At 42.1% G+C, this 49871-nt stretch carries 48 protein-coding genes and 1 tRNA gene; 43 read left to right on the top strand and 6 right to left on the bottom strand.

From position 1 onward, the window contains the following. The 12 genes from F1E73_RS09495 to F1E73_RS09550 form a co-directional block, all read left to right on the top strand. Window positions 1–1872, top strand: a 1872-nt coding sequence (locus tag F1E73_RS09495; RefSeq protein WP_150451779.1) for a vitamin B12 dependent-methionine synthase activation domain-containing protein, incomplete at its 5' end; no start/stop codon positions are given. 416 nt (window positions 1873–2288) lie between these two features. Next, window positions 2289–3242 carry a methylenetetrahydrofolate reductase [NAD(P)H] gene (metF, locus tag F1E73_RS09500; RefSeq protein ID WP_086475548.1) on the top strand — a complete coding sequence of 318 codons (954 nt, stop codon included), beginning with the start codon at window positions 2289–2291 and terminating at the stop codon, window positions 3240–3242. A 224-nt stretch (window positions 3243–3466) separates the two neighbouring features. Then, window positions 3467–4567, top strand: a complete 1101-nt coding sequence (locus F1E73_RS09505) for an acyloxyacyl hydrolase (protein ID WP_086475499.1) — start codon at window positions 3467–3469, stop codon at window positions 4565–4567. A 13-nt stretch (window positions 4568–4580) separates the two neighbouring features. Then, the gene (locus F1E73_RS09510) at window positions 4581–5360 is read left to right on the top strand and encodes a head GIN domain-containing protein (protein ID WP_150451780.1); all 780 of its coding nucleotides are present in this window, start codon (window positions 4581–4583) and stop codon (window positions 5358–5360) included. 84 nt (window positions 5361–5444) lie between these two features. Continuing rightward, complete coding sequence (locus tag F1E73_RS09515; protein WP_086475501.1) at window positions 5445–6521, top strand: serine hydrolase domain-containing protein; 1077 nt, start codon at window positions 5445–5447, stop codon at window positions 6519–6521. 331 nt (window positions 6522–6852) lie between these two features. Further along, complete coding sequence (locus tag F1E73_RS09520) at window positions 6853–7644, top strand: 3-keto-disaccharide hydrolase (protein WP_086475502.1); 792 nt, start codon at window positions 6853–6855, stop codon at window positions 7642–7644. Window positions 7645–7779: 135 nt separating this feature from the next. Beyond that, complete coding sequence (locus F1E73_RS09525) at window positions 7780–9117, top strand: Gfo/Idh/MocA family oxidoreductase (protein ID WP_150451781.1); 1338 nt, start codon at window positions 7780–7782, stop codon at window positions 9115–9117. Window positions 9118–9338: 221 nt separating this feature from the next. Continuing rightward, the gene (locus F1E73_RS09530) at window positions 9339–9770 is read left to right on the top strand and encodes a BLUF domain-containing protein (protein WP_086475505.1); all 432 of its coding nucleotides are present in this window, start codon (window positions 9339–9341) and stop codon (window positions 9768–9770) included. A 58-nt stretch (window positions 9771–9828) separates the two neighbouring features. After that, window positions 9829–10596 (top strand): molybdate ABC transporter substrate-binding protein, encoded by a 768-nt coding sequence (modA, locus tag F1E73_RS09535; protein WP_150451782.1) that lies wholly within the window; start codon window positions 9829–9831, stop codon window positions 10594–10596. Continuing rightward, the gene (locus F1E73_RS09540; RefSeq protein ID WP_150451783.1) at window positions 10589–10990 is read left to right on the top strand and encodes a TOBE domain-containing protein; all 402 of its coding nucleotides are present in this window, start codon (window positions 10589–10591) and stop codon (window positions 10988–10990) included. The genes modA and F1E73_RS09540 overlap by 8 nt, the downstream gene beginning before the upstream one ends. Next, the gene (gene modB / locus F1E73_RS09545) at window positions 10990–11661 is read left to right on the top strand and encodes a molybdate ABC transporter permease subunit (RefSeq protein ID WP_086475508.1); all 672 of its coding nucleotides are present in this window, start codon (window positions 10990–10992) and stop codon (window positions 11659–11661) included. The genes F1E73_RS09540 and modB overlap by 1 nt, the downstream gene beginning before the upstream one ends. Next, entirely contained in the window at window positions 11658–12530 is an 873-nt protein-coding gene (locus F1E73_RS09550; RefSeq protein ID WP_150451784.1) for a sulfate/molybdate ABC transporter ATP-binding protein, read from the top strand. The genes modB and F1E73_RS09550 overlap by 4 nt, the downstream gene beginning before the upstream one ends. 89 nt (window positions 12531–12619) lie before the next feature. Here F1E73_RS09550 and gldA read toward each other — a convergent pair whose 3' ends face one another. After that, window positions 12620–13513 (bottom strand): gliding motility-associated ABC transporter ATP-binding subunit GldA, encoded by an 894-nt coding sequence (gldA, locus tag F1E73_RS09555; protein ID WP_150451796.1) that lies wholly within the window; start codon window positions 13511–13513, stop codon window positions 12620–12622. 433 nt (window positions 13514–13946) lie between these two features. Between gldA and F1E73_RS09560 the strand changes: the two genes are divergently transcribed. The 12 genes from F1E73_RS09560 (at window position 13947) to F1E73_RS09615 (ending at window position 25649) form a co-directional block, all read left to right on the top strand. Continuing rightward, a complete protein-coding gene (locus tag F1E73_RS09560) occupies window positions 13947–14777 on the top strand; it encodes a prephenate dehydratase (protein WP_086475510.1) in 831 nt (276 codons plus the stop codon). Continuing rightward, the gene (locus F1E73_RS09565; RefSeq protein WP_150451785.1) at window positions 14774–15916 is read left to right on the top strand and encodes a pyridoxal phosphate-dependent aminotransferase; all 1143 of its coding nucleotides are present in this window, start codon (window positions 14774–14776) and stop codon (window positions 15914–15916) included. Before F1E73_RS09560 ends, F1E73_RS09565 begins: the two co-directional genes overlap by 4 nt. Before the next feature lie 90 nt (window positions 15917–16006). Continuing rightward, window positions 16007–16864 (top strand): prephenate dehydrogenase, encoded by an 858-nt coding sequence (locus tag F1E73_RS09570; protein WP_086475512.1) that lies wholly within the window; start codon window positions 16007–16009, stop codon window positions 16862–16864. A gap of 11 nt (window positions 16865–16875) precedes the next feature. Further along, window positions 16876–17958 (top strand): bifunctional 3-deoxy-7-phosphoheptulonate synthase/chorismate mutase type II, encoded by a 1083-nt coding sequence (locus F1E73_RS09575; RefSeq protein WP_086475513.1) that lies wholly within the window; start codon window positions 16876–16878, stop codon window positions 17956–17958. A gap of 167 nt (window positions 17959–18125) precedes the next feature. After that, complete coding sequence (locus tag F1E73_RS09580; RefSeq protein WP_086475514.1) at window positions 18126–18812, top strand: head GIN domain-containing protein; 687 nt, start codon at window positions 18126–18128, stop codon at window positions 18810–18812. Window positions 18813–19121: 309 nt separating this feature from the next. Next, complete coding sequence (rsgA, locus tag F1E73_RS09585) at window positions 19122–20072, top strand: ribosome small subunit-dependent GTPase A (protein WP_086475515.1); 951 nt, start codon at window positions 19122–19124, stop codon at window positions 20070–20072. Beyond that, a complete protein-coding gene (gene dtd / locus F1E73_RS09590; RefSeq protein WP_086475516.1) occupies window positions 20072–20524 on the top strand; it encodes a D-aminoacyl-tRNA deacylase in 453 nt (150 codons plus the stop codon). Before rsgA ends, dtd begins: the two co-directional genes overlap by 1 nt. 69 nt (window positions 20525–20593) lie before the next feature. Continuing rightward, complete coding sequence (locus tag F1E73_RS09595) at window positions 20594–20920, top strand: nucleotide pyrophosphohydrolase (RefSeq protein ID WP_086475517.1); 327 nt, start codon at window positions 20594–20596, stop codon at window positions 20918–20920. Window positions 20921–21001: 81 nt separating this feature from the next. Continuing rightward, window positions 21002–22231, top strand: coding sequence for a 3-phosphoshikimate 1-carboxyvinyltransferase (locus tag F1E73_RS09600; RefSeq protein ID WP_150451786.1), 1230 nt, complete (start codon window positions 21002–21004; stop codon window positions 22229–22231). Window positions 22232–22325: 94 nt separating this feature from the next. Beyond that, window positions 22326–23375, top strand: a complete 1050-nt coding sequence (gene queA / locus F1E73_RS09605) for a tRNA preQ1(34) S-adenosylmethionine ribosyltransferase-isomerase QueA (protein WP_086475519.1) — start codon at window positions 22326–22328, stop codon at window positions 23373–23375. 88 nt (window positions 23376–23463) lie between these two features. Further along, the gene (gene rlmN, locus F1E73_RS09610; RefSeq protein WP_150451787.1) at window positions 23464–24510 is read left to right on the top strand and encodes a 23S rRNA (adenine(2503)-C(2))-methyltransferase RlmN; all 1047 of its coding nucleotides are present in this window, start codon (window positions 23464–23466) and stop codon (window positions 24508–24510) included. Window positions 24511–24713: 203 nt separating this feature from the next. Further along, the gene (locus tag F1E73_RS09615) at window positions 24714–25649 is read left to right on the top strand and encodes a polyprenyl synthetase family protein (RefSeq protein ID WP_223883401.1); all 936 of its coding nucleotides are present in this window, start codon (window positions 24714–24716) and stop codon (window positions 25647–25649) included. A 152-nt stretch (window positions 25650–25801) separates the two neighbouring features. Here F1E73_RS09615 and F1E73_RS09620 read toward each other — a convergent pair whose 3' ends face one another. Next, complete coding sequence (locus F1E73_RS09620; protein WP_150451788.1) at window positions 25802–26080, bottom strand: zinc-ribbon domain-containing protein; 279 nt, start codon at window positions 26078–26080, stop codon at window positions 25802–25804. A 116-nt stretch (window positions 26081–26196) separates the two neighbouring features. Here F1E73_RS09620 and dnaG point away from each other — a divergent pair, with 116 nt between their 5' ends. Next, window positions 26197–28173: a DNA primase gene (gene dnaG / locus F1E73_RS09625; RefSeq protein ID WP_086475522.1), complete on the top strand. Its 1977-nt coding sequence runs from the start codon at window positions 26197–26199 to the stop codon at window positions 28171–28173. A gap of 99 nt (window positions 28174–28272) precedes the next feature. Here the strand turns inward: dnaG and F1E73_RS09630 are convergent, their stop codons facing one another. Further along, the gene (locus F1E73_RS09630) at window positions 28273–28902 is read right to left on the bottom strand and encodes a response regulator (protein WP_150451789.1); all 630 of its coding nucleotides are present in this window, start codon (window positions 28900–28902) and stop codon (window positions 28273–28275) included. A 144-nt stretch (window positions 28903–29046) separates the two neighbouring features. After that, window positions 29047–29859 (bottom strand): NAD(+) synthase, encoded by an 813-nt coding sequence (gene nadE / locus F1E73_RS09635; protein ID WP_086475524.1) that lies wholly within the window; start codon window positions 29857–29859, stop codon window positions 29047–29049. Window positions 29860–29953: 94 nt separating this feature from the next. Between nadE and gldB the strand changes: the two genes are divergently transcribed. The 3 genes from gldB to F1E73_RS09650 all read left to right on the top strand — a co-directional run bounded on the left by gldB (window position 29954) and on the right by F1E73_RS09650 (window position 31775). Continuing rightward, window positions 29954–30922: a gliding motility lipoprotein GldB gene (gene gldB / locus F1E73_RS09640; RefSeq protein WP_223883402.1), complete on the top strand. Its 969-nt coding sequence runs from the start codon at window positions 29954–29956 to the stop codon at window positions 30920–30922. A gap of 33 nt (window positions 30923–30955) precedes the next feature. Next, window positions 30956–31291, top strand: coding sequence for a gliding motility protein GldC (gene gldC / locus F1E73_RS09645; protein WP_086475526.1), 336 nt, complete (start codon window positions 30956–30958; stop codon window positions 31289–31291). Window positions 31292–31397: 106 nt separating this feature from the next. Further along, window positions 31398–31775, top strand: a complete 378-nt coding sequence (locus tag F1E73_RS09650; protein ID WP_086475527.1) for a hypothetical protein — start codon at window positions 31398–31400, stop codon at window positions 31773–31775. A 91-nt stretch (window positions 31776–31866) separates the two neighbouring features. Here the strand turns inward: F1E73_RS09650 and yihA are convergent, their stop codons facing one another. Then, entirely contained in the window at window positions 31867–32481 is a 615-nt protein-coding gene (gene yihA, locus F1E73_RS09655) for a ribosome biogenesis GTP-binding protein YihA/YsxC (protein ID WP_086475528.1), read from the bottom strand. A gap of 76 nt (window positions 32482–32557) precedes the next feature. Next, the gene (locus tag F1E73_RS09660) at window positions 32558–33322 is read right to left on the bottom strand and encodes an alpha/beta fold hydrolase (protein ID WP_086475529.1); all 765 of its coding nucleotides are present in this window, start codon (window positions 33320–33322) and stop codon (window positions 32558–32560) included. 263 nt (window positions 33323–33585) lie between these two features. On the opposite strand from F1E73_RS09660, the gene mraZ reads away from it, so the two are divergent. From mraZ to F1E73_RS09735, 15 genes are all read left to right on the top strand, one after another. After that, window positions 33586–34050, top strand: a complete 465-nt coding sequence (mraZ, locus tag F1E73_RS09665; RefSeq protein WP_086475530.1) for a division/cell wall cluster transcriptional repressor MraZ — start codon at window positions 33586–33588, stop codon at window positions 34048–34050. Beyond that, window positions 34037–34933 (top strand): 16S rRNA (cytosine(1402)-N(4))-methyltransferase RsmH, encoded by an 897-nt coding sequence (rsmH, locus tag F1E73_RS09670; RefSeq protein WP_086475551.1) that lies wholly within the window; start codon window positions 34037–34039, stop codon window positions 34931–34933. The genes mraZ and rsmH overlap by 14 nt, the downstream gene beginning before the upstream one ends. Window positions 34934–35010: 77 nt before the next feature. Next, window positions 35011–35334: an FtsL-like putative cell division protein gene (locus tag F1E73_RS09675; protein WP_086475531.1), complete on the top strand. Its 324-nt coding sequence runs from the start codon at window positions 35011–35013 to the stop codon at window positions 35332–35334. After that, complete coding sequence (locus F1E73_RS09680) at window positions 35334–37340, top strand: penicillin-binding protein (RefSeq protein WP_150451790.1); 2007 nt, start codon at window positions 35334–35336, stop codon at window positions 37338–37340. The genes F1E73_RS09675 and F1E73_RS09680 overlap by 1 nt, the downstream gene beginning before the upstream one ends. Next, a complete protein-coding gene (locus tag F1E73_RS09685; RefSeq protein ID WP_150451791.1) occupies window positions 37337–38800 on the top strand; it encodes a UDP-N-acetylmuramoyl-L-alanyl-D-glutamate--2,6-diaminopimelate ligase in 1464 nt (487 codons plus the stop codon). The genes F1E73_RS09680 and F1E73_RS09685 overlap by 4 nt, the downstream gene beginning before the upstream one ends. A gap of 110 nt (window positions 38801–38910) precedes the next feature. Next, window positions 38911–40131: a phospho-N-acetylmuramoyl-pentapeptide-transferase gene (gene mraY / locus F1E73_RS09690; protein WP_086475534.1), complete on the top strand. Its 1221-nt coding sequence runs from the start codon at window positions 38911–38913 to the stop codon at window positions 40129–40131. Window position 40132: 1 nt separating this feature from the next. Beyond that, window positions 40133–41467, top strand: coding sequence for a UDP-N-acetylmuramoyl-L-alanine--D-glutamate ligase (gene murD / locus F1E73_RS09695; RefSeq protein ID WP_150451792.1), 1335 nt, complete (start codon window positions 40133–40135; stop codon window positions 41465–41467). Window positions 41468–41470: 3 nt separating this feature from the next. Next, on the top strand, window positions 41471–42664 hold the full coding sequence (locus tag F1E73_RS09700) for an FtsW/RodA/SpoVE family cell cycle protein (protein ID WP_150451793.1): 1194 nt from the start codon (window positions 41471–41473) through the stop codon (window positions 42662–42664). Beyond that, window positions 42651–43736 carry an undecaprenyldiphospho-muramoylpentapeptide beta-N-acetylglucosaminyltransferase gene (gene murG / locus F1E73_RS09705; protein ID WP_150451794.1) on the top strand — a complete coding sequence of 362 codons (1086 nt, stop codon included), beginning with the start codon at window positions 42651–42653 and terminating at the stop codon, window positions 43734–43736. The genes F1E73_RS09700 and murG overlap by 14 nt, the downstream gene beginning before the upstream one ends. Before the next feature lie 35 nt (window positions 43737–43771). Next, window positions 43772–45115, top strand: coding sequence for a UDP-N-acetylmuramate--L-alanine ligase (murC, locus tag F1E73_RS09710; RefSeq protein ID WP_150451795.1), 1344 nt, complete (start codon window positions 43772–43774; stop codon window positions 45113–45115). Beyond that, window positions 45112–45831 carry a cell division protein FtsQ/DivIB gene (locus F1E73_RS09715; RefSeq protein WP_086475539.1) on the top strand — a complete coding sequence of 240 codons (720 nt, stop codon included), beginning with the start codon at window positions 45112–45114 and terminating at the stop codon, window positions 45829–45831. Before murC ends, F1E73_RS09715 begins: the two co-directional genes overlap by 4 nt. Before the next feature lie 3 nt (window positions 45832–45834). Then, window positions 45835–47166, top strand: a complete 1332-nt coding sequence (ftsA, locus tag F1E73_RS09720) for a cell division protein FtsA (RefSeq protein ID WP_086475540.1) — start codon at window positions 45835–45837, stop codon at window positions 47164–47166. A gap of 46 nt (window positions 47167–47212) precedes the next feature. After that, window positions 47213–49165 (top strand): cell division protein FtsZ, encoded by a 1953-nt coding sequence (ftsZ, locus tag F1E73_RS09725; protein ID WP_086475541.1) that lies wholly within the window; start codon window positions 47213–47215, stop codon window positions 49163–49165. A gap of 92 nt (window positions 49166–49257) precedes the next feature. After that, window positions 49258–49710: a GatB/YqeY domain-containing protein gene (locus tag F1E73_RS09730; protein ID WP_086475542.1), complete on the top strand. Its 453-nt coding sequence runs from the start codon at window positions 49258–49260 to the stop codon at window positions 49708–49710. 31 nt (window positions 49711–49741) lie between these two features. Next, a tRNA-Arg gene (locus tag F1E73_RS09735) sits at window positions 49742–49815 on the top strand. Window positions 49816–49871 lie beyond the last annotated feature (56 nt).

The raw sequence follows: 49871 nt of genomic DNA on the forward strand, positions 1-49871 counted from the left end.
GACGATATCCCCAAAGACCTTTTAGAGCATGTAGAAGATGTAATTCTCAATAGACGTGAGGATGCTACAGAGCGCTTGTTAGATTTTGCTGAATCTGTAGTAGGGAAAGCGAAAGAAAATAAAGTAGATCTGTCTTGGAGGGAAGAACCCCTGCAAAACCGTATCACCAGAGCCCTAGTAAAAGGGATAGATCAATATGTTGTAGAAGATGTAGAAGAGGCCAGGCTTAGTGTAGCGGCACCCATTCAAGTGATTGAAGGTCATTTAATGACGGGAATGAACGTGGTGGGAGATCTTTTTCAAAGCGGGAAGATGTTTTTGCCACAGGTGGTAAAATCGGCCCGAGTTATGAAGAAAGCAGTTGCCTACCTATTGCCGTTTATTGAAGAGGAAAAATTGAAGAACCCCTTGCCCGAAGGGGAAGAATCCGCTGCCGGAAAAATATTGATGGCTACGGTGAAAGGCGATGTGCACGATATTGGAAAAAATATTGTGAGTGTGGTCTTGGCCTGTAACAACTATGAGATTGTAGACTTGGGGGTAATGGTACCACCAGAGAAGATAATTAATGTTGCCAAGGAAGAAAAAGTAGATATCATTGGCTTAAGTGGCCTTATTACGCCTTCCTTGGACGAAATGGTGTTCCTTGCCAAGGAGATGGAGCGACAAAATTTTACGGTTCCCTTGTTAATTGGGGGGGCAACTACTAGTAAGGCCCATACGGCGGTGAAGATAGATCCCCAGTACAAGAATGCGGTGGTGCACGTAAACGATGCCTCGCGAGCCGTGACCGTAGTGGGGGATTTGTTGCAGAAAGAAAGTGCTTCCAACTACAAGGAGAGTATAAAAATGGATTATGCCGAATTTAGGGAGAGTTTCCTGAAAAGGGGCCGACGCAGGGAGTATATAAAACTGGAAGATGCCCGGGCAAATAAATATCAGGTAGATTGGGAAAAATCCCAAATTATAAAGCCTAATAAGTTAGGCATACAACTTATAGAGAATATGGACCTAAGGGAATTGGTGCCTTTTATAGATTGGTCCCCTTTCTTTAGAAGCTGGGAGTTGCACGGAAGGTATCCCAATATTTTGGAGGATGAGGTGGTTGGCCAACAGGCCAAGGAGCTGTTTGCCGATGCCAAGGTAATGTTGAAAAAGATCCTGGACGAAAACCTGTTTCAGGCTAAGGGTATTTTTGGACTCTTCCCTGCAAATACCGTGAACGATGACGATATAGAACTTACCCATAATGGGGAGAAGACCTATTTTAGGACTCTTAGGCAACAGTCTAAAAAATATAAGGATAGACCTAATTTGGCCCTTGCCGATTTTATAGCGCCCAAAGATAGTGGGATAACAGATTACGTAGGCTGCTTTTGTGTCTCCGCTGGTTTTGGTTCCGATGAACTGGCTAATAGTTATCGGGATAATTTGGACGATTACAACAGTATATTGGTAAAGGCGCTGGCCGACCGATTTGCGGAGGCGTTTGCCGAATATTTACACTTGGAAGTGAGAAAGGTGCATTGGGGCTATGCTTCCGAAGAAGCCTTGGATAATGAAGAATTAATTAAAGAAGAGTACAAGGGAATTAGACCGGCACCCGGTTATCCTGCCTGTCCAGATCATTTGGAGAAACTTACCATTTGGGAACTGTTGCAGGTGGAAGAAAAAATTGGGGTGCAATTAACGGATAGTTTGGCTATGTGGCCGGCAGCCAGTGTTAGTGGCTATTATTTCGGGAATGAAGAGGCCCGATATTTTGGACTCGGAAAAATCAAGGAAGATCAGGTAGCCGATTTTGCAGCGCGGAAAGATATTCCTCTGGAAGAGGCTAGTAAATGGTTAGCGCCCAATATCGCAGATGATTAATTGGTTGATTTGGAGATGTGTTGATTTGGAAATTTGCTAATGCATTGATAATGTAACAATGTAGCAATTGGTTAATGTAACAATGGGTTGATTTGGAGATTTGCTAATGAAATAATGTAGCGATGTACTAATGTAACAATGTGCCAAAGTAGCAATGAACCAATGTAGCGATGGGCTAATAATATGCTATAGATTTCATTAGATGATTTATTACCGCGTTAGGGATAGGAACGATATCTTTTTTAGGGCTTGTTCCTAAAAAAATTTAGTGGATAGCCCGGCCCTTTAGGGAAACGCCATAATCCATCATCGGACTGCAAGCATAGTAAGCAAGACTACTTGTGGGATAATGGGAATAAGGGAATGTTGAATTTTTAAAATAAGGGCCCTCTGTTGGGAGGGCAATGGGAAAGACCATGAAAGTAACAGAGCATTTGGAAAACGCAAAGGGGAAAACTTTGTTTTCGTTTGAGATTGTCCCGCCAGTGAAAGGGAAGAATATTCAGGAGTTGTACAACAACGTGGATCCGTTGATGGAATTTAATCCGCCTTTTATAGATGTTACCACCTCAAGGGAAGAGTTTGTGTACATAGAAAAAGACGGGTTGTACGATAAAAAATTGACGCGTATGCGGCCTGGGACGGTAGGGATATGCGCTGCGCTACAACATAAATACGGGGTAGATACAGTTCCCCATGTGCTATGTGGCGGCTTTACCAAGGAGGAAACGGAGTATTTACTGGTAGATTGCCATTATTTGGGTATACACAATGTGATGGCTTTAAGGGGTGATGCCCGAAAAGGGGAACAATATTTTACGCCTACGCCAGGCGGACATTCTTATGCCACGGAATTGGTAGCGCAGATTCAAAACCTTAATTCCGGAAAATATTTACACGATACCGCAGAAAGTGAAAATTGTGGCGATTTCTGTATTGGGGTGGCGGGTTATCCAGAGAAACACATGGAAGCTCCTTCCTTGGAATCGGACCTTAGAAGGTTAAAGGAAAAGGTAGATGCCGGTGCCGATTATGTGGTAACCCAAATGTTTTTCGACAATAGTCGCTACTTCCAGTTTGTAGAGGCCGCAAGGGAAATGGGTATAGAAGTGCCCATTATTCCAGGGATAAAGCCCATAGCGGTAAAGCGTCATATGCATATACTACCACAAGTATTTAAAATAGACCTACCGCAAGATTTGGTAGATGCTGTAGACGGTTGTACTAATAATGCGGCGGTAAGACAGGTGGGGATAGAATGGGCTATTCAACAATCTAAGGAGCTAAAAGAGGCCGGGGTGCCCGTATTACACTATTACTCCATGGGGAAATCGGATAATATAAAAGCCATTGCCGAAGCCTTGTTCTAGGCGTATAGCAACCTTTAAAATCCACCAGCTAATCGTTGCTGGATCTTGATAAAACTGTTTTTAATAGCCCCCGGGATGGTCCTGGGGGTTTTTGTAGCAACACTTAAACCCCTCTTGCGTAATTGGGTCTTTTGGAAGAGGGAGGCTTCTACTTATAGAAGCTGTTTTTAGATCTAAGGATTCCCAAATTTGTCCTTTTTAAATTTTCCCTACATTTGCTCTTAATGAAACGATGTCTATTTCTATTATGCTGTCTATGGACGGCATTTTGTTTTTCACAGGACGGGAAACAGAGTGCGAGTTATACCTTGGACATCAACCAGTTTTATGGTTCGGTGCTCTTGCACAATAATTATATTTCTCACCTAATAAGTTCACACCCGGGCGGACTAATAGCGAGTTTTAACCGCAAGACCTATGGGGAAAAGGAATGGCATCAACGCTTTAATTATCCGGATACTGGCCTCTCCTTTGTTTATCAGAACATGAACAACAGCACCCTAGGGGAGAATTTTGGACTGTATGCGCATTATAATTTTTATTTCTTAAATAGAAATCTCCAATTTAGGCTGGGGCAGGGGGTAGCTTACAATACCCATCCGTTTAATAAGCACAACAACTTTAGGAATAATGCCTATGGCACCCATTTGTTGAGCTCTACCTATATAATGCTGAACTATCACAAAGAGGAAATCATTGATGGATTGGGCTTTAAGGCGGGACTCTCCGTTATTCATTACTCCAATGCCAATGTGAAGGCGCCCAATACCTCAACCAATACCTTGGCGTTTAACCTAGGGCTTACCTATGATCTGCAGCGAGGATTGGAGAAGGAGTATGTTAGAACCGAGGATACAACATCCTACGCCGAGCCGGTGCGATATAATCTGGCTTTTAGATCTGGAATCAATGAGAGTGATGTTGTAGGTTCTGGGCAGTTTCCATTTTATATTTTTTCTGCTTATGCCGATAAGCGGTTAGGAAGAATCAGCGCTTTGCAACTGGGAACAGATCTATATTTTTCCAATTTTTTAAAGGAATTGATACGCTACCAGTCCATTGCCTTCCCCGAATATGGAGTACAGCCTACGGACGATTATAAGCGGGTAGGGCTGTTTGTAGGGCATGAGTTATTTATAAATAAAATGTCTATTATTTCCCAATTGGGGTATTACGTTTACTACCCCTTCGATTTTGAGGGAAGGGTATACAACAGGATGGGCTTAAAGCGGTATTTTACGGATAAGATCTTTGGCGCCATCACCTTAAAGTCGCACGGCGCCAAGGCCGAAGCGGTAGAATTTGGGGTGGGGATAAGGCTATAATAAAAGAGGTGATATGAGGAGCTTATTTTTTAGGAAATTACATAAATGGAGCCTATTGTTGGTACTGCCCTTATTTTTCTGGAACTGCAACAGTGAAAATGCACCCGATTGCTTCCAGAACGCCGGGCCTATAACCAAGGAGGTGGTGGCCGTGCCTAATTTTACAAAAATCACCGCCTATGAAAATGTAAGGGTAACCATTGTGCAGGGAGCAGAAACAAAGGTAGAAGTAGAGACCGGGAAGTACTTGCGCAATGATGTATCCGTTACCGTAGAGGAGGGGAGACTATTGCTTAGGGATACCAATTCGTGCAATTTCACCCGGAAGTATGGCCTAACTCATGTATATGTAACCGTGCCTAATCTTACGGAAATTAGAAGTGGTACCGGACTGGCTATTAAAAGTGAAGGGGTGTTGTCCTTTCCTAACTTAGCGCTTATCTCGGAGAGCTTTAACAATCCGGAAGCCAAATTCACCAGTGGGGAATTTAACCTGAATCTAGACGCTGAGTCGGTACGAATCGTTTCCAACGGGCCTTCTTACTTCCAATTGCGTGGCCAAACTAAAGATTTTAATGTCCTATTTGCAGCAGGGGATACGCGCTTGGAGGCCGCTTCCTTAAAGGCAAATGCCATAACTGTTAGTCATAGGGGGTCTAATGACATGCTTGTTAATCCGCAAACCTCCTTAACCGGTGTATTGCGCGGTACCGGGGACGTGATTAGTTTTAATAGACCGCCCGAAGTAGCAGTGGAGGAATTGTATAAGGGAAAACTTATCTTTATAGAGTAAGGCTGGTTTTGTGGGAAACGGTGCCTAGTAACTCTCAAGGGGATTTTTTAGTGAAAATTAATAGTGGATCAGTAGCGTTGTTCAATGAGACCCATTCAAAAATATGTAAGTGATTTTTTGGCCTCCCGTAGGCTAATGGGGGAAGATGTGCAGCTAGCAGGGATGTTGGAAGCAGATCGGTTACTTCAACAGCTGGTCCATGATAATACAATTCCAGGGCTTGCTATCAGCGTGCGTAAAAATAACCAGCCCTATTTTCAAAAAGGATATGGATATGCTAATTTAGAGGGGCAGGTGCTGGTAGACCCCCAGCGTACCATCTTCAGAATAGCCAGTATCTCCAAACCAATAGCAGCAACCGCCTTGGCGGTTATGGTGAGGGAAGGGCTGCTAGATCTGGATGCTTCCATTTATAAATACCTGCCTTATTTTCCCAGGAAAGAATACGATTTTACCCTTCGGCATCTAGCGAGTCATACCGCTGGAATTAGAGGGTATAGGGGGAGGGAATACGGCCTGGACCTTCCTATGGATAGTAGGGAAAGTCTAAGGATTTTTCAGGACGATCCCCTGCTTTTTAAACCGGGAAGCAATTATAGCTATACCAGCTTTGGCTGGGTGCTAATATCCTTGGCGATGGAAGAGGTGAGCGGTGTGTCTTTTGCGGACTATGTGAAGAAAAAGGTGTTGGAGCCCTTTCAGATGAAGGACACATTTCCAGAAATTCCAGGGGAACAACCTCCCCAAATGGCCCATTTTTATACGAGGTATAGGGCCGGATTTAAGAAGGCCATTCCCGTGGATAATCGCTATAAACTTGCTGGGGGCGGTTATGTGTCCACCGCGGTGGATGTAGCTAAATTTGGGCAGCAGTTTTTAGACACTTCCCTTATAGAGGCGCTTAATATGCAGCAGTTCCTTACCGCAGAGGTGATAGGTAGTAGGGAAACCCATTACGGATTAGGGTGGGAAATTAATCAAGATGCCTGGGGGAGGCCAACTTTTGGGCATATAGGTAAAGGGGTAGGTGGCTATGCCGTTCTGTACGTTTACCCCGAAGAGGAGATGGTTTTTTCCCTCCTTGTTAATTGTACCAATCCAGGAATACAGGAAACCCTAGACATGGTAGTGGCCCTGCTGATTGGTGGTTTAGAGAAATGATTTTTTTCCCAGTTGTTGCCAAGGAGAATTTTACCAAGTGATGGTGTAGTGGTTTGCTAGTCCTAGCTCTTCCTTCCTCCATATTTTCTAGATCCAAAGTAGGTGAGGTTGCTGGCTACTGAATTGATGAAAAAGCTAGGTGTTTTTTTAAATTCCATGGCGTTAAGTTGTGGCCATTTCTTGTCTACCATGCTTCTCAAAAAAATCGAGGGTCGGTTTAACTCCAAATCGCAAAGAAAATGTGGGTTTTCCTAATTTTTCCAAGGGAGGTAGTGGGATTCTTGGCTAAATTATTTATCTTCATGGTTTGCTTAAAATTTAACAGATAAAAATGAAGAAAACTATTGCTCTTTTTGTCTTCGCACTTGCGATGACCTCATGTAAAATGAATCAAAAGTCGAAACCTGAAAGTGTGGAAGCTACAGCCGAAACCGAGGATTGGATCTATCTTTTTGACGGTACCTCTACCGAGGGATGGCGTGCCTATAACGGGGATAGCCTTCCTCCAGGATGGACTATTAAGGATAGTACGCTGACCTTTGATACTGAACTGGGAATGGAACAGGATTATACAGGGGGCACGGATATTATTTATGGTGCCGAAGAATTTGACAATTTTGAGTTATACGTAGAATGGAAGCTGCCGAAAGGCGGAAATAGTGGTATTTTTTATCACCTAAAGGAGAACATACCCAATGAGGGTCCGGCTACCATTTCTCCGGAATACCAATTGATCGATGATGAGAACTATGCCGCTATACACGATCTTACCGAATACAATTTAAGCTTGGGGAATACAGAGAATCCGGCTGAACTCCAGCCCTTGCAGCAGACTGCATCGGATTATGCCATGTACCCTGCAGATCCGGACAAGAAAGTATTGAATCCTGTCGGGGAGTGGAATACCACCAAAATAGTATTCACCCCTGAAAAGGTAGAGCACTGGCTAAATGGACAGAAGGTATTGTCCTTTGTGCCTTGGTCCGAGGACTGGTACGAAAGGAAAAATACCGGAAAGTGGAAAGACGCCGAAAACTACGGTCGCTTTAAATCCGGATATATCGGATTCCAAGATCACTCTAGCCCTATCTGGTTTAGGAATGTAAAGATTAGAAAACTATAAATACCCTGTGGCGGTAATCCGGTTTTGTCGGATGCCGCCACATTCTTTAAAAGGAGATCTTTCTTTTAAAGGAAGCTGGGACGCCATGCTGATCCCACTAATGAATAACCGCCACTAAAAAAAACTAAGAATTTAATGAAAAAAAGAGACTTTCTAAAGGGAACCGCAGCAATAGGTTTAACCGCCCTTTTACCCGCTTCTATCTGGGCTATGTCTAAAAATGGCCGTTTGCGTACCGCCCATATTGGGGTTAGTAATATGGGGGGAGCCGATTTGGCTTCCATTTCATCCCATCCGTTGGTAGATGTAGTAGCCTTGTGCGATGTGGATGCCAACGCCTTGGCAGAGGCCAAAAAACTACATCCCAATGCAGCTACCTATAAAGATTATAGGGTGATGTTGAAGGAATTGAAAAATGGGATCGATGCCGTTATTGTATCTACGCCAGACCATACCCATGCACCGGCTTCTATGATGGCCATGGACTTGGGTAAACCAGTCTATTGTCAAAAACCCCTTACCCACCATGTGGCGGAGGCAAGGGCAATGCGTAAAAAGGCCAAGGAGAAGAATTTGGTGACCCAAATGGGAATCCAGGTACATTCTTTTTACGATTATAAATTGGCTACCATCCTGATTCAATCTGGGATTATTGGAAAAGTAAAGACCGTACGGGCCTGGTCTCCTAAAAACTGGGGCTATGACGGTCCAGAACCTACAGGCTCTGATCCTGTGCCAGAGAATTTAGATTGGAATCTTTGGTTGGGAACGTCTGCGGAAAGGCCTTATAAGGTAGGGTATTACCATCCGGGAAACTGGAGAAAGTTAATGGATTATGGTTGTGGTACCTTAGGGGATATGGGAGTTCATATTTTTGATACCCCCTACAACGCCTTGGAGTTGGATGTGCCCATGACTATTAAAAACGATTGTAGGGAGCCCAATGGATTTGGATTCCCCGAGAAGAATACAGTAACCTATACGTTTCCACAAACCCCCTACACGGCAAAAACCTTGAAATGGGTATGGTACGATGGACCAGGAGCTCCAGAAAAGCATAAAGATCTGGAATTGCCAAATAACGATAAGCTACCGGAGCAGGGAGCTATGTTCATTGGTGAAAAAGGGAGGTTGCTCTTGCCACACTTTATGGAGCTTCCAAGGCATATTGTAGATGGGAAATATAAGGAATTGGATCTCTCTGTGGTAAAGGATTCCGATAATTTGGGCGAGCCGGTTAAGAGTTATGATGAAGAAGAGAAAAAGCATTATCACGAGTTTGTAGATGCTTGTTTGGGTAAGGCGGAATGCAGTGCACCTTTTGATTATTCGGCCCGACTCACAGAAACTATCCTGCTAGGCGTTATCGCTGGTCGTTTCCCAAATAAAACATTGCATTGGGATAGCAAAGCAGCAAAGTTTGCAGAAGAGGAGGCTAATCAATATTTGGATGCCCCCTATAGAGATTTCTAAAAGCAGCGAACAATAAAAAGGATATTCGCCTCATTAAAAGCTTGGTATAATTCCTTATTTAGGAATGTACCAAGCTTTTGTTTTACCATGCTTGGATGGAGATAAGGCAGGTTGAGCCGTAATAATTTAAGTTGATCTAGCTGCTCAATTCCCTGGGATGCTGGTTGTAATAGCGCCCATTTAGGAGCATTTAATTTTGTAATTTGCATCAAATTAATCCTATGTTTCAGCTTACTTACAAATCCAAGGCTTCGGAATTTATGAGCACGGACGATGTTGCGGCGATTTTGAAAACCGCTAGGGACCGTAATAAGGAAAAGGGAATCACCGGGTGTTTGGTATTTCACAATAACTGCTTTGTTCAGATTATTGAGGGAAAAAAGAAGCAGGTAAAATCCTTGTATCAGGAGATTGTTAAGGATAAACGGCATGGAGATATCCAACTGATATGGGAAGGGGAGATAGAAGAACGGTCTTTTTCCGATTGGAGTATGGGATATTTCGATCCCGCTGAAGCTGGGGTCCACCATTCGGATGCAAAAGAATTTGAACAGAATTTATTGTTGCTTTCCGAACTCTCCGATTCTCACTCGGCAACCTTAAGGATGTTTTGGCTGGGCGTGAAAAAGCTTCTCATCGGGGAAGGTTGTTAAGGGAAATTCTTCTGGGATTTAGGGATATGGAAAATTCTAATGCAATCTTATATTCGACATGATTAATCGGTTGGGAATCTTGGTTTTGTTGTTGTCGCTCCTCCTTTTAGGGGTAGCTTGTCAAGAGAGCGATGCAAATAAAATACGGGTGGCGGTGGCCGCCAATATGCAGTTGCCCATGGAGGCAATTGTAGCGCGGTATACCGAAAAATATGGGGTGGTTTGTGAAATGATGATTGGGTCTTCCGGGAAGTTAACAGCACAGATTGTAGAAGGGGCTCCTTACGATGTTTTCGTAGCGGCCAACATGAAATATCCAGAAGCAGTCTATATGGCCGGGAAAGGGATGGAGGCTCCCCGTAGGTACGCCAACGGGAAATTAATTCTATGGTCCGTAGCGCTGTCCAAGCCCATTTCCGTGAACACTCTTAACGATCCCGAAATAAACCATATTGCTATGGCGAATCCCATGACCGCACCTTACGGGGTGGCGGCTATGGAGGTGATTGAGCACTACGGTCTTTATGATCAACTAAAACATAAATTGGTGTATGGGGAGAGCATAGCGCAAACCAACCAATTTATAGCCTCTAAGGCAGCGGACATTGGTTTTACAGCCTTATCCACGGTGAAGGCACCTAGGATGAAGGACAAAGGAAGGTGGTTAGAGGTAGATGCTAAACAGTATTCCCCCATCACCCAGGGCATAGTGCTAATAAAAAGGGAACGGGAGAATGAACAGCAGCTTCAGCAATTTTACGATTTTCTTTTTTCCGAGGAAGTCGCGCTCCTATTGAAAGAATTTGGATATTTGATGGATGAATAGTTTTAAGGGACATATTTTAGAGGTGGAGACCGTAGGCAATCTGTCTTTGGTAAGGGTAGCTCTTGGTAAGAACACCCAATGGGTATCCGTGGTTTTGGATACGCCACAAACGGCTCCGTATTTGGTTCCCAGGGAGGATATTAGGGTATTGTTTAAAGAAACCGAAGTAATCCTCAACCTTCAGGACCCCAATTTGCTCAGTGTGGATAATTACCTAAAGGGAACGGTGAAAGAGGTAGAAGCAGGAGAAATTTTGAGCCGATTGGTGCTAGATACGGAAATAGGTGAGCTGGTGGCAGTAGTGGGTTCCAAAAGTTTAAAAAGACTGGGGCTAGACCGCAATATGTCGGTTTTGGCCATGGTAAAGATGAACGAATTAATACTGGCACCCTAATGGATTGGCAACCTCTTGTACTAACTTTTAAACTGGCCTTTGTTACCACTATTATTCTTTTGGTGATTGCGGTACCTATAGCCAACTGGTTATCTAGCACTCATTCTAAAATGAAACCCGTGGTAGAAACCCTGGTGAGTATGCCCCTGGTATTGCCACCTACGGTTCTGGGCTTTTATATGCTAGTAGCCTTTAGTCCGGCCAATTTTTTTGGTAATTGGTTAAACGAATGGTTGGGAATACGGCTGATATTTTCTTTTGAGGGACTTGTGGTGGCTTCCATCATCTATAGTTTGCCCTTTATGGTACAGCCGCTTCAGGCGGGACTGGCCTCCATTTCCCCTACCTTGAAGGAGGCGGCCTATACCATGGGAAAGTCTAAACGCACCACCTTGTTCAGAATACTGTTGCCTAATATTAAATCTTCTATACTCACGGGGATAGTGCTAACTTTTGCCCATACCGTGGGCGAGTTTGGCGTGGTGTTGATGATTGGGGGCAATATGCCTGGGAAGACCAAAGTGGCCTCTATTGCTATTTATGATGAGGTGGAAGCGCTAAATTATGCTGCAGCCAATAATTACTCCATGATTTTGTTTGCCATTACCTTTGCTATTTTACTATTGGTGTACCTCATTAACGGAGGGTATTTAAAACGCTATTCGCGATGATCGAAATTAACCTGACCAAAAAATTGCGGTCCACGGGAGGGAGTATGCTCTTAGACTTGGAACTTAAGATTAAGAAGGGGGAGTTTGTGAGCTTGTACGGAGTGTCCGGAGCAGGTAAAACTTGCACCCTAAGAGTATTGAGTGGCTTGCTTACCCCAGATAAGGGGAGGATTGTGGTAAACGGAACTACCTGGTTCGATGCAGGGAGGAAAATAAATCTATCACCCCAACAACGAAAGATAGGGTATGTTTTTCAGGACTATGCCCTTTTTCCCAATATGACGGTCCGGCAGAATCTGGAATTCGCACTTCAAAAAGGCCAGTCTAAATCTATAGTGGATAATTTGGTGGCTATTGTGGAGCTGGGCGATTTTCTAAATAGAAAACCCAGTACCTTGTCTGGCGGACAACAGCAGCGGGTAGCTCTAGCGAGGGCATTGGTACAACGTCCCGAAATATTGATTCTGGACGAGCCCCTATCTGCACTGGATCATAAGATGAGGTCTAAACTTCAGGAGTATATTTTAAAAGTACACAATGCTTTTAATTTAACCACCATTCTAGTTAGTCATAACATTGGGGAAATCGTAAAACTTTCCAATCATATTTATGAATTACACAACGGTCGCGTAGTCCGTGAAGGAAAGGCCTTGGATTTTTTTAATGCCGAAAGAAACAGTGCTAAATTTAGGTTTACGGGAGAGGTGATCCATATAGAGAAGGAGGAGGTAATCTATGTGGTCTCTGTGTTGGTGGGCAATTCGGTAGTGAAAGTAGTGACAGACCGTGAAGAAGCCCTTGCTTTGACCCTTGGAGACCAGGTATTTGTGGCTTCTAAAGCCTTTAATCCTATTTTAGAGCGCATTTAAAGGTGGGTAATAGTATACTGCCTTTAGCTGCTAATCGCGTGGTAGCGGCTATGCTAGGGGCAGGGAAGTTTTAATTATAGGACCGTAAACTATTGGGTTAATTCGGTAAAAAGGCTTTCTAGGTTCTTGTTTTTTCTGCTTAGTTGCAGGGTTTTTAGTTGATTGTCATAGGCGAAGTCGAACACCGCAGGTCGCATATCCTTATCCGTGTCAAAGGTAATTTCGTAGCTAAACCCCCCTGTGTTTTTTACGGTAATGGCGTGGTCCAGTTTTTTAAGAAAGGCTTCTTCCACCCTAAAATCGAACTCTACTACCAAAACTTGCTTTTCCTCTTTACGCAATTCGGAAAGTGTTTGATTGGCCACGATGTTCCCCTTTTTAATAATGATGACCCTATCACATACAGCTTCTACCTCCTTTAGGATGTGGGTAGATAATAAGATAGTTTTCTCCTTGCCAATTTCCCTGATCAAATTTCTGATTTCCAATAATTGATTAGGGTCTAGTCCGGTAGTAGGCTCGTCCAAGATCAACACCTCAGGGTTGTGCAATAAGGCAGCAGCCAATCCTACTCTTTGTCGGTACCCCTTGGAGAGTTGTCCAATCTTTTTATGCGCCTCGGGCAATAATCCCGTTTGTTCCAAGACCACGGGGATTCTTTTTTTGTCTACTTGGTAAACATTGGCATTAAACTCCAAGTATTCCTTTACATACATATCTAAGTAAAGAGGGTTATGCTCTGGAAGGTATCCAATGCTTTTTTGGACCTTTTTAGGCTCTTTGCCTACATCAAAAGAGTTTACCTCCGCACTACCTTGGTCTGGACTGTAATAAGTGGTTAAAATCTTCATCATGGTAGATTTGCCAGCCCCGTTAGGACCTAGGAATCCAACTACCTCCCCTTTGTTTATGGTGAATGAAACATCGTTTAGCGCTATTTGATCGCCAAAAGATTTCGTTATGTTTTTTGCTACTATGGACATAGGGTTCGTTTTCACCAAAAATAAGGGTTTTTCCATAACCTTTGTTTGTCGTTATATTTCCTTTCTCAATTTTAGTTTAATGGGGTGGTAATCAGGGGGGATCCGTCGGTGTTTAAAAAGGGAGATGCGAGATTCTTAAGATGCCAGGTGTTTTGAGGTCGATTTCCTAAGTTGTTGTGTATGAAACTGCGAAATGTGAAAAAAGAATAAATTTAAGCAGAAGTTTTGAAATTAATTATTACTTTAGCCCAAGTTTTAAAAGAAAATGACAAAGCAATATTTCGGGAACGGTTTTTATTTTTACTTCTTTTTTCAAAGAGGCATGGGGCTGTTCTAACATATTTTAAATGTATATATAGATGAAAGTCCCGTGTAAAGCGGGACTTTTTTTTTGGGGTAAACTAGGATAAACTCCGTTTGGAAGAAAATAACAATGGCATTAAAAATAGCAATACAAGGAATAAAAGGTTCTAATCACCACCAAGTGGCCAAGAACTATTTTGGGGATAAGGTAGACTTCGTGGAATGTCCCTCTTTTGATAATTTAGTAGATCAGTTGCTGCTAAAAAAGGCAGACACTGGCGTATTGGCTATAGAGAATTCCATAGCGGGGTCTATTATTCCAAATTATGCACTGGTCTTTAGTAAGAACTTACATATCATAGGGGAGCAATATTTGAATATCCACCATCATTTAATGGTCCTTAAAGGACAGACGATGGAGGATGTAAAAGAGGTGCATTCGCATCCGATGGCCCTGTTGCAGTGTAAGGAGTTCTTTAAAGATTATGGCCATATAAAATTGGTAGAAGATGTAGATACGGCAGAGACCGCCAAAAGAATTCAAGAGAACCAGTTAAAGGGAATTGCAGCCATTGCGCCAAAGGTGGCTTCGGAACTTTACGATCTAGAGGTTATTCAGACCAACATACAGACGATAAAGGAAAACTCTACCCGATTCATTATCGTAAAGACCCAAAACAAGGTGTGGCCAAAGGAAGAGATCAACAAAGCTTCCGTACGTTTTTTAACGGATCATAAAAGGGGGAGTTTGGCAACCATTTTAAATGTGATGAGCGATTGTAACCTAAACCTAACTAAGATCCAATCTTTACCAGTGATAGAAATGCCTTGGAAATACTCCTTCTTTGTGGACGTTACCTTTGAAGCGTATGAGCATTTTGAAAAAGCCAAATCGCTGTTGGGAATTATGGCAGAAGAATTTAAAGTATTGGGTGAATATAAAAAAGCCAAAAGAATATGAAAATCGCAGATAGATTAAGTTCGGTGGAAGAATACTACTTCTCTAAAAAATTGAGGGAAGTAAGGGGATTGGTGGCAGAAGGGCGACCCGTGATAAACATGGGGATTGGGAGTCCGGATATGGCGCCTTCCCAAGCAGTATTAAACGCGGTTACAGAGGCCATTGTCCATGACGGGGCACACCAGTACCAAAGTTATCAGGGATTGCCCGAATTAAGGGAGGCCTTTACGCAGTTTTATAAGAAGCGCTTTAAGGTGGTGTTAGACCCCCAAAACGAGGTATTGCCCTTAATGGGTTCTAAGGAGGGGATAATGCACATTAGTATGGCTTTTTTAAATAAAGGCGATGAAGCATTGATCCCAAATCCAGGCTACCCCACCTATACATCCGTAACCAAGTTGGTGGAGGCAGTACCTCGCTATTACGATCTTACGGAAGAAGGAGGCTGGTTTCCAGACCTGGAGGCGTTGGAAAAACAAGACCTTTCCAGGGTAAAGATCATGTGGACTAGTTACCCTCACATGCCAACGGGAGCAACTGCAACCGTAGCTCAATTGGAAGAGCTTGTGGCCTTTGCAAAGCGAAACGCGATTTTATTGGTGAATGATAACCCATATAGTTTTGTGTTAAACGAACACCCCATCAGTATTTTGGGTGTAGAAGGTGCTAAGGAGGTGGCCTTGGAATTGAATTCCCTTAGCAAAACTTTTAATATGGCTGGTTGGAGAGTAGGTATGGTCCTGGGAAATGCAAGGCATATTGAGGCTATTTTAAAGGTAAAGAGCAATATGGACTCTGGGATGTTCTACGGCATTCAAAAGGGAGCCATAGCAGCCTTAAATAGCGATGACGCCTGGTTTCAAGAGCTAAGTAAGGTGTACGATAACCGCAGGGAGTTAATCTATCAATTGGCAGATAAGCTGAACTGCGTGTACGATAAAAAGGCCGTAGGAATGTTTGTTTGGGCCAAACTGCCCGAAGGAATCTCCTCTGCCGAAAATTTTATTGATGAGGTGCTTTATGATAAAAATATATTTATCACCCCTGGCACCATATTTGGGAGTAATGGAGAGGGGTATATAAGGTTTTCTCTCTGTGTAAAAGCCGATCAAATAAAAGAGGCGATTGAACGATTTTAAAAATAATAATTTGGATAGGATAAGGCTGTTGTACAAGGAGTTAAATGCAGATCTCCAGTTTTGTTCTTTTAGGATATAAGTAGCGTAACAATGAATGTATTTGTAATAGGAGTAGGATTAATAGGAGGTTCTTTTGCGAGGGATTTAAGGAAGGTAGAACCCAATGCCCGAATCTATGGGATTGATGCCAATATTAGTCATTTGGAGGAGGCCTTGTCCCTTTCCATAATTGATGAAAAAGCAGACTATAGCCTACTTCCACAGGCAGATCTTGTGATGGTGAGCATCCCTGTGGATCAAATGGTGCGGGAATTGCCTATTATCTTGGATGCCGTACACGATGAGGCTATTGTAATGGATGCAGGCTCTACAAAATCCTTGATCTGTAAAACTTTGGAGAACCATGTTAACAGGCGTAATTTTTTAGCATGCCATCCTATTGCGGGTACGGAATTCTCTGGACCGTCCGCGGCAATTGAAGGCCTGTTCGATGGTAAGACAAATATTATTTGCGAAATAGAGAAAACGGCATTCAAGCTTCAGGAGCGCGCCCTAAAGTTGCTTCAGGAAATGGGGATGAGAATCCGATATATGAATCCCGTGGCACATGATAAGCATATTGCCTATGTTTCGCATTTATCACATATCAGCTCTTTTATGTTAGGAAAGACGGTTATAGACAAAGAGCGAAATGAACGTGATATTTTTGACATGGCGGGAAGTGGATTTGAAAGCACTGTACGCTTGGCAAAAAGCTCGCCTGCAATGTGGACGCCTATCTTTAGACAGAATAGGGATAATGTGATTGAAACCTTGGACGAGTACATAGCCAACTTGCAGTCTTTTAAGCAAATGCTAGTGGAAGACGATTATGATGGCATTTATGATGAGATGAACAATACCAATAAAATAAAGGGAATATTAAACGGAATACCACTTAATAAATAAAGAGTAGAGAAATGGAAAATTCAAAACAAATGAGAGCATGGTTGGACGATATGAAATTGGACCACCCATTAGTGATTGCCGGACCATGTAGTGCGGAGACGGAAGAGCAGGTAATGCGAATTGCAAATGAGTTAAAGGATACCGATGTAAATTACTTTAGAGCCGGAATCTGGAAGCCAAGAACCAGACCTGGTATGTTTGAAGGGGTTGGGGCATTAGGTCTAAAATGGTTGCAGAAGGTAAAGGCAGAAACCGGATTGAAAACGGCTACCGAAGTGGCTAATAAAGCACATGTAGAGTTGGCTTTAGAGCACGATATAGATATGCTATGGGTAGGAGCCAGATCAACCGTAAGTCCATTTATCGTTCAGGAAATTGCAGATGCATTGGAAGGCACGGATAAGGTGGTATTGATTAAAAACCCGGTAAACCCGGATTTAGCCTTGTGGTTGGGGGCTGTAGAGAGATTACATTCTGCCAATATTAAGAATTTAGGGGTAATCCACAGAGGGTTCTCTACCTATGAGAAAACCAAGTACAGAAATATCCCAGAGTGGCAAATGGCGATTGAACTGCAGACTAGGTTCCCAGACCTTCCTATAATTAATGATCCTTCCCATATTACTGGGAAAAGAGATATGGTTTTTGATGTTTCTCAAACAGCCTTGGACCTTAACTTTGATGGATTGATGATAGAAACCCACTACGATCCGGATAATGCTTGGAGTGATGCTGCTCAGCAAGTGACACCAGCTACCTTGGTTCAAATGATGAGGGATCTTAAGATGAGAAAGGAAACCAACGAGGAGATGGAATACAAAAACAGTTTAAGCAACCTAAGGGCCCAGATAGATGTTATTGATAATCAGGTAATCGATATTCTTGGAAAGAGAATGAAGATTTCGGATAGCATCGGGGAATTGAAGAAGCAAAAGAACGTGGCTGTATTACAAAGCAACCGATGGAATGCCATTTTGGGGAATATGATCTTGGAAGGGGAAGCTAGAGGATTGAGCGAAGAATTTATTCTTAAAATGTTCAAGGCCATCCACCAGGAGTCTATTAATCACCAGGAGCGAATTATTAATTCATAAGGCGATAAAAGCAGTTTTATTCAAAAAAAACCCGCCTTACGCGGGTTTTTTTGTGAATTGTTTTGCGCTGTGAAAGGGTGATAAGTGAGGGGTGTCTGGTGAAATTATACATAACAAAAGAACCACATCGTAGGGATTAAAAGCTTCGGTGGATAAATAAAAACAATATGAAAACGAAAATTATAGTAGCAATCTGCACCTTGTTGGGTTCCTATTCCATGCTGGCCCAGCAGAAAGTAGAAAGGGCGGTGGGCGACTTCAATGAGGTGAAGGTGTACGACTTAATTGAGGTGAGCCTACTCAAGGCTGAGGAAAGCAAGGTGGTAATAAAGGGAGAACACGCAGAGGAGGTTCAGATTATTAATAAAAACGGAACGCTAAGGTTGAAAATGGCCTTCAATAAAAAATTCCGTGGAGAAAATACCTTTGTAGAGGTGTATTATAAGGAGCTTGATTTGATAGATGCAAACCAAGGGGCCAAGATACGGGTAGTGGAGCCCTTGTCGCAAGAGGCAGTCCGACTTAATGCTCAGGAAGGTGCCACAATCCATGTGGAATTGGCCGTGCAGGAGGTCCGCTCTAGGTCCATTACAGGAGGAATTGTAGAGGCTTCTGGAGCCACAGAAAAATTGGAGGTAGTACTGGGCACAGGGGGTGTTTTTGAAGGTAAGTCCTTGAAAAGTGAAGAGGCAACCGTAAGAATTACTGTTGCTGGGGAAGCCGAAGTATATGCCTCGGAGAAGGCGGATATCAATATGAGGATTGGGGGGAATGTAGTGCTCTACGGTAATCCCAAGGAAATAAACCAGAATAGTTTTGCCGGAGGGAGAGTGAAGGTCATCGGTAGGGACTAGTTATTATCTAATGGCTAATTGCCAGTCCGTGATAGCAATGAAGTAGAGGCCGAAAAATTCCAATTTCTTGGAATTTTTCGGCCTTCGTATTTTTAAGGGGAGGGTTGGAAATTTAGTGGTGAGCGGTACATGTTTTCTGCTAGTCTTGTCCTATGTAAGCTCCTTGGATACTAGGAGGGTAGCTAGTAAAGTAGTAGAAATTGAATAAAGTGTGAGGGTGTAGGGTTTAAGAGGTTGATCGTTACACTGTAACAGCTGGTTTTGTGAAACTAAAGTTGTTTCTTTGTAAAATAAAAGACGAATGAATACATGAAGGGAACCGTTTATAAATCTACTGGAAGTTGGTACACCGTTAAATCGGAGGAAGGCGTATTTTATAACTGTAGGATCAAGGGAAGATTCCGTTTAAAGGGAATAAAGAGTACTAATCCTATAGCTGTAGGCGATAAAGTAACTTTTGACGAAGACCCTTCTTCCGAGGAGGCACAGGGCGTTATTACGGAAATACAGGACCGGAAGAATTATATTATTAGGAAATCGGTCAATCTATCCAAGCAGACCCATATCATTGCCTCTAACCTGGATCAAGTATTTTTGATCGTGACCCTAAACAACCCTACTACTTTCACCAATTTTATTGATCGCTTTTTAGTAACGGCAGAGGCCTATAACATTCCCACAATATTACTATTCAATAAAATTGACACTTACAGTTCGGAAGAACTGGATGAGATTAGGTACTTGGCTGCCCTTTACAGGGAAATAGGCTATACCTGTATTGGGATTTCGGCAGCAAGCGGGAAAAATGTAGACAAAGTAAAAGAATTGATGCTGGGCAAAACCAGCATGTTCTCTGGTCATTCTGGCGTGGGAAAATCTACTTTGGTCAATGCTATTGAACCAGAGCTGAATTTAAAGACCAAGGATATTTCCAGTCAGCATTTGCAAGGGCAGCACACTACTACCTTTGCAGAAATGTTTGACCTTAATATTGGGGCTAGAATAATTGATACCCCAGGTATTAAAGGATTTGGGATCGTAGATATGGAGCCAGAGGAAATTGGGGATTATTTTCCCGAATTCTTTGAGTTGAAGAGTGAATGTAGGTTTAATAATTGCCTGCACATAGATGAGCCACAATGCGCTGTAAAAGAGGCGCTGGATCAGGATAAGGTGGCGTGGAGTAGGTATAAGAGTTATGTGCAGATGATAGATGGGGAAGAGGAGAATTACAGAACGGATATTTACGGAGAAAAATAATGAGAGCAGTAATACAGAGAGTTTCCCAGGCGAGTGTAACTGTGGAAGGTGAGGTAATTTCAGAGATTTCTAAGGGGGTTTTGGTGCTTTTGGGGATAGAGGAAGCAGATGGGGAAGAAGATATCGCATGGCTTTGCAGAAAGATAGCCAACCTTCGGATATTTAACGATAGTGAAGGAGTAATGAACGAATCCTTACTACAGCAAGAGGGCAATGTAATTGTGGTGAGTCAGTTTACCCTTCATGCCGCTACTAAAAAAGGAAATAGGCCCAGTTATCTCAAGGCGGCCAAACCGGATACTGCCATCCCATTATACGAGCAATTTGTAGCCCAAATGGAAAAGGAAATTGGGAAAAAAGTAGGAACAGGCGTTTTTGGTGCAGACATGCAAGTGGCCATGATCAATGATGGACCCGTTACTATACAAATTGATACAAAGAACAGAGAATAGGTTATTACTCCGGTTGTAATAGATGTGAAGGAGTAACGGAATTACAGTTTTGTCAAAAATTTCGAAATAATGAACATAAAAGACGCGCAGTTAGCGGTAGATGAATGGATAAAAGCCCACGGGGTACGATACTTTAATGAGCTTACCAATATGGCTCAACTTACCGAGGAGGTAGGGGAGGTGGCACGTATTATTGCTAGGCGATATGGAGAGCAAAGTGAAAAGGAATCGGATAAAGATAAAGATCTAGGGGAGGAATTGGCAGATGTGCTTTTTGTGGTGCTATGCTTGGCCAACCAAACCGGCATCAACCTACAGGAGTCTTTTGATAAAAAACTGGACTTAAAAGCAACTAGGGATCACGATCGTCATCACAGCAATAAAAAGCTGAAATAATAGTATATTTGTAGCTTGCGTTTTTTGGGCATCACCAAAAAATAAAGAAAATCAATACTATTATTATAAATCCCGAATATTTTGAAAGTATATCTATCTGCCCCGCCCAGCTCTTTGTTAAAAGCTAAAATAAAAATAACCGGATCTAAGAGTGAATCCAACAGGCTCTTGCTTCTGCAGGCACTTTATCCCACTATTGCTATAGAGAACCTTTCCAACTCGGACGATGCCGAGGTAATGCAGAAAGGTCTTGCTATAGCTAATGGCACTGTAGACATCCATCATGCCGGTACGGCAATGCGCTTTTTAACAGCTTATTTTGCCACTCAGGAAAACAAGGAGGTGGTGCTCACAGGTTCTAAACGGATGACGGAACGACCTATAAAAATTCTGGTGGACGCCCTAAAGGAATTGGGAGCAGCTATCCATTATGAAAATAATGAGGGGTATCCCCCTATTAAAATTAAAGGGCAGAAGCTGACCAAAAGCAAGGTGAGCTTGCCTGCCAATGTGAGTAGTCAGTATATCTCTGCGTTGTTATTGGTAGCGCCTAGCCTAGAAAATGGGTTAGAATTAGAACTGGTAGGGAAAATTACTTCAGTGCCCTACATTAAAATGACCTTAGGACTACTTGCCCAGATAGGCGTGGAAAGTTCTTTTGAAGGCAATACCATTAAGGTGCTGCCCCAAAAATCGGTTAAAGCCGCTACGCAAGTAGTGGAGTCCGATTGGAGCTCTGCCTCCTATTTTTATAGTATTGTGTCGCTTTCTGATGTGGGGTCGGAAATTACCCTATCCTCTTATCGCAAAGACAGCCTGCAGGGAGATAGTGTCCTCGCCGAAATTTATAAGGATTTTGGTGTGGAAACCGTTTTCGGGGAGCACGAAGTTGTATTGCGTAAAACCGCAGCAGTAAGCGATAAGAAGATTGAGATAGATCTTGTGAATGCGCCGGATATTGCACAAACCATTGTTGTGAGCTGCTTTGGCCTCGGAATTGGATGTCACTTAACGGGCTTGCATACGCTTAAAATAAAAGAAACGGATAGGCTAGAGGCCTTAAAGACGGAATTGGGAAAATTGGGTGCCCCTATCTCGGTAACGGACAAGACGTTAACCTTGGAGCCTTCTAGTCAGATAAATAAAAATATCGCGATAGATACCTATAACGACCATAGAATGGCAATGGCTTTTGCCCCCTTGGCACTAAAAACCGACCTGTTTATCAATGATGCGGGGGTAGTTTCTAAATCGTATCCCGATTTTTGGAAGGATATGGAAAGTTTAAATTTTCCAGTAGAAATTAGCTAATTGTGATTTAAATGCCAATTTACTTGACAACCCCTATGTCAACATCGTATATTTGCAGCCGCAAAAGTTTAACTTTAAATAAGGTAAATACTAAATGAAATTATCGCACTTCAATTTTGAGCTTCCACCGGAATTATTGGCGGAGTACCCTGCAGAGAACCGGGACGAGTCCAAATTAATGGTAGTACACAGGGAAACTGGTAAAATAGAACACAAACTATTTAAAGACCTAATTGATTATTTTGATGAGGGCGATGTTATGGTGCTCAACAACACCAAGGTATTTCCAGCAAGGTTGTACGGGAATAAGGAAAAGACCGGAGCTAGAATAGAAGTATTTCTATTGCGCGAATTAAATGAGGAGCAAAGACTATGGGATGTTTTGGTAGATCCTGCCCGTAAAATACGAATTGGTAATAAATTGTATTTTGGAGAGGATGAATCTTTGGTAGCAGAGGTAATCGATAATACCACCTCTAGAGGTAGAACATTGAGATTCCTTTACGATGGCTCTTATTACGATTTTAGAAGAAAATTAAAGGAATTGGGGGAAACTCCTTTGCCAAAATATATTAAAAGGGTGGTAGAGCCTGAGGATGCTAAGCGCTACCAAACTATTTATGCCAAGCATGAAGGAGCCGTTGCGGCACCTACTGCAGGGCTGCATTTTTCCAAGCACTTATTAAAAAGATTGGAAATTAAAGGGATAGATTTTGCTGAGCTTACCCTTCACGTAGGACTGGGAACTTTTAACCCTGTGGAGGTAGAAGACCTTTCCAAGCATAAGATGGATAGCGAAGAGCTGGTAATAGACGAGAAGGCTACGGAGATAGTAAACAACGCCAAGCGAGAAAAACGTAGGGTGTGTGCCGTAGGTACCACAGCCATGCGTGGCTTGGAAAGTGCGGTTTCTACACAGCAAACGCTGAATACGTTTAATGGGTGGACCAATAAATTTGTTTTCCCTCCTTACGAATTTAGTATCGCAAATGCTATGGTGACCAATTTTCACTTACCAAAATCAACCCTATTGATGATGGTATCGGCCTTTATGGGGCACGATCTAATGAAGAAGGCCTATAAGGAGGCGATCATGGAAGGCTATAAGTTTTATTCTTATGGAGATGCCATGCTGATCATATAAGTAGGAAAAAATAATTTGAAAATCCCGTACAAATGCAGATTATTCTGGATTGGCGGGATTTTTTTGTTTAATCAATTACCTTTGTGCCGTGGAATTAGCTAAGAAGAAAAAGGACATAAGAGCGTTTACCAAAGATCAACTCAGGGAATTTTTTATTTCCCAAGGGGATCAACCCTTTAGAGGCAATCAGGTTTATGAATGGCTCTGGCAGAAATCGGCCCATAGTTTTGAGGATATGACTAACCTCTCCAAAGAAACTAGGCAGATGTTGAAGGATAATTTTGTGATCAACCACATCAAGGTAGATCAGATGCAGCGCAGCAGTGATGGCACTATAAAGAATGCCGTTCGCCTGCACGATGACCTGGTGGTAGAATCGGTCCTTATTCCCACCAAAACAAGAACTACCGCCTGTGTATCTAGTCAGGTTGGTTGCAGCTTGGATTGTAAATTCTGTGCTACTGCGCGACTTAAGCGGATGCGAAATCTAAATCCGGATGAAATTTACGATCAGGTAGTGGCTATTGATAATGAGAGTAGGTTGTATTTTGATAGGCCTTTGACCAATATTGTTTTTATGGGGATGGGAGAGCCTTTAATGAACTATAATAACGTTCTAAAGGCCATAGAGAAGATTACTTCCCCCGAAGGCTTAGGGATGTCGCCCAAGAGGATTACGGTCTCTACCTCCGGGGTTCCCAAAATGATCCGTAAAATGGCCGATGAGGGAGTGAAGTTTAACCTTGCCGTATCCCTGCATTCGGCAATAGATGAGGTTAGGACCTCTATTATGCCCTTTAATGCCACCTTTACCCTAGCCGATCTTAGAGAGGCCCTGGAGTACTGGTATCAGAAAACCAAGAGTAGAATCACCTATGAGTATGTGGTTTGGGAAGGGATTAACGATAAGCAAAAGGATGTGAATGCCTTGGTGGAATTCTGCGGATTTGCACCTTCCAAGGTAAACCTAATAGAATACAACCCTATTGACGATGGTCAATTTAAACAGGCCAGTAACGACGCCATTGATAGGTACGTGAATACCTTGGAAAGAAATGGAATTACCGTAACGGTTCGTAGGTCGCGAGGGAAGGATATTGATGCCGCCTGTGGGCAATTGGCCAATAAATCATAAAGGGGGTTTCTTCTTGTTCTGTATTTTATAAGGTTTGTTTTTCTGCGAAGCCTTAAATTCAAAAGATTGATCTTATATTAAAAAAGGACTATCTTTTACTATTTTTTTTGCCTAATTTTGCGCCACAGAATCACCAATCAAAATATAGTCCTATCTACCCGTTAAAAATTGTATCCCAGATAAAGGAGCCGATAAATATGGAAATGGAGCTTTTTGAAAAAAAGTTCTACGAATCCATGTCCTCTAATGTGGCGTTGCTAAATAGGATTACCTATTATATCGTTAACCGTAAGGGTAAGCAAATGCGGCCTATGTTCGTGTTTCTAACGGCCAAAATGCTTAACCAGGGACAGGTGAATGATAGGACCTATAGAGGGGCGGCAGTCATAGAGTTAATCCATACCGCTACTTTGGTTCACGACGATGTGGTGGACGATAGTAACAAGCGAAGGGGCTTTTTCTCCATAAATGCCCTTTGGAAGAACAAAATTGCCGTACTAGTGGGAGATTACCTCCTTTCCAAAGGATTGTTGCTTTCCATAGATAATGGGGATTTCGACTTGCTGCGGATTATTTCCGTTGCCGTTCGCGAAATGAGCGAAGGGGAGTTGTTGCAGATAGAAAAGGCAAGACGCCTAGATATTACCGAAGAAGTTTATTACGAGATTATCAGGCAAAAGACAGCTACCTTGATTGCTGCTTGTTGTAGCTTGGGGGCCTGCTCCGTAAAGCCCGATTCTGAGGATGTAGAAATCTTTAGGAAATTTGGAGAGCTTATTGGTATGGCCTTTCAGATTAAGGACGACTTGTTTGATTACGGGGACGAGCGCATAGGGAAACCTACCGGGATCGATATTAAAGAGCAGAAAATGACGCTTCCTTTAATTTATGTGCTTAACAACTGTAGCAAGGAAGATAGGAAGTGGTTAATCAACTCCGTTAAGAATCACAATAAGAACAAAAAGCGGGTGAAACAGGTAATCGCTTTTGTAAAGGAAAACGGGGGCTTGGAATATGCCGTTAAGAAAATGCTGGCATATAAGGAAGAAGCACTTGCCCTTTTGGAGCCTTATCCCGATTCGGACTATAAAAATTCACTGATCATGATGGTGAATTATGTGGTAGATCGAAAAAAATAATACAAAATATCTTTCGACCTTCTTTTTGACGGGGTATAAAAATCATCTTCCCTCTTAAAGCAAATAAAGGCAGGGCATCATTTCCAGGGAACTATTCCTAGATCTGGATCAATGGATTATTGTGTCTCTATTGTAGGATGTAATTTATGTACTTAGGATTCGTTTTTAAGAGCCAAACGGATAGTGTCCTGGCTAACCCCTTGTTGCTGTAGTACCTCGGTAAATTCGTCCTCATAATAGGTTTTCTTGCAATGGGAACAGCTAATAATTGTGGAGGTGCTGATCTTAAAGAGCGAGATCCAAAAAAGGTGGAAATAGGTGCTGCTGGTCACCGCAGTGAGCGTATTCTTTTGTTCGCAATAGGGGCAAGCAATGTGCGGAATAGTTTTAGTGAATGTTTTTCCCGGCTTGGTACCCAAAAATAAAATCATTGACTATTTCTTATTAGTTTTAAATAGGTGGATAAAGTTACGCATTTTGGGAAGGAAATGAATGGTTTTCCTCTTTTTGAAATAGTATCTTTAGCCATTGTAAAAAACACGGTAAATTGATTTCAAAAGCTACTATAGATCAAGTATATGAGGCCTCCAGGGTAGAGGAGGTGATAGGTGAGTTTGTGCAACTAAAAAAATCGGGCACCAACTTTAAAGGGCTCAGTCCGTTTAGTGATGAGCGTACCCCTAGTTTTATGGTTTCTCCCGTAAAACAGATCTGGAAAGATTTTAGTAGTGGCAAAGGGGGGAATGTAGTGGCATTCTTAATGGAGCACGAACATTTTACCTATCCGGAAGCCATTAAATACCTTGCCAAAAAGTACAATATAGAAGTAGAGGAAACCCTACAGACCGATGAGGACAAGGAGAAGTTAAATGAGCGGGAAAGCATGTATCTCGTTTCGGAATATGCCAAGGATTATTTTTCTGAAATTTTATGGGAGAGGGAGCAGGGCAAGGCTATTGGATTAAGCTATTTTAAAGAAAGGGGCTTTACGGACGAGACCATCAAAAAGTTTGAGTTGGGCTACTGCCTAGATCAGTGGGATGGCTTTACTAAAGCTGCATTGGACAAGGGGTATCAGTTAGAGTACCTAGAGAAAACGGGACTCACCATAGTGAAGGAAGATCCTGCGAACCCCAATAATAAAAGAACTTTTGACCGCTTTAAAGGAAGGGTGCTCTTTCCAATCCATAGTATGAGTGGACGGGTCTTGGGGTTTGGTGGACGTATATTGACCAACGAAAAGAGAGCGGCTAAATATTTAAACTCCCCAGAAAGTGATATCTACCATAAGAGTAGGGTGCTATACGGTATTTATTATGCTAAGCAGGCAATAGCCAAAGAAGACAATTGCTATTTGGTAGAAGGATATACGGATGTAATACAGATGCACCAACGCGGAGTGCACAATGTAGTGGCATCTAGTGGAACTGCCCTAACTCCAGATCAAATTAGACTGATTAACAGGTTGACCAAGAATATTACGGTGTTGTTTGATGGGGATGCAGCAGGGCAAAGGGCGTCCCTTAAGGGGATAGACCTTATTTTGGAGCAGGGTATGAACGTAAAAGTATGTTCATTTCCGGCGGGAGAAGATCCGGATAGTTTCTCCAAAAACAATGAGTATGAAGCGGTAGTGGCGTATCTCCAAAAACATTCCAAAGATTTTATACAGTACAAGGCTTCCCTTTTAGTAAACGAGGCAGCCAATGACCCTATTAAAAGGGCAGATACGGTACGGGATATCGTAAATAGTATTTCTAAAATCCCAGATAGGATTAAAAAGGAAATCTATATCCAGGAGTGCTCCCAGATTATGAAGGTTTCCGAAGCGGTACTTTTTAATACACTGGCGCAAATTGGGAAAAAAGATTCGGCAGATGCACAGAGAAAAGTGAAGCAACAGCCACCTACCTTTGATGTGGTTAAAGCCGAGCCGCAAAAGAAATTGGATGTTCAGTACGAGTTGGAGCGAAAGATTATAGAAATCTTGCTGCTTTATGGAACTATGGAGGCCGAGTTTGAAGATCTGGTCTTAAAGGAAAATGAGCAGGGAGATTTGGAATTGGAGCCCGAATCGATTGATGCAAAAGTGTTCGAGAAAATATACCTAGACTTACAGGATGATGAGGTGGAATTGGCGAATGAGCAATTTCGTAATATTTATTACAAACTCATAGAGGAAATGAATGAAAAGGAAGATTTTTCCATTACATCGTTTATGGCTAACTTAAATCAGGAGTTGGCATCGGAAATTTCCTCCATATTAATGGAAGAGGAGAAGTATTCTTTACATCAATGGGATCGCAAGGAGATTTATCCGAAGGAAAAGGAAGTTGGAGTGGCGCAATTGGTGAGTGAAACCATATTAACCTTAAGGTGTTATCTGATTAAAAAACGTATAGCTTCCCTACAAGAGAGTACAGAGGAAAACCCCTCTGAAACAGTGGAGACATTAGAGGAAATAATGAATTATATTCAGTTGAATGTGCTCCTCAATAAAAAATTGAACAGGGTTTTTTCATAAAGATATACACTATTCCCAGAGGTTTGTATAATACGATAGTAGTGGGTTTAACTTTTTGTGAGTTGAACCCCTTCTTCAATTGAACCCTGCCCTTAGGTGTTAGTACAGTTCCAAGGCCTTTGCCTGCTGTAATAAATCTACAAGATTGTCTACGTTTAGTTTACGCATCAATCGTGCTTTGTAGGTGCTTACAGTTTTCTCGTTCAAGTTAAGGTCTTGTGCAACCTCTTTGTTGCGTTTTCCGCTAGCCAATAGCTTAAGAACCTCTACCTCTCTTGAGGATAGTTTTCTAAAGAATCTCCTTGGCTTTTGGGTGCCCTCATCAAATGCGAGGCGCTGGGCTAGTTCGTTGGTGATGAACATGTTACCCTCACTTACCTTTCTAATGGCGCTTACCAAGTACTCTAGGTCAGAGGATTTGGAAAGGTAACCAAAGGCGCCTGCACGGATAGTACTTAGGGCGTAAACGTCTTCAGACTGGCCGCTGTAAATCAAAACCCTTATGCCAGGGTATTCCTTTTTTATTTTTCTTAGCGTTGCAATACCATTAATGGTAGGGATGTCCATCTCCAAAAGTATAATGTCTGGGGAACTGTTTTCTAAATAGTTGAAAAGTTCCGAGGTGGTTGCAACATCGCCTATCACTTGAATATCGGAAGTGGGCTCTAAAACCTGTTTAATACCCACTCTTACAACGGGATGATTGTCTGCAATTAAAATTTTAATCATTTTAGATGGTTTTGTAGATGCCAATTTTCACAACTGCGTCTTTGATTGCTGACACGTATTGTAAGATTAAACAATCCTAGTTCTTACACAAAGCTCTTGCTTTTAAATAGAAATCAAAAGTTTTACTCTGTATATTCGATTTAATTACTTGGTTCTTAGGTGAGATGCCGTTTTTAGCTCATTTGGAATTTCACAAACGGGGATTGGAACCATTTTATGCCTGTTCGCCTTATTTAGGCTATTAAAGATACGGAAAATTTCCTTTTCTCTGTCAATAAAATCGGATTCAGTCTTTCCATTTTCAAACATCTCCATGGCCCACTCCAATTCAGGGTAGGTAGCTCCCAGTTGATCTTCGTCTGTTCTATCGTCGCCCCAAAGTCCGTCCGTAGGTGCCGCCTGTATAATTTCTGGGATTATGCCCAGTACATTCGCTATTTCGTAGACCTCAGATTTTAAGAGATCCGCAATAGGACTTAGGTCTACCCCGCCATCACCGTATTTGGTGTAAAACCCTACACCAAAATCTTCTATTTTGTTACCGGTACCTGCAACCAGGAGTTTGTCTAAGGCCGCAAAATAGTACAGGGTGGTCATTCGTAAACGCGCCCGGGTATTGGCTAAGGACATAAATCTATCTTCCTCCTTGTCTACGCTGGGGACACTTTCTACAAAGCTGTCAAAAACCGGTGTGAGGTTAATAGTATTGCTTCTAACATTTTGGAAGTTGTCTTTTAGCCAATTAATATGGTTAGTTGCGCGCTCTTCCTGATTTGCCATTTGATGAATAGGCATCTCCAAGCAAAGTAGTTCCAATCCGGTCTTAGCACATAAGGTGCTCGTTACGGCAGAATCTATGCCGCCGGATATACCGATGGTAAATCCCTTCATCTGTGCCTTTTCGGCGTAATCTTTTAACCAGTCAACAATATGGTCTATAACTTTTTCGGTTTGCATCTAAAGGGTTTATATGATTTTAAAAACTTAACTTTGCACAGTAAAAATAATACCTAAGGACTAGAATATAAAACATTATCATATTTTGTTGAGAATGCACAGCGCTAAATGGCTCTTAAGTCTGTTAATGATAGCTTTCTACGGTTGTGGGGAGATTGATAAAACGGCTGAGGAAATTTCAAAAATAACGGTGGAAATGGAGGTTTCCAGATTTGATAAGGAGTTTGCTCAGGTAACGCCAAGCGGTATTCCTCAATTGAAGGAAAAATACCCCTATCTATTCCCGGAAAAATATCCAGACAGTGTTTGGGTGGCTAAAATTCAGGATAGCCTTCAGTTGGCACTATTGGAGGAGGTTCAGTTGACTTTTCCTGATTTTGATAAGGAAAAGGAGAGGTTGGAAAACCTATTTAAGCATATAAAATACTATTATCCCAAAAGTCCATTGCCTAAGGTGGTTACGGTAACTTCGGATGTGGATTACAATAACAGGGTGATTTTAACAGATAGCCTATTGTTAATTGGTCTGGATAATTATCTAGGGCCCTCCCACGAATTCTATAGCGTAATCCCAAAATATATAGCTCAAGGCCTGGATAAAAAATACTTGGAGGCCAATGTGGCAAGTGCCTTCGCTAAAAAAGTGATTCCCACCCCTACGGAAAGGTCATTGCTTTCTTGGATGGTCTACTACGGAAAGGAGCTTTATTTAAAGAGTACGTTGTTGCCGTTGGCCTCAGAGGAGGTGGTGCTGGGATACCGTGCGGAGCAATTGGAGTGGGCAGCTGCAAATGAAGAGCAGATTTGGAGGTACTTTATAGAGCGAGAACTTTTGTATAGTACAGATAATAAATTGGGACCCAGATTTCTGGATCTAGCTCCTTTTTCCAAATTTCAATTGGAATTGGATAACGAGTCGCCTGGTAGGATAGGTCGGTATATTGGCTGGCAGATTGTAAAGGCGTTTATGGATAATAATGAGGTTGGGCTGCAGGAGATGTTAGTCTTGCCAGGGGAGGAATTATTTAGAAAGTCTAGATATAAGCCCAGGAAATTGAATTAGGTTTTATTATTGAAATTATATTAACATACAAGCATGTCAAAATTACATACATCGGAAATTAATTTAGAAATTACTTTAGATGAAAACCGGGTTCCGGAAAAGCTAATGTGGTCCGCAGAGGATGGAGGCGTCTCCAAGGAGGAGGCAAAAGCAATCTTATTGTCTGTATGGGATAGTAAGAATCAAGAGTCCTTAAAGATTGATTTATGGACCAAAGATATGCCGGTAGACGAGATGCGCGTTTTCTTTCATCAAACCTTAGTGTCCTTGTCTAATACCTTTTACAGGGCAACGCAGGATGAAAAAATGACGGCAACTATGAAAGATTTCTGCGATTATTTTGCGGAGAAATTGGAGTTGAAGAAATAACCAGATATTATAAGGGGCTTAAAGTAGGCCCCTTATTTTTTTTGTATAAATGAAAGTTCTATTCACCTGTCCCGACTAATTATTCTATAGGTTTAACAAGGGCGCTATGGCTGCAACAACAAGTAAACACTTAGTGTTTGTGTACAATGCCAAATCTGGACTGGGAAATTCGTTAATGGATGGGGCCCATAAGATTCTTGATCCGAAGACGTATGCTTGTTCCCTTTGTGCCATAACGCACGGTGCCTTTACGGAGAAAAAGCGTTGGAAAAAGTTTAGGGAGGAATCTGGTTTAACAATGCAATTCCTGTATAAGGACCAGTTTCTTAAAAAGTATGGAAATACCCAAGAAGGGGAGGTAAAGTTCCCTGTTATCTTTGAGTTGGTCCACGGAAAACTCCAAATGTTTTTAAATGCAGCGGCTATAAACGCCCTAAAAGATCAGGAGGGGCTTATTCAAGCAATCCAGGAGCTTGGGGTTTGAAGCAAGGAAGCCTTAGGCTTTAGGTTTCATTTATAATGGCTAGCCCTTGTTGATTTGAGAGGTAATGTTAGGATTGAAAAAAAAGTATCTCCTAAAGTGTGGCTTTAAAAAAGCTTTCGTTTAACGAGTCTATGTAGTCTAGGAGCTCTTCTTGGCCTAGTCCACTGGCGGAGGAGGTTACAAAGTATTGTGGCGCTTCTTCCCAGATTCCTTCTAGTAATTTGTGGATGTAGTTGTTTACGTGATTCTCAATGGCTTTGGGGCGTAGCTTATCGGCCTTGGTGAAAATTATGCAAAACGGGATCTGATTTTCGCCCATCCATTCCATAAACTCAAGGTCTACTTTTTGGGGTTCGTGTCTAATGTCGATCAAAACAAAGGCGCAAACCAATTGTATGCGCTCCAAAAAGTAGTCGGTAATGTATTTCTGAAAGGTTTTTTTGTCCTTTTTGGAGACACGTGCGTAGCCATATCCAGGTAAATCTACTAAGAACCAATTCTCATTGATTTTAAAATGATTGATCAATTGGGTCTTACCGGGCCTGCCCGAAGTTTTGGCCAATCCCTTTCGCTGCGTAAGCATATTGATAAGGGACGATTTGCCAACGTTGGAACGTCCTATAAAAGCGTATTCAGGTATCGGGTCCTTTGGACAATTGGATACATTGGAATTGCTCATAACAAAGTCGGCCGACTTTATTTTCATAGGTGTTCAGTTTTTAGGTTATATCTTCCGCAAATCAACGGTGGGGCATGAAAAATTATTTGCGAAACTTATTTTATTAGAGTTGCCTTTCTTTTAGCCAGGCTTCCAAAATCCTATTAAATTCTTCCGGATGCTCCATCATTGGGGCATGCCCACATTTTTCTATCCAGAAAAGATCGGATTCGGGGAGGAGAGTGTCAAACTCCTCTGCAACATTAGGTGGGGTAACCTGATCGTTCCTTCCCCAAATTATACAGGTTGGGGTAAGCATATGAGGGAGGTCCTTAGACATATTGTGCCTAATAGCGCTCTTGGCAATAGCTAGCGTCTTTACCAATTTCACACGGTCGTTGACCGTTGCATATACTTCATCAACAATCTCCTTGGTAGCTACTGCGGGATCGTAAAAGACATCCTCTGCCTTTTTCTTTATAAATTCGTAATCCCCCCTTTTTGGATACCCATCACCCATGGCACTTTCATAGAGTCCGGAGCTACCGGTAAGGACTAAGGCCTTTACCTTTTTCGGGTATAGTTTGGTGTATAATAGACCGATATGTCCACCCAAGGAATTCCCTAAAAGAATAACGTTTTCTAATTCTTTGTGGGTAATAAAACCATCTAAAAACTTTGCGAAGCTCTTGACGTTAGTCTTGAGCATGGGCATGTCATATATGGGGAGTTCGGGAACAAGTACTTTGTAGCCCATAGCTGGAAAGTGATCCATTACCCCATTAAAATTGCTTAGTCCGCCCATAAGTCCGTGAAGAATTATGATTGGTGTTCCTTCGCCCACTTCCATGTAACGGTATTTCCCTTCTTTATTTATTTTGTTTTCCATGCACGAATGCTTGTAATCTTATGATGGCAAATATAGACAATTCATCATTACGCAAAGGTGACCAAATTTTTATAAAAGCCAAATTATTATTTTTTTTCCTACTTTTTTAGTGATTTCAACAAAAATCCAATAGGGGGAAACACCCTGTTTCACCTCCGAAATGAGGTGCTATATCGGATTTTATCAACAAAGTGGTATTTTGTGGTAAAATGTGGTAATAAATTCTATATATTTGAGTTGTCAATATATAACCCAGCTACTTCGTGATAAATTTCATCGGAACATTTGATTGTAAGGCAGATACCAAGGGTAGGGTGATGCTTCCGGTGGCGCTAAAAAATCAAATGTCCCCAGTGCTTAAGGATGGATTTGTCCTTAAGCGATCCGTTTTTCAGCCATGTCTGGAATTATACCCTATGGCGGAGTGGAATATTTTGATGCAGAAAATGAAAAAAATGAATCGGTTTTCGAAAAAAAACAACGATTTCATTCGACTGTTTTCAGCTGGGGTAAAGGTAGTGGAAATTGATACAACCGGAAGGTTGCTGATCCCAAAAGATTTGGTGAAGGTGGCCGGGATTAAGAAAGAGGTGGTGTTGAGTTCTGCTATCGATATTATTGAGATTTGGGATAAAGAGAGTTATGAAAAATCGCTGGGAGATACAGTGGAAGATTTTGCGAGTTTGGCAGAAGAAGTAATGGGAGGAGATGACTATGAGCTATCATAATGCAGTATTGTTAAAGGAGTCCGTTGATGGACTGGCTATTAAGCCGGATGGGGTGTATGTAGACGTCACCTTTGGTGGAGGTGGGCATTCCAGGGAAATCCTTAGTCGCTTAGGGGAAAAAGGTCGTTTATTGGCTTTTGATCAGGATGAGGATGCTCTGCAGAATACAATTGAAGATGAGCGTTTTCTCTTGATAAATCAGAATTTTAGATACCTAAGACAATATCTAAAATTTTACGGCGTGACCAAAGTGGATGGGGTGTTGGCAGATTTTGGGGTTTCTTCCCATCAGTTCGACAAGGCAGAGAGGGGGTTTTCTACGCGCTTTGATGCGGATCTGGATATGAGGATGAGCAAAACCAATAAGCTGTCGGCCAATGAGGTGGTGAATAACTATGATTACGACGAGTTAAGGAGAGTGTTGTTCGATTATGGGGACTTGCGAAACGCTAATGCAATGGCGAAGGCCATATTGGCACATAGGGAAACAGAGCCCATAAAGACCACTGCGCAGTTGAAAGAAGTGTTGGCTGCATTTTTACCCAAGCATAGGGAGCATAAGATATTGGCGCAGATATATCAAGCCATTAGGATAGAGGTGAATCAAGAGATCCAAGTGATAAAGGAATTCTTAGAGCAGGTTCCCGAAGTGATGGATGCAGGTGGAAGGCTTAGTGTAATTAGCTATCATTCCTTAGAAGATAGACTGGTGAAGCGATTTGTGAGAGCGGGTAGTTTTGAAGGGGAGCCAGAAAAGGATTTCTATGGGAATATAGACGTGCCGTTTAAGAAGGTGGGTAAATTGATTGTTCCCTCTAAGGCAGAGATAAAGGAAAATAATAGGGCACGAAGTGCCAAGCTAAGGATAGCGGAGCGGATTTAGTTGGGTTTGTCCAGTCTAAAACTGATTGTGGATTCTATTTGGTTTTTGAAGTATATAATATATAAGGTATAAGAACAGTGAAAAAAGGATTGTTGGATTTGTTAAAAGGTAAGTTTTTGGTGAGCGGAGGTGCGCCCAAGAATTGGCTGTTTATCATATTTATTTCTTTTTTGGCCACCATCATGATTACGAGTTCCCATAATGCCGATAGTAAGGTGCATAAAATTGCAGCCTTAAATGAGGAAGTGAAGGAGTTGCGAAGCGAGTTTGTGGAGGTGCGTTCGGATATGCAAGAGTTGAAGCTAGAGTCTACTATCTTAAAAATTGTAGAAGGGAAGGGGTTGTTTCCATCGGAGACGCCTCCAAAAAAAATAAAAGTTAAAACCGTAAAGGATAATTAGTGGCGGTAACGGAGAAAAACATATTGGTCCGATTGTATATAGTGGCAGGATGCCTTTTCCTGTTCGCTGCGGCTGTGTTGGTGAAACTGGTCAGTATACAAATGGTAGATGGTGATAAGTATAAGCAGCTTGCCATGGCCCGTACAGAGAAGGTGTTTACCATTGCTCCGAAGAGAGGTAATCTCTATTCCGATGACGGGAGTCTGTTGGCTACATCCGTTTCTAGGTATACCATCCGATTTGATGCCGTTACGGTTAGAGATAAGGATTTTGAGGAGCATATAAAACCCTTGTCAGATTCCTTGGCAAAGTTGTTGGGGAAACCCACTGCCCATTACCAGCGGTTGCTGCGTAAGGCGAAGGTAAATAATGATAGGTATGCGCTGGTGGCCCGTAACTTGGATTATTCCGACTATGTGGCCATTAAGAAATTTCCCTTGTTTAATAAGGGGCCTTATAAGGGCGGGTTAATTATAGAGCAAAAAATTGTTCGGGAGCATCCCTTAGGGAAGATTGCCGAGCGTAGCGTAGGTTATGAACGTGTAGACGAGAACGGTTACTATACCAGAGTGGGCTTGGAAGGTGCTTTTGGGGAGTATCTAAGAGGGGAAGAGGGAAAGCGTCTAAAACAAAGGATAGCCAAGGGGCAATGGAAACCCATTGGGTTAGACAACATTAAGGAGCCCAAGGACGGGTATGACGTGGTTTCTACGATAGATATCAATATACAGGACATTGCACATCACGCTCTTTTAAGGCAGTTAGAGAAATACGAGGCAGCACACGGAAGTGTTATTGTTATGGAAACCGAGACCGGAGAAGTAAAGGCTATTTCTAATTTGGGGAGGACTTCCGATGGGAAGTATTATGAGCGGTTAAACTATGCTATAGGGGAATCGCACGAACCAGGATCTACCTTTAAATTAATGTCCATGGTGGTGGCCCTAGAAGACAAGGTGATTGATACTAGTACCGTAATAGATACAGAAAAGGGATTGTACCGCGTCTATAATCGTACCGTAAGGGATTCCAAGTGGGGAGGGTATGGAAAGATTTCTATGGGTAGAGCATTTGAGGTGTCTTCCAATACCGCCTTTGCCAAGGTTATTAATACCTACTATAAAGACAATCCAGAAAAATTTGTAAACCGTTTAATGAACATGAACCTTCACAGGGAATTGGGAATGCCTATTAAAGGGGAAGGAAAGCCAGTAATTCGTTATCCTGGGGATAAGGGTTGGTCCGGGGTTTCCCTAGCGTGGATGTCATATGGGTATGAGGTGTCTCTTACTCCCTTGCAGACACTTGCCTTTTACAATGCTATTGCTAATGACGGGGAATTGGTAAAGCCAAGGTTAATCAAAGAAGTTAGGGAGTGGGATAAGACCATTATCAAATTTGATAAAGAAGTGATTAACCCATCTATCTGTTCTAAAGAGACCGCCGCCAAGGTGAGGCAGTTGCTTAAAAATGTGGTAGAGAAAAAGCATGGTACGGGGCATAGGTTATACTCTCCCAATTTCTCCATGGCGGGGAAGACGGGAACCACTCAAAAGAACTATTCCTCCAAAGATCCAGATAAGCTTGGGTACATATCCACCTTTGCGGGATATTTCCCGGCAGATGAACCAAAATACTCCTGTATTGTGGTGATTCACGAGCCTGATAAAAGCGTTGGTTATTACGGGGGCGATGTAGCGGGACCGGTTTTTAAATCGGTAGCGCAAAAGATATATGCCAGTTCCCCAATCATAGATGAGGTGGATTTAAATGAAGCGGGAGGGGAAAATTTAAACGAGGCCTATCAGGACTTTTTCGCCGCCGCAAATAAGAAATACAGTCAGTTGCCCAACGTGGAGGGCATGAGTGGTATGGATGCCATTTCCCTTTTAGAAAATTTGGGAATCACCGTAGAGGTTAAAGGCAACGGAAAGGTGAAAAAGCAATCCGTTTTAAAAGGAACCGATCTAAAAAAGGTCGATAAAATTATATTGGAACTATCATGAGATCCCTAAAAGACATATTATATGGAGTGGGACTTTCTGCAGTGAGTGGATCTACCTCGCAGCTAGTCAATGCCATTTCCTTTGATTCCAGGAAAGTGGAGGCAGGCAATGTCTTTGTAGCCATTAAGGGTGTGTTGGTAGATGGGCATCAGTATATCGATAAGGCTATCGAAGCTGGTGCAAATTCCATTGTTTGTGAGACGCTCCCAGCCAATATGGTTGGTGGTATAACCTATGTGGAAGTGGATGATGCCAATAGGGCCTTGTCCATTATGGCGTCCAATTATTATGGAAACCCCTCCAAGAGTTTAAAGTTAGTAGGGGTTACGGGTACCAATGGAAAAACAACCGTAAGCAGCCTGCTGTATCGTTTGTTTAAAAAAGCTGGGTATAAAGTAGGGCTTATATCTACCATAAAAATTATGGTCGATGAAAAAGAATATCCAACCTCCCTTACCACACCGGATGCACTCACCATAAACAAACACCTGCAGCTGATGACCGAAGAAGGGGTAGAGTTTTGTTTTATGGAAGTGAGTTCGCACGGATTACATCAAAAGCGAACCGAAGGGCTAGTGTTCCAAGGAGCTATTTTTACAAACCTCTCCCATGACCACTTGGATTACCACGCTACTTTTTCGGCCTATAGGGATACAAAGAAGTTGTTGTTTGACAACCTTCCCAAAAAGGCCTTTGCCCTTACCAATATAGACGATAAGAACGGTCTTGTAATGTTGCAGAACACCAAGGCTAGAAAGGTGACTTATGCCTTAAAATCCTATGCGGATTACAGGGCGCAAATATTGGAAAATCAGTTTGATGGACAGTTGTTGAAAATAGGTGACCATGAGCTTTGGTCTAAATTGATAGGATCCTTTAACGCCTATAACCTCCTCGCCATCTATGCCACCGCAGAGTTATTGGGGTTGGAGCAGTTGGAGATACTGAGGTTAATGAGCGAATTGGGGAGCGTAGATGGAAGGTTTCAAAATATGCGATCTAAGGAGGGAATTACTGCATTTGTAGATTATGCCCATACTCCGGATGCATTAAAAAATGTCTTGGAAACCATCAACGCACTGCGTACCGGGAATGAGAATGTGATTACCGTTGTAGGTTGTGGTGGGGATAGGGATAAAACCAAGCGCCCCGTGATGGGGAATATTGCTAGTACCCTTAGTAATACGGTAATATTTACCTCGGATAACCCTAGAACGGAATTGCCATCAAAAATTATTAGTGAGATGGAAGCAGGGGTAGAAGCGCAAAACTTTAAAAAAGTATTGTCTATAGAGAATAGGAGGCAGGCTATTAAAACTGCATGTCAGTTAGCCAAGGCCAATGATATTATTCTGATTGCGGGCAAGGGACACGAGACCTATCAGGAAACCAATGGAGTTCGGGTGGAATTTGATGATTTTAAAATAGTAAAGGAGTTTTTAATCGAAATGGGAAAATAACCCTGTAAATGGGTGGGAGAAAGAGCATGGGAAGAGGAAGAAGTATAATAGAAGGTAATATGGGAAGCCATACGAACATAACCGTAAATCAGTAAAACACAGACTAAAGAATGTTGTATTATTTGTTCGATTATTTAGATAAGGAATATGACCTGATTGGGGCAGGACTCTTTCAGTACCTCTCTTTTCGTGCTTCACTGGCGGTATTGTTGTCCTTACTGATCGCAACGGTGTATGGAAAAAAGATTATTGTATTTCTTCAAAAGAAACAAATTGGGGAAACAATTCGTGACCTAGGATTGGAAGGACAGCAAAAAAAGGCGGGAACTCCAACTATGGGAGGGCTCATCATTATTTTGGCAACCTTAATCCCTATCCTCCTTTTTGCTAAACTAGGAAATGTTTACGTGCAATTACTGGTAGTTACCATGCTATGGATGGGAGCTATAGGTTTCTTGGACGATTATATAAAAATTTTTAAGCGAGATAAGGAAGGATTAAAGGGAAGATTTAAGGTCTTGGGCCAGGTAGTCTTGGGACTTATCGTGGGGGTTACCCTGTATTTTCATCCCGAAGTCACCATGAAGGAAAGGGCGCAAGTAGCCGTCGTAGAGAATATGCAGGTAGTGCCTAAGTTGGGGGATGAGATTAAATCCATTAAAACAACAGTTCCTTTTTTCAAGAACAACGAATTGGACTATGCTAGCTTTATCTCCTGGATGGGTGAGGGCGCTAAGGATTATGCGTGGTTAATATTCATCCCGATCATTATCATTATTGTGACCGCCGTTTCTAACGGGGCAAATCTTACCGATGGGATAGATGGTTTGGCAGCAGGAACATCGGCTATAATAGTGGTGACGCTTATGTTGTTCACCTGGATTTCGGGCAATATAATTTTCTCCAATTACTTGGATATAATGTTTATTCCCAGGGTGGGGGAGCTGGTAGTATTTACTGCTGCCTTTGCTGGTGCCTTGGTAGGGTTTTTATGGTATAATGCATATCCGGCCACAGTATTTATGGGAGATACGGGTAGCCTTACCATTGGGGGGGTAATAGCGGTAATCGCTATAATCATTAGAAAGGAGCTGCTTATCCCAGTGCTGTGCGGAATTTTCTTTGCAGAGTCCATTTCGGTTATGTTGCAGGTAGGATATTTTAAGTATACCAAGAAAAAACTGGGAGAAGGGAAGCGTATTTTCCTTATGGCCCCGCTACACCACCATTACCAGAAAAAAGGATACCACGAGAGTAAGATCGTTACCCGGTTTTGGGTAGTAGGTATTCTTTTGGCAGTAGTGACTATTGTTACCCTAAAACTGAGATAAGATGGAGCGGTTGGTGATATTAGGCGGAGGTGAGAGCGGTGTAGGTACCGCTATATTGGCTAAGAAAGAAGGCTTTGATGTCTTTGTGTCCGACAAGGGAAGCATCAAAGAAAAGTATAAAAACGTTCTTAATCATTTTGAGATCGATTGGGAAGAGGGGAAGCATACGGAATCTAAGATTTTCAATGCTGATCTGATTATGAAGAGTCCCGGTATCCCAGATTCCGTTCCCATGGTGATGGCAGTAAGGAAGGCGGGGATATCCGTGGTATCCGAAATAGAATTTGCCTCTAGATATTCCAACGCAAAAATTGTAGGAATAACAGGAAGTAATGGCAAAACAACTACTACCATGCTCGCCTATCATATTTTAAAGGAAGCGGGACTGGAAGTGGGAATGGCCGGTAATGTGGGGGATAGTTATGCTAAAATGGTGGCAATAAACAATTTTGACCACTATGTGTTGGAGATAAGCAGTTTTCAGTTGGACGATATTGTCCACTTTAAGCCCCATATAGCAATTATCACCAATATTACCCCAGATCATTTGGATAGGTATAACTATCAATTTGAAAATTATGTAGCGTCTAAGTTTAAAATAGCGCAGTATCAGACAAAAGAAGATTATTTAATATACAATGCAGATGATGAAGTTATAGTATCGTGGTTGAAACAACACCCAGTTCGATCCAAATTGGTTCCTTTTTCCTTGGAAAATACACTGAGGGAAGGGGCGTTTATGGAGAACGAAAAGATTATTATTAAAATAGAAAATAACACTGTAGAAATGAGTACAAAATCGTTAGCCTTGGAAGGAAAGCACAATGTTAAGAATACCATGGCGGCTACCTCGGCGGCTACCTTAATTGGTATTAGGAAAGAGTCCATACGTCGCAGTATCGAGACTTTTCAGGGGGTAGAGCACCGATTGGAAAAAGTGCTTAAAATACATTACGTGCAATATATAAATGACTCTAAAGCCACCAATGTAAATGCTACCTATTATGCATTAGACAGTATGAGGACCCCCACGGTGTGGATCGTTGGCGGAGTGGATAAGGGCAATGATTATAAGCAATTAATGCCCTTAGTGAGAGAAAAGGTAAAGGCCATTATTTGTCTTGGTGAGGATAATGCCAAGATTAAGGATGCCTTTAGCAATGTGGTAGATCTAATGGTAGAGACCTTTAGTATGGAGCAGGCAGTAAAAGCGGCCTATAAGATTGCAGAGCGGGGAGATACGGTATTGTTGTCCCCAGCTTGTGCCAGTTTTGACCTGTTTGAGAATTATGAGGATAGAGGAAATCAATTTAAAGCAGCAATAAAGAAATTATAACCTGTGGTAGGATTCTTAAATAAAATAAATGGAGATAAGGCTATTTGGGCTGTGGTAGCCCTCTTGTCTATATTTTCATTTTTGCCCGTCTACAGTGCCAGTAGTAATTTGGTGTATGTGGTTGGTACTGGGACCGCAATGGGTTATTTGGTGAAACATGCCATCCTGATTCTAATGGGGTTTGGTATCATCTACGGTGTGCATCGCATACCTCCCCATTTTTTTAAGGGACTATCCATTATTGCGATGCCTATAGTGGTGGTGTTATTACTTTACACTATGGCCCAGGGGACGGTGATAGATGGGGCCAATGCTAGTAGATGGATCCTTATTCCCATAGTGGGAATTACCTTCCAGACCTCTAGCCTGGCGTCGGTAGTTTTAATGATTTATGTGGCACGCTACCTCACAAAGATTAAAGATAGGACCATTACGTTTAAGGAAAGCATTTTACCGCTCTGGCTACCTGTCTTTTTGGTGGTTATGTTGATTTTGCCAGCCAACTTTTCAACGGCAGCGATTATTTTTTCCATGGTGCTGTTATTGTGTTTTCTGGGAGGATATCCCTTTAAGTATTTGGTGGGAAAGGTGGTTGTTGGACTTTTAGGGTTAACGCTATTTATCCTTACTGCCAAGGCGGTGCCAGACCTGTTTCCCAACAGGGTGGACACTTGGATCAGTAGAATAGAGAACTTTACAGATCCCGCTGATACCGAGGCCGATTATCAGATTGAAAGGGCAAAAATTGCCATAGCCACTGGAGGTATTATGGGGAATGGAGCAGGTAAGAGTGTAATGAAGAATTTCTTACCCCAGAGTTCCTCAGATTTTATATATGCCATAATAGTAGAGGAGTATGGATTGGTAGGTGGCTTTGTGGTGATGTTCTTTTATATGTTGTTATTATTTAGGATTGTGGTGGTTTCCAATAGTGCCTCCACAGTTTTTGGAAAGTTATTGGTTTTGGGGGTGGGGCTCCCTATTGTTTTTCAAGCCTTGATAAATATGGCGGTGGCAGTAGAGCTTTTTCCGGTTACGGGGCAAACGTTGCCATTGATTAGTAGTGGTGGGACCTCCAGTTGGATGACCTGTTTGGCAATTGGGATAATTCTTAGTGTAAGCAACAAAAGAACCCCCAAGGAGCCCGAAGAAATAGATGAGAATAACCCTTTGGATGTATTAAGTGGGCAGTTATAGATTTATATTATCCGGAGGAGGTACGGGCGGGCATATTTACCCGGCAATTGCTATTGCTAATGAGTTAAAGGCTCGTTATCCCGATGCAGAGTTTTTGTTCGTAGGAGCAGAAGATAGGATGGAAATGGAAAAGGTTCCACAGGCTGGGTATAAAATAGAAGGCTTGTGGATAAGTGGGTTACAGCGGAAACTAACCCTGAAAAATTTAATGTTTCCGTTTAAAGTAGTAAGTAGTTTGGTAAAAGCGGCTAAAATAGTAAACAGGTTTAAACCCGATGTAGTAGTGGGAACTGGCGGATTCGCTAGTGGTCCTCTGTTGAGGGTGGCTGCTGGTAAAGGAATACCATGCCTTTTACAGGAGCAGAATTCCTATGCGGGGATTACCAATAAGCTATTGGCCGGAAAGGTCCGTAAAATATGTGTGGCCTATGAAGGGATGGAAGCATTTTTTCCAGCTTCAAAAATTGTGAATACAGGGAATCCTGTAAGGAGTGACCTTGTTTCGGTGGCCGATATTGCGGAGGCAATGCCATTTTTTAAGCTAGAGGCTGGTAAAAAGACCCTATTAGTATTGGGAGGAAGCTTAGGTGCCCGGAGGATAAATGAATTGATAGCCGAAAAGTTGCCCTTGTTCAGTAGTTTGGGAATTCAACTTATTTGGCAATGCGGTAAACTGTATTATGAGGAGTATAAAAAACACGAAAGTGACGCAGTAAGGGTGTTGCCCTTTATAAATAGGATGGATTTTGCTTATAGCGCAGCGGATATAATTATATCCAGAGCGGGAGCAGGTGCCGTATCCGAGTTGAGTATTGTGGGGAAACCGGTATTGTTTATCCCTTCGCCCAATGTAGCGGAGGACCATCAGACGAAAAATGCAAAGGCTATAGCAGATAAAGATGCGGCGATTTTAATTAAGGAAAAGGATTTGGAGTCAGACTTTGATGCTGCGTTTACCCAGTTGGTAGACTCTAAGGAGTATAGGGAGACCCTTGGCCGGAATATTGAAAAGCTGGCCAAGCCCCATGCTACAAAGGAAATTGTAAACGAAATTGAAAAATTATTAGAATAAACGGAATTCATAGGTGGAATTCACTTGGAGATAACATGAATATAAAAGATATACATAACGTCTATTTTATAGGGATTGGAGGTATTGGTATGTCTGCCCTTGCCAGATATTTCAATTTTATTGGGAAGTCGGTTTCTGGGTACGATAAAACAAGTACTCCCTTAACCCAAGACCTTATGTCTCATGGTATCCAAGTACATTATGAGGATAACCTAAGTCTTATTCCAAGTGGTTATAGGGACCCGGAGAAAACCTTGGTGGTGTATACCCCAGCGGTTCCAGGAACCCATAAAGAGTACACCTACTTTAAAGCCAATGGGTTTCAAGTAAAGAAACGTTCGGAGGTTTTGGGGATGATTACCAAGGATAGCTTCTGCTTTGCGGTGGCTGGTACACATGGGAAAACCACCGTGTCCTGCATTTTGGCCCATATCTTAAAAGAGACCGGAATGCCATTGACCGCTTTCTTAGGGGGGATCTCCGAGGATTTTAATAGTAATTTTTTATTGGAGGGAACGGAGTATTCCGTAGTGGAAGCGGATGAGTTTGATCGTTCCTTTCTTCAGTTGTCGCCCAATATAGCCTGTATCACTTCTATGGATGCAGATCATTTGGATATATATGGTAATAAGGATGAGTTGGTAAAATCTTTTAAGGATTTTACAGCAAGATTGAAGCCTAATGGTAAACTGTTTGTGCGCAACGGACTGCCCATAGAAGGCATTACCTATGGTTTGGAAGACGATTCGGATTATAGTATTGTGAACCTCGCTATAGAAGATGGAGCCTATGTATTTGATATCCGTACGCCGGAAACAACTGTGGAGCGCGTCCGATTCCATAAGCCAGGACATCATAATTTGCTGAATGGATTGGTAGCTTTTGCCATGGCCTCCCAATCTGGTGCCTCCTTAAGATCCCTTGCTGATGCTTTGGGAACCTTTAAAGGGGTGCAAAGAAGATTTTCATATCAAATAAGAACGGAAAAATTTGTTTTTATAGATGATTATGCCCATCATCCCACGGAAATAGATGCCGTACACCAGGCAGTTTCAGAAATGCATGCTGGGAAAAAAGTGTTGGCGGTGTTTCAGCCCCACCTCTTTAGCAGGACGCGAGATTTTATAGATGATTTTGCTCGTAGTCTTTCTAAGTTTGACAGTGTATTACTGCTGGATATTTATCCGGCAAGAGAGGAGCCCATAGCCGGAGTAAATTCTCAATGGCTGTTGGATAAGATGGAGGGGACAAATAAAAAATTAATAGATAAGGAAGGCCTTATAGCGGAAATAAAAAGTCAGGCTCCCGATGTCTTATTAACTATTGGGGCAGGTGATATTGGATTGGAAGTTCAAAAAATTAAAAAGGAGTTACAATGAGGTTAAATTGGAGTTTCATAAAAATGGGAGTCTTGTTGCTGATTGTAATGGGACTATTTGCCTTTTCCAATGTAAGGAACAGTAACAGGCAGATTGGAAAGGTAGAAGTGAAATTTGTGGGAGATCAAAATTTATATATGACCCATGAGACGGTTAATAAAATGTTGATACAAAACTATGGTGATCTAGCTAATTTGGCTAAAGAAAATATAGTTTTGAATAGAATAGAAAAAGAGATTGAGGCCAATGAAATGGTCAAGGATGCCCAAGTTTTTCTTACCCTAACTGGTGAACTTGTGGTAAAGGTAGAGCAACGGAAGCCCATTGCAAGGGTAGCAGGAAGCACAAGATTCTATTTGGACGAAGAGGGGAAACCCATGCCTTTTTCTAGATATCACTCTGCCAGGGTTCCTTTAATAACAGGGAAAATAGATGAAAACTCCCTTAAGGATGTCTATAAGATTTTAAAGTTTAGCGAGACAGATGAATTTCTAACAAAGAACATTATAGGAATTCATATAAGCGAGGATAACAAATACCTACTAAAATTTAGGGTGGAGGATTTTGTGGTGGATTTAGGAGATGTGGAAGATTTAAATAAAAAGTTCAGCAATTTTAGGGCTTTTTATGTGAAGGCCTATAAGGATAAATCGTTGGACGATTATCATACAGTGAGTTTAGCGTTTAACAACCAGGTAGTGTGTACCAAAAATTAAGTTATGGAAGAAGGTAATTATTCAGTTGGGTTGGATATAGGGACCACAAAGATTGTGGCTATTATAGGAAAGGAGAATGAATACGGCAAGATAGAGATTTTGGGTATTGGTAGGTCTAAGAGTTTGGGTGTGCACCGTGGGGTGGTCAATAATATTACTCAAACCATAAAGTCCATACAGCAGGCTGTAGAGCAGGCAGAAGCCAATTCTGGCTTAAAGATTAGTTCGGTGGTAGTTGGTATTGCGGGGCAACATATAAGAAGTTTGCAGCACAGTGACTATATCACTAGGCCTAACTCCGAAGATGTAATAAATGAACACGATGTGGATAAGCTGTGTAATCAGGTATATAAACTGGTTATGCTGCCAGGTGAGGAGATTATCCATGTGCTGCCTCAAGAGTTTAAGGTAGATGGGCAGGCAGAAATTAAACAGCCCATGGGAATGTACGGGGGTAGGTTAGAAGCCAATTTCCACGTAGTAGTAGGGCAGGTTTCTTCTATCCGAAATGTGGGTAGATGTATAAAGAGCGCCGGATTAAATTTGGCCAATATTACTTTGGAACCGTTAGCCTCGGCCAATGCAGTACTGAGCCAGGAAGAAAAGGAAGCCGGAGTGGCTTTGATAGATATAGGTGGTGGTACCACGGACTTGGCCATTTTTAAGGACGGAATTATTCGCCATACAGCCGTTATTCCTTTTGGGGGTGGTGTTATTACTGAAGATATCAAAGAGGGATGCTCCATTATAGAGAAACAGGCAGAACTGTTGAAAATTAAATTTGGATCTGCATGGCCGGGAGAGAATAAGGATAACGAAATAGTTTCCATACCTGGTTTAAGAGGAAGGGAGCCCAAGGAGATTACCTTGAAAAATCTATCGAAGATCATTCATGCCCGTGTGGTAGAAATTGTGGAGCAGGCGTATGTAGAGATTAAAAACTACGGCCATGAGGAGCAAAAGAAGAAATTGATCGGTGGTATTGTATTGACAGGTGGCGGTAGCCAATTGAAGCACTTAAAGCAATTGGTAGAATATATCACTGGGATGGATACTAGGATTGGATATCCCAATGAGCATTTGGCGGGCGATTCCGATGCCGAGATTGCCAGCCCCTTGTATGCTACTGCAGTGGGACTTTTGATGAATTCTGTACAGAATAAACCAAAAGTATTACAGGAGCAGGAGAAGGAAGTAAAAGAAAAAGAAGTAGAAAACAAGTCCACGGAACAGGAGGCGGATGTGCAAACCAAGCCAAATGTGAAAAAGGAACGAACTACCATTTTTGACAAATGGTTTGAGAGGTTCAAGGATTTTTTAGATAATGCAGAGTAACGCATAGATTAACAATACAGAAAAGTAAACCAGTAAATTAATTAAAATGAGCAAAAACACTGAATTTGAAAATATATCCTTTGATTTGCCCAAGAATCAAAGTAATGTAATAAAGGTCATCGGTGTCGGTGGAGGGGGGAGTAATGCAATCAATCACATGTTCCAGGCCGGGATCAATGGGGTAGATTTTATTATTTGTAACACAGACTCCCAGGCATTGGATAATAGCCCCGTTCCCCATAAAATACAGTTGGGGGTTTCCTTAACGGAAGGTTTGGGGGCTGGTGCCAATCCAGAGGTTGGAGAACAAGCAGCTATAGAAAGCTTGGAAGAGATAAAAGCCATGTTGGAAACAACAACAAAAATGGTATTCATAACAGCCGGTATGGGCGGGGGAACAGGTACTGGTGCTGCCCCTGTTATTGCCAAAATGGCGAAAGAATTGGATATCCTTACAGTGGGGATTGTAACCATGCCTTTCCTTTTTGAAGGTAAAATGCGTTGCCAACAAGCTCAGTTGGGAATAGAAAAATTGCGCGCCAATGTAGACTCTCTTATTGTTATTAATAATAATAAACTTAGGGAGGTATACGGTAATCTTGGGTTTAAGGCGGGCTTCTCCAAGGCAGATGAGGTCTTGGCCACCGCTGCCCGTGGTATAGCAGAGGTAATTACCCATCACTATACCCAAAACATCGATTTACGCGATGCTAAAACTGTGTTGTCTAATAGTGGTACCGCCATTATGGGATCGGCTACCTCTTCTGGGTCTTCAAGGGCCAATGAAGCAATCATGAAAGCATTGGATTCTCCCCTGCTAAATGATAACAAAATCAAGGGGGCGAAGAACGTATTGTTGTTAATCGTTTCCGGATCACAAGAGATTACCATTGATGAGATTGGTGAGATCAACGACCATATTCAGAATGAAGCCGGATTTGGTGCCAATATCATCATGGGTGTTGGTGAAGATGAAGGATTGGGTGAGGCAATCGCAGTAACGGTGATAGCCACGGGATTTAATGTAGACCAGCAGGACGACATTGTGAATACCGAATCCAAGAAAATTATACATACCTTGGAAGATGAGCAAAAGGCAGAACAGGTGTTAACATCAAAGCAGGTTGTTCACCATCTGATAGAGGAAAAAGAGGAGGTTAAACCTGCTCCGGCCCCAGCACCGGCTCCCGCTCCTATCAAAAAGGAGACAGACAGGCCGCAATCTAACATGGATCTAATTCCAACCTCTAGCTATATTAAGAATTTTAATGTGTATTATGAGGAGGTGCTCTCAGAGGAGAATCACGATGATTTTGTAATTATCAATGCCAATGAAGACATCAAGGATATTGAGGTAGTAGAACCAAAGGAAGTTCCTAGCAAGCAAGTGTCGGAAGATCAATTTATGATTAGTTTTGACATGCCCTTAGCAAAAAAGCCAGAGGAGAAGGAGGAGCCTCAGCATACCATTACTTTTGATTTAGAGGATGAAATAAGGGACATGAAGGTACGCGACCATGTAGAGGTTGCACCAGAAGCCCAATACAATAAAGAGGGGGAGAAGCGTTATAGCTTGGACGATTATATGGAGCTGGAAGACCAGCTTAACTCGGCCAAATCAAAAGCTCAAAATCAAAAATCCGAGCTACGCGAAGACGAGGCACTATTGTTTCGCACAAAAACCGTGGAAAGGGAAACACCCGCTCCAGCAAGGGAAATACCGGAGGAAATAGATCCGATAAATACGCCTTTGGATACTTTGTTAAAGGAACGTGCAGATGAGCGCCGTAGGAAATTGAAGGATTTTAATTATAAGTTTCAAAATAGCCTTAGCAATCTGGAAGAAATTTCCAAACAGCCGGCCTATAAGCGCCAGGGAGTTGACTTGAATGAAAATCCAAGACAGAATAAGGTCTCTAGGATGAGCTTAGGGGAGGATAGTAATGAGGAGATTCAATTACGTTCCAATAACTCTTATTTACATGATAATGTAGATTAAGCGAACCCAATTATTTTATGAAGTTTAAACCTGAAAATACTATTTGTTTTCGGGTTTATTTTTTTATCTTCGCAGGGCAAAAAAAATAGGCTATGGGATTACAGCAGCGTATAATGGAGGATATGAAAGTAGCGATGAGAGCCAAGGATACAGTGGCTTTGGAATCGTTACGTGCCATTAAATCAGCTTTATTACTTGCACAGACCGAAACTGGTTCTGGAACAGAACTCACCGAAGAGGATGAGATTAAGTTGGTGCAAAAATTGGTTAAACAGCGTAAGGATAGCGCTGCAATTTATGTAGAGCAAGGACGGGAAGATTTGGCAGCGCCAGAATTGGAACAAGCCGCTGTCATAGAAAAGTTTCTGCCAGAGCAATTGTCGGAAGAGGAAATTGAAAAGGTAGTTGCCAGGATTATTGAGGAAGAAGGAGCTTCAGGAATGAAGGATATGGGGAAAGTAATGGGGAGAGCTTCCAAGGAATTGGGTGGCCAGGCAGATGGAAAAACCATTTCTAATATTGTAAAGAAGAATTTAAGTAACTAATTTTGTACCGACCTTTTGTGTCGGATCATACGGCCCCGTGGCGCAACTGAATAGCGCATCAGATTTCGGCTCTGAGGGTTGGGGGTTTGAATCCCTCCGGGGTCACGAATAAACCACAAAAAAGTGGTTGTGCAAGCGAGCTTCAAAAAAGAAGCTCGCTT

Origin of the sequence: Arenibacter lacus (assembly GCF_008711145.1) — a bacterium.
GTDB classification, from domain to species: Bacteria; Bacteroidota; Bacteroidia; order Flavobacteriales; family Flavobacteriaceae; genus Arenibacter; species Arenibacter amylolyticus.

Bases quoted from the DNA above. Each gene is read 5' to 3' on its own strand.
- metF (WP_086475548.1), top strand. From the start codon at position 2,289: ATGAAAGTAACAGAGCATTTGGAAAACGCAAAGGGGAAAACTTTGTTT.
- F1E73_RS09505 (WP_086475499.1), top strand. From the start codon at position 3,467: ATGAAACGATGTCTATTTCTATTATGCTGTCTATGGACGGCATTTTGT.
- F1E73_RS09510 (WP_150451780.1), top strand. From the start codon at position 4,581: ATGAGGAGCTTATTTTTTAGGAAATTACATAAATGGAGCCTATTGTTG.
- F1E73_RS09515 (WP_086475501.1), top strand. From the start codon at position 5,445: ATGAGACCCATTCAAAAATATGTAAGTGATTTTTTGGCCTCCCGTAGG.
- F1E73_RS09520 (WP_086475502.1), top strand. From the start codon at position 6,853: ATGAAGAAAACTATTGCTCTTTTTGTCTTCGCACTTGCGATGACCTCA.
- F1E73_RS09525 (WP_150451781.1), top strand. From the start codon at position 7,780: ATGAAAAAAAGAGACTTTCTAAAGGGAACCGCAGCAATAGGTTTAACC.
- F1E73_RS09530 (WP_086475505.1), top strand. From the start codon at position 9,339: ATGTTTCAGCTTACTTACAAATCCAAGGCTTCGGAATTTATGAGCACG.
- modA (WP_150451782.1), top strand. From the start codon at position 9,829: ATGATTAATCGGTTGGGAATCTTGGTTTTGTTGTTGTCGCTCCTCCTT.
- F1E73_RS09540 (WP_150451783.1), top strand. From the start codon at position 10,589: ATGAATAGTTTTAAGGGACATATTTTAGAGGTGGAGACCGTAGGCAAT.
- modB (WP_086475508.1), top strand. From the start codon at position 10,990: ATGGATTGGCAACCTCTTGTACTAACTTTTAAACTGGCCTTTGTTACC.
- F1E73_RS09550 (WP_150451784.1), top strand. From the start codon at position 11,658: ATGATCGAAATTAACCTGACCAAAAAATTGCGGTCCACGGGAGGGAGT.
- gldA (WP_150451796.1), bottom strand. From the start codon at position 13,513: ATGTCCATAGTAGCAAAAAACATAACGAAATCTTTTGGCGATCAAATA.
- F1E73_RS09560 (WP_086475510.1), top strand. From the start codon at position 13,947: ATGGCATTAAAAATAGCAATACAAGGAATAAAAGGTTCTAATCACCAC.
- F1E73_RS09565 (WP_150451785.1), top strand. From the start codon at position 14,774: ATGAAAATCGCAGATAGATTAAGTTCGGTGGAAGAATACTACTTCTCT.
- F1E73_RS09570 (WP_086475512.1), top strand. From the start codon at position 16,007: ATGAATGTATTTGTAATAGGAGTAGGATTAATAGGAGGTTCTTTTGCG.
- F1E73_RS09575 (WP_086475513.1), top strand. From the start codon at position 16,876: ATGGAAAATTCAAAACAAATGAGAGCATGGTTGGACGATATGAAATTG.
- F1E73_RS09580 (WP_086475514.1), top strand. From the start codon at position 18,126: ATGAAAACGAAAATTATAGTAGCAATCTGCACCTTGTTGGGTTCCTAT.
- rsgA (WP_086475515.1), top strand. From the start codon at position 19,122: ATGAAGGGAACCGTTTATAAATCTACTGGAAGTTGGTACACCGTTAAA.
- dtd (WP_086475516.1), top strand. From the start codon at position 20,072: ATGAGAGCAGTAATACAGAGAGTTTCCCAGGCGAGTGTAACTGTGGAA.
- F1E73_RS09595 (WP_086475517.1), top strand. From the start codon at position 20,594: ATGAACATAAAAGACGCGCAGTTAGCGGTAGATGAATGGATAAAAGCC.
- queA (WP_086475519.1), top strand. From the start codon at position 22,326: ATGAAATTATCGCACTTCAATTTTGAGCTTCCACCGGAATTATTGGCG.
- F1E73_RS09615 (WP_223883401.1), top strand. From the start codon at position 24,714: ATGGAGCTTTTTGAAAAAAAGTTCTACGAATCCATGTCCTCTAATGTG.
- F1E73_RS09620 (WP_150451788.1), bottom strand. From the start codon at position 26,080: ATGATTTTATTTTTGGGTACCAAGCCGGGAAAAACATTCACTAAAACT.
- F1E73_RS09630 (WP_150451789.1), bottom strand. From the start codon at position 28,902: ATGATTAAAATTTTAATTGCAGACAATCATCCCGTTGTAAGAGTGGGT.
- nadE (WP_086475524.1), bottom strand. From the start codon at position 29,859: ATGCAAACCGAAAAAGTTATAGACCATATTGTTGACTGGTTAAAAGAT.
- gldB (WP_223883402.1), top strand. From the start codon at position 29,954: ATGCACAGCGCTAAATGGCTCTTAAGTCTGTTAATGATAGCTTTCTAC.
- gldC (WP_086475526.1), top strand. From the start codon at position 30,956: ATGTCAAAATTACATACATCGGAAATTAATTTAGAAATTACTTTAGAT.
- F1E73_RS09650 (WP_086475527.1), top strand. From the start codon at position 31,398: ATGGCTGCAACAACAAGTAAACACTTAGTGTTTGTGTACAATGCCAAA.
- yihA (WP_086475528.1), bottom strand. From the start codon at position 32,481: ATGAAAATAAAGTCGGCCGACTTTGTTATGAGCAATTCCAATGTATCC.
- F1E73_RS09660 (WP_086475529.1), bottom strand. From the start codon at position 33,322: ATGGAAAACAAAATAAATAAAGAAGGGAAATACCGTTACATGGAAGTG.
- rsmH (WP_086475551.1), top strand. From the start codon at position 34,037: ATGAGCTATCATAATGCAGTATTGTTAAAGGAGTCCGTTGATGGACTG.
- F1E73_RS09685 (WP_150451791.1), top strand. From the start codon at position 37,337: ATGAGATCCCTAAAAGACATATTATATGGAGTGGGACTTTCTGCAGTG.
- mraY (WP_086475534.1), top strand. From the start codon at position 38,911: ATGTTGTATTATTTGTTCGATTATTTAGATAAGGAATATGACCTGATT.
- murD (WP_150451792.1), top strand. From the start codon at position 40,133: ATGGAGCGGTTGGTGATATTAGGCGGAGGTGAGAGCGGTGTAGGTACC.
- murC (WP_150451795.1), top strand. From the start codon at position 43,772: ATGAATATAAAAGATATACATAACGTCTATTTTATAGGGATTGGAGGT.
- F1E73_RS09715 (WP_086475539.1), top strand. From the start codon at position 45,112: ATGAGGTTAAATTGGAGTTTCATAAAAATGGGAGTCTTGTTGCTGATT.
- ftsA (WP_086475540.1), top strand. From the start codon at position 45,835: ATGGAAGAAGGTAATTATTCAGTTGGGTTGGATATAGGGACCACAAAG.
- ftsZ (WP_086475541.1), top strand. From the start codon at position 47,213: ATGAGCAAAAACACTGAATTTGAAAATATATCCTTTGATTTGCCCAAG.
- F1E73_RS09730 (WP_086475542.1), top strand. From the start codon at position 49,258: ATGGGATTACAGCAGCGTATAATGGAGGATATGAAAGTAGCGATGAGA.